We start from the raw sequence: 57,381 nt of genomic DNA, 5'->3' as shown, positions 1-57,381 counted from the left end.
AAGTACGGCATGGCCGTGACGGGGATCGGCGACCCGGACCGGCTGCTGCGGGGCGACGCCGCCGTGGCCGGTCTCCCGCTCACCCTCACCAAACCCCTGGGGCTGGGGGTCCTGAACAACCGGCACAAGGCCACCGGGGAGGTGTTCGCCGAGGCGGTCGACGTCATGACGACGCTGAACCGGGACGCCTCGGCCGCGGCGCTGGCCGCCGGGGCCCGCTGCGCCACGGACGTCACGGGGTTCGGGCTGCTCGGGCACCTGCACGAGGTCGCCCGCGCCAGCGGCGTCACCGCCGTCGTCGACGCCGCGGCCGTGCCCTACGTGGAGGGGGCGCGGCGGTCGCTGGCCGACGGGTTCGTCCCGGGCGGTTCGCGCCGCAACCTGGACTGGGTGCGCCCGTTCCTGGACGCCGGGTCGGCCGGCGAGGACGAGCTGGTCCTGCTGGCCGACGCGCAGACCTCCGGGGGGCTGCTGGTCGTCGGGGAGGTCCCCGGGTACCCGGTCGTCGGGGAGGTCGTGCCCGCCCGCGAGGGCGTCACCCTCGTCGTGCGCTGACGGCGGACCCGCGCGACGTCCGGGGACGGCCGCCGGTCGTGTTCACCGACTCCCCGGGCGCCGTTCACCGCGGCGCCCCCCGCGCACCGGCCGGGGACGATCGGATGCCGGGGTGCCCCTCGACCCCACCGCCCCCACCTCCCCCGCGGCGTCCTCGTTCTCGCGCCGGTCGCTGCTGGCCACCGGCCTGGCCGCCCCCGCCGTCGTGACCGCGTCCGCCGGCCCCGCGGCCGCCGCCGCACCGGCCGCGACCGCCGGCCGGCACCGTCCCGCCCGCTCCGGGGGCGTCGACCCCGACTCCCCCCGGTTCACCCTCGCCGTCCTGCCCGACACCCAGTACCTCTTCGACGGCGACAGCGCCGAACCGACCCCGGTGCGCGCCACCCTGCGCTGGCTGCGGGAGAACCGCACCGCGCAGAACATCGTGTTCCTCGCCCAGCTCGGTGACGTCACCGAGCACGGCAGCGACGACGAGGTGGCCCTGGCCGCGCGGGTCTGGGACGAGGAACTGCCGGTCGGTGGCCGCGAGGACCTGCCGTACTCCGTGCTGGCCGGCAACCACGACGTCTCCGGCGACGACCAGCGCGGACCCACGCCCTACCTCGAACGCTTCGGACCCGACCGGTTCCGCGCGATGCCCACCTTCGGCGGCGCCTCCCCCGACGGGTACCACACCTTCCACGTGTTCCGCGCCGGCGGGCGCGACTGGCTGCTGCTGGCCCTGGATTGGCGTGCCTCGGCCGCGGGCACCGCCTGGGCCGCGGGCGTGCTGGACGCGCACCCGACGCTGCCGGTGATCCTCACCACCCACGAGTTCGTCGCCGCCGACGAGGCGGGCGCCGCGTCCCTGTCGGAGTACGGGACCACGCTGTGGCAGGACCTCGTCCGCGGCCGCGACCAGGTCTTCCTCACCCTGAACGGGCACTTCTGGCCGGTGGGGCGCACCGTCCTGGTGAACGACGCCGGCCACGAGGTCCACGCGCACCTGACCAACTACCAGGACCAGTACTACGGCGGCGCGGGGACGGTCCGCCTCTACCGCTTCGACCTGGCCCGCGGTGTCGTCGACGTGGAGACGATCTCCCCGTGGCTGCTGTCCCTGCCCGAGGAGCAGCGGTCCCCGCTGCAGCAGCAGACCCTCGAGCGAACCACCGACCTCGACCGCTTCAGCTTCGGTCTCGTCCCCGCCGAGCGCTTCGCCGGTTTCGCCCCGCCCGCGTTGCCGCGGCCCCGGCCCGCCGAGGCCGTCGTCACCGCCGACACCGCCGCCTACTGGCGCTTCGACGAGATCGGCGGCGTCGAGGGGGCGGTCGTCGGGGCGGGGACCGTGGTGCGCGACCGGACCGGGAACGGCAACGACGTCACCGCCCGCCTCATCGGCGCCGCCGGCGCCGGGACCCTGACCTGGTCCGGCGACCACCACGACGGCGCTCCCGCGCACGCCAGCCTCCGCTTCGACGGGCACAAGGACCCCGACGGCGGGGCGGTCCTGGAGACCGGCCCGGACGCGCCGGTGAACTCCGAGCAGTTCCTCGACGGGTTCACCCTCGAGGTGTTCCTCAAGCTGCCCGACCCGTTCGTCGGCGACCACGCGTGGATGGGGGTGCTCAGCTGGGAGGGCAACAACGGCGACGCGGGCAAGACCAGCGGGTACACCACCGAGGAACCCAGCTGCAGCCTCAACGTCACCTCGGAGTGGTTCCTGCAGTTCGTGCTGTACCCCTCCGCCGACGACGTGAACCCGACGTCGTGGTCGCACGCGCTGACCCCGGGCCGCTGGACGCACGTGGCGGTCGTCAACGACGGCGAGCGCACCGTCGTGTTCGTCGACGGGTCGCGGATCGCCCGCAACCCCACCCAGCGGGCCCGGGGCATCGCCACGCTGGGCAAGCCGTTCGCGATCGGCGCGACCCAGTCCGACGAGCAGTTCGGGCAGGGGTTCTACGGGTGGATCGGCGACGTGCGGATCTCCTCGCGCGCCCTGGACGTCACCGACTTCCTCAGCGCCCCCGGGACCGGCCCCGGCCGTCCCTGAACGGTCCAGCCGTCCCCGGGGTACCCGGGTCACGGCTCGGGCCTGGCCGTCCCCGGGCCCGAGCCCGGGCCGCAGCTCCCGGCGGGCAGGATGGTCCCGTGCTCCTGCCCCCGGACCTGACCGTCGCCACCCTGCTGCTGCTGCTGCTCGCCGCCTTCGCCGCGGGCTGGGTCGACGCGGTCGTCGGCGGCGGGGGCCTCCTGCAACTGCCCGCCCTCCTCCTCGTGCCCGGCCTCAGCCCCGTCCAGGCCCTGGCCACGAACAAGCTGGGTTCCGTCTTCGGCACCACCACCAGCGCCCTCACGTACTACCGCCGCGCCCGCCCGGACCTGCGGACCGCCCTGCCCATGGCCGCCGTGGCCCTGGTGGGCAGCTTCGGCGGGGCGTCCCTGGCCGCGGCGCTGCCGGTCGCGGTGTTCAAACCGGTCATCGTCCTCGCCCTGGTCACCGTCGCGACGATCACCGTGCTCCGTCCCGCCCTGGGGTCCACCACCGCGCTGCGCTTCTCCGGGCACGCCCACTACCGCGCCGCGATCGCGGTGGGCCTGGCCATCGGCGTCTACGACGGGGTGCTGGGGCCGGGAACCGGCACGTTCCTGGTCATCGCGATGGTCAGCCTCCTGGGCTACGACTTCCTCCAGGCCAGCGCCAAGGCCAAGATCGTCAACTTCGCCACCAACCTCGGCGCCCTGCTGTTCTTCGCCCCCCACGGCGCGGTGGTGTGGGGGCTGGGGTTGCTCCTGGGGGTGGCGAACACCACCGGCAGCTACCTGGGGTCGCGGATGGCCATCTCCAGCGGCACCCGGTTCATCCGCACCGTCTTCCTCCTCGTCGTCACCGCGCTCGTCGTCAAGGTGGGGCACGACGTGTGGGTGGAGAACCTGCGCCCGCTGCTCGCCCGGGACGCCTGACGCGCACGGGGCCCGCTGCGCCCGGGCCGAGGACGTGACGGCGCGCACGACCGGGGAGGGCTCTCCACCGGACCGCTCACCGCCGCAGGGCGCTCACCGGAGCGGCGCGTTCGACCCGCTCGACGGAGCGGCTGCCGGCGGGTCACGTCGTCCCGGGGCGGACCGTCCGTGCGCTCGCGCCGGCAGGAGGCGGCTCCTCGCCGTGGTCGCCGCGAGGTGCCGGTGCCGCGGCCCGTCCGGAGTCCTCCGCCGTCGTCCGAACCTCCCGGCCCGCGAGGTCCTCGAGGGCACCGAGCGCGAGGGCCGACCACCGGTCGGCGCCCAGTCGTCCCGCCAGCTGCACGACGCGCTGGTAGTGCTCCGCGGCTCGCTCGGGGTGGCCCAGGAACGACGCCAGGGCCCCCAGGTACCAGTCGACGGGCCCGCAGGTGAGCAGGCCGCTGGCTCCGCCGGCCAGCTGCCCGCCGGCGGGCAGGAGGAGGTCGTGGAGCCGTCGCGCCGCCCGCCGGTCGCCGACGGCCACCGCGGTCGCGGCGTGCAGGCAGAGCCGCACCTCGAGCAGCAGGTCGCGGGGGGAGTCCGGCACGGCGCGGGCCGCCTCCAGCGCACCCGCCTCGTCCCCCGCGGCCAGGGCCAGCAGCGGCCGGACCCACGGCGCGTAGGGACCGAACCCGCCACCGGGGACGGGGGCGAGCGCCCGCGCGCTGCCGCTGGTGGAGATCTGCGAGCACAGCAGCGCCAGCGGCAGGATGCCGTCCTCCAGTCCCGTCATCCCGGTGCCGACGAGGCGTCCCGCGGCTCGCCGGTAGGCGCTCTCGGCGTCGGCACCGCTGCCGCGGACCGTCGATCGCAGAGCCGCGTACCAGGCGGTGAAGGCGCCGGGCACGGGCAGGTCGTGGCGCTCGGCGAGCGCGTCGACGGCCTGCGCGTGCGCGTCAGCGCCGGCGAGGTCACCCAGCGCGCAGCAGCCCTGCAGGGCGATGAGGTGGCCCAGCACCTCGAAGGTGGCGAGGTGGGGCTGACCGGCGCTCAGCTGCACCAGCTCCTCCCCGGTGGCGGCGCGCCGGGGGGCCAGGCCGGCGCGGGAGAAGGTCTGCAGGAACCGGGCGTTCAGGGCCAGGGCCAGCAGCAGCGGGTCCTGCAGCCGGCGGGCGATGCGCTCGGCCTCACGGGCCGCGTCCGCGCCCTGCGGGCCGTGGTCGGCGCGCCGCTCCACGGCGATGGTGATCAGCAGGCGGGCACGCACGGCCTGCTCCTCGTCGGGAACGGCAGCCAGTGCTCGCCGGGCGGCGGTCACCACGCGCGCGGACAGCTGCTCGTCGTCGTTGCTGGACCAGAGGGCCGGCACGTCGAAGGAGCCGAGCACGGTCGCGGTGAGCCGCGGGTCGCCGAGCGCTTCGGCGGCTCGCAGCGCCCGGGCGCGGTGGCTCCGGGCCTGCTGCAGCTGCCCGGTCACGGCGAGCGAGCGCACGAGACCCATCAGGGCTTCCAGCTGCTCACGGCTGACCTCGTCCGTGGCGTCCAGGGCTGCTCGCCACAGACGCGCCGCCTCGCGCGGGGCCGTGCGCTCCTCCGCGCGGGTCGCGGCGGCCCGGGTGAAGCGCCTCAGCTCCTCGACCGGTGCCCGGTCCCCGGCGCGCACCAGGTGCGAGGCGATCACCTCGACGTCGTCCGGGCGGGACGCGCGCAGCACCTGCGCGGCGGCGGCGTGCCACCGGGCACGCCGCACCTGGGGGGTGTCGCCGTAGACGGCCTCCCGGACGAGGTCGTGGGCGAAGCGCAGCCGGCCGCCCGGGCCCTCTTCGAGGAACCCGGCGCGCAGCGCGTCCTCGAGGGAGTCCAGGACGGCGTCCTCCTCACCGGTGAGGGCGGTCAGGAGCGCGACGTCGACGTCGGGTCCCAGGACGGCGGCGCGGCGCAGGTGCGTGCGGGTCGGGTCGCTCAGCAGGCTCAGCCGGTGGTGGATGACGTCGCGCACGCCGGTGGGTACGGCCTGGAACCCGGCTCCGCCGCCGTGGTCCCACAGCCGGCACAGCTCGCGCACGAAGAACGGGTTGCCGCCGCTGCGCGCCTGGAGTTCCCGCACCTGGGGTGCGGGCATCTCCCGGGACGTCAGGGAGCGCGCCAGCCGGGCGACGTCGTCGTCGGCCAGGCCGGCCAGGTACAGGCGGCTGGGTTCGGTCCGGGCGGCTCGGGCCAGCGCCTCGGCGAGTTGCGGGGAGACCTCGTCGGAGCGGTAGGCGCCCAGGAGCAGCACCGGGCCGAGGCCCGGTTCGGCAGCCAGAGCGGTCAGCGTGGCCAGGGTGCCGTCATCGGCCCGGTGCAGGTCGTCGAGCACGAGCAAGACGGGGCTCGCCGCGCTCCGGAGCCTCAGCTGCTCGCTCAGGGCCCGGGTGCGCTCGAAGACGGACGCGGGGCCCTCCCCCGGCGCCTCCCCGGCCCGCGTCGTGGTGGGCTGCAGCCCGTCGGGTCCCCGCTCGGGCACCCCCCGGTCGGGGTCGAGCTGGTGCCGGATCCGGGTCCAGGGCCAGGCGGCCGGTGCTCCCGGTACTCCCGGGTTGTCGCCCCAGGCGCTCAGCCAGCCCGCCGCCCGCAGGCGGCGGCCGAGTTCCGCGGCGAGGGTGCTCTTGCCGGCGCCGGCTGCCCCGGAGACCAGCACGAGGTGCGCTGCCCGCGACTGCGTCACCGCGTGGGCCGCCTGCTCCAGCCGACCCGTCTCCGCGACCCGGCCGACGAAGGGGCCACGGGCGGCCGCGTCGGGCGGCGGCTGCCCCTGGGAGGAGGGCGCCGGCTGCGCTCGGGACGGGCTGCGGGGTCGGGTGGCGGTGGGCGCGTCGAGGTGGGGCGCCTGCGCCAGGACGTCGGCGTGGAGCCGCCGGGTCAGCGGGCTCGGGTCCAGCCCGGCCTCGGTCCGCAGAGCGGCGCGGACCCGTCGCAGCTCGGCGAGCGCCTCCCCCTGCCGACCGGCGCGGTACAGCGCCAGCGCCAGCAGGCGCGCCCCCTCCTCGCGCAGCGGGAACGCCGCCACGTGGGCCTCCAGGTCGGCGACGACGGAGCTCGCCCCGGGCAGCGTCAACTGCACCTCGGCGCGGCGTTCCACCGCCAGCAGCCGCAGTTCCTCCAGGCGCGCGGCCTCCCCGCGGGCCCAGGCCGTGTCGGCGAACTCCGCGTGGGCCGGTCCGCGCCACAGGTCCAGGGCCTCCTGCAGCGACTGCAGGGCCTGCTCAGCGCCGTCGGGCGTGCCCTGCGCGAGCAGGCTGCCGGTCCGGGTGAGGACCGTCTCGAAGGTCCAGGCGTCCACGGCCCCGGGTTCGAGCCGCAGGGCGTACCCCGGTGGGGAGGTGACCAGCACGTGAGCGGGTGCCCGAGGGGGCCGGTCGGGTTCCAGGGCTCTGCGCAACGCCGCGACGAAGGTCTGCAGCGCACCGAGGGCGCCACCCGGTGGCCGCTCCCACAGGTCCTCGATCAACGTCTGCGCCGGCACCGTCCTGCCGCGGGCGATCAGCAGCCGCGCCAGGACCGCGCGGTGACGGGGCCCTCCCACGGTCACCGGCCGCGAAGCGCTCTCGACGACCAGGGGGCCGAGCACTCCGAAGGTCAGCATCGCGGGGTCGACGGTACCGCGACGGGTGCCGGTGCCCGGAACGCTGAGCGGAGCAGCGCACGGGCGCTGATCCGACGCTGCGTGGACGGTGATCGGGCGGCCGCACGCTGGGGGTGCCCGGTCAGCGGACGGCTGACCGGTGGCGATCCGTCGTGACGAGGGAGAAGGACATGACCACGAGCATCCCGGGGTTCACCCAGCAGCGCATCGCCGTCGCCGACGGCGTGGCGCTCAACGTCGCCGTCGGCGGCAGCGGTGCGCCCGTCGTCCTGCTGCACGGGTTCCCCCAGACCCACGCGATGTGGCGCCACGTGGCGGTCGACCTGGCCGCCGACCACACGGTCGTCTGCCCGGACCTGCGCGGGTACGGCGCCAGCGACAAACCCGCGGAGACCGGCACCAGCACGTACTCCAAGCGGACCATGGCCGCTGACGTCGTCGCCGCGGCGCGCGCGCTGGGGCACGAGCGCTTCGCGCTGGCCGGGCACGACCGCGGCGCGCTGGTGGCGGTGCGCGCCGGGCTGGACCACCCCGGGACGATCACCCACCTGGCCGCGCTGGACATCCTGCCCAACCCCGACACCTGGGAGGTCCTGCGGGGCACCACGGCCGCCGTCGCCTTCCACCTGTACCTGATGGCTCAGCCACCGGGTCTGCCCGAGGTGCTGATCGCGGCCTCGGCGGACGCCTTCTTCGGTCACTTCCTGGACGTGTGGACGCGGGACACCGGCGCCATCCCCGACGACGTCCGCGCCGGGTACCTGCAGGCGTGCCGGGAGGCGGTCCCCTCCATCGTCGCCGACTACCGCGCCTCGGCGGGGATCGACCTCGAGCACGACCTGGCCGACCGCCGGGCGGGCCGGCGGCTGGGCATGCCCGTCAGCGTCCTGCAGCAGCACTGGGGCCCCGAGCTCAGCGCCGACGCGGCCGGCAGGTGGCGGGCCTGGGCGCCGGACCTGCAGCACGCCACCGTGTCCTGCGGGCACTTCATGGCCGAGGAGTCCCCGGCCGAGGTGGTGAAGGCGCTGCGCGACCTGCTGGCGCGCTGAGGACGCAGCGCCCGGGGCGGGGCAACGGGTCCCCGGACGGTGTTGCCCGCGACTAGCAACGTAGTGCATAGTCGTGGGCATGTCCTTGGGTCACGTCCTGCTGGGGTTGCTCGTCCCGGGCGAACGGCACGGTTACGAACTCAAGCGGAACTACGACGCACGCTTCCCCGCCGCGCGTCCCCTGGCGAGCGCCCAGGTCTACTCGACCCTGGCCCGCCTGGCCCGCGACGGGTTCGTGGTGCAGCAGGAACCCGAACGCGTCGGCGGCCCGGACCGCACCGCCTACGCGTTGACCCCCTCCGGCCGCGAGGAACTGCACCGGTGGCTGGAGGAGGTCGAACCCCCCAGCCCCTTCGTCGCCAACCCGTTGGCCGTGAAGGTCACCGTGGCCGTCCTGATCGCCGGCGGGGACGCGGCGCGCGACTACCTGCACCGTCAGCGTCGCGCTCACCTGGAACGCATGCGCACCTACACCCGCCTCAAGACCGAACCGGGGGCAGCGCTCACCGAAGTGCTGGCCGCCGACTACGCCCTCGAACACCTCAACGCCGATCTGCACTGGATCGAGACCGCATCGGCCCGCGTGGCCGCCCTGACCGAGGAGATCACCTCGTGACACCCCAGATCACCGCCCGGGCGGTCGTGAAGTCCTACGGGAACTCACCCGCCCTGCGCGGGGTGGACTTCGCCGCCGAGCGAGGCGAGATCGTCGCCATCACCGGCCCCTCCGGGTCCGGGAAGTCCACCCTGCTGCACTGCCTGGCCGGCATCGTCCGGCCCGACGCCGGTTCGGTGCACTTCGACGGCGCACGGATCGACGACGCGTCCGAGGAGGAGCGCTCCCGGTTGCGGCGCAGCAGGTTCGGCGTCCTCTTCCAGTTCGGGCACCTGATCCCCGAACTGACCGCCGCCGAGAACGTGGCCATGCCCCTGCTGCTGGCGGGGGTTCGACGGCGCGAGGCGATCACCGCGGCGGGGAACTGGCTGGAGCGTTTCGACGTCGCGGACCTGTCCGCGGAACTGCCGACGCAGATGTCCGGGGGGCAGGCCCAGCGCGTCGCGGCGGCCCGGGCCCTGGTGACCGAACCGGACGTCCTCTTCGCCGACGAGCCCACCGGCGCCCTGGACACCCTCTCCGGCGAACACGTCATGACCCAGGTGCAGCGGGTGGCCCGCAGCTCGGCGACCACCGTGCTGCTGGTCACCCACGACGCGCGCATCGCCGCCTACGCCGACCGCGAGGTGGTCGTGCGCGACGGCGTGCTGGAGCCGCAGACCGACGACGCTCTCGGCGACCCGTTCCGCGCCGACGCCCGCGCGAACCGTCCCGCCGCGCTCCGGCCGGGCCTGCACGCCGCCGGCACGTCCGGGTCCACCCGGTTCCGGGGTCACGACGCCTCGCCCTCGACGCCGGGGAACCGACGGTGAGCACCACCGCCCGGGGTCCGGCCACCGAGGGTCGGCTGGACCGATCGCACCACCGCACCGGGAACGCCCCACGGGTGGACCACGGCCCGTCACCGGCGACCGTGCTGCGCACCGCCGCCGCGGGTGGCCGCGGGGACCGCACCCGCATCGCGCTGACCGCTGCGGGTGCCGCCGCGGCCACCGTGGCGTTGCTGGCGGCCGCCACGGTGGCCGCGACGGGCCCGACGACGGCCCCTACACCACGGCCGCGCTCAACGAGCCGGGCCTGCACGTCGGGGTGGTCGTCGCCCTGGTGCTGCTGTGCGTCCCCGTGCTCGTCTTCGCCGGGCAGTGCGCCCGCGTCGGCGCCCCCGCACGCGATCGCAGGCTGGCCGCCCTCCGCCTGCAGGGCGCCACTCCCCGCGACGTGGTGCGCTTCGCGGCGGCGGAGACCGGTGTGGCGGCCACGATCGGCACCGGCCTGGGCAGCGCGGCCTTCTTCGCGCTGCGGGAACTGCTGGACACCCCCGTGCAGGCCTCGTGGACGCTCGACCGGACCGTCCGGTACGACAACGGCGGGATCGGGGTGTTCACCGAGCAGTTCAGCGGACTGGCCCGCCGGCTGCCGACCGACGTCCTGCCCCCCTGGCCCGCCGTCGCCGCAGTCGTCGTCCTGGTCCCCGTGCTGGCGGCCGTCTTCACGGTGCTGAGCATGCGCCGGGTGGCCGTCACCCCCTTCGGGGTGGTGCGTCGCGAACAGCAGCGTCCCGTCCGCGTGCTGCCCGGGGTGCTGCTGGTGGTGGGGATCAGCGGGACCGCCGCGTTCAGCGCACTGCTGGACGCGGCGGGCCTCCAGGACCTCGCACCGACCGTCCGCGGGGTGCTGTTCACCGTCCTGCTGCTGGCCACCGCCGTCGGCCTGCTCCTGGGAACCGGCGCCGTCGCCGCCGCGATGGGCCGGGTGCTGGTCTCGCGCACACGTCGTCCCGCGCTCCTGCTGGCCGGACGCCGGCTCCTGGCCGCCCCCACCACCGCGGCCCGCACCCACGCCGCCCTGCTGATCGTCGTGCTGCTGGCCGCGCTCAACCAGGGAGTGCGGGCGAACCTGCTCGCCGCTCCGGACGCCGGCAGCTCCTACGCCCAGACGCTGGGCCTGGTGGACGCCGCCTTCGTCACGGCCACGGTCATCGCGGCAGCGGGACTGGTCGTCGGCGCGGTCGAGAGCGTCGTCAGCCGCCGCCGCGTCCTGGCGGGCATGAGCGCCACCGGGGTGCCGCGCGGAACCCTCGCAGCGGCCGTCCTCGTCGAGGCGGTGCTCCCCCTGGCGCCTCCCGTGGTCCTGGCCGCCCTGGCCGGCGTCCTGGGCGCGCGCGGCATCCTGGGCACGACCGCGCACACGGTCGTGCTGGATCCCGCCACCGGGACGGCGACGGTCCAGGCCCTGCAGGTGCCGGTGCCCTGGGACTCCCTCGGCGTCCTGGTGGGCGCGGCGCTGGGGACGTGCCTGCTGGCCACCCTGGTGGTGCTGCCGCTGCTGCACCGCAGCGTCCAGCCCGCTGAACTGCGGGCCGGCTGAACCCGGTCGCGCTGCGGCTGGCCGGCACACCGGACACCTCCTCACCGGGGGGGAGGAGGTTTCCGGTGTGCTCACCCGGCGTGCCGTTCAGAGCCGAACCGCGCGCCCGCACCGGCGCCACCGGAGTTCCCGTCCACCGGTCGGTGAACCGGGGAACGCGCCGGTGAGGGGAACACCCGTCGCCCCCCACCGCGAACACGTCGGTGAGCCGTTCTCCTCACGCCCCAGCACGTCTCGTCCCGGTCGTGACGCCCTGCCCCTGCGAGGGTGCCGGGCGAGCGCCGGGACGTCTGCGTTCCCTCGACATCCACTGCGGGTTGACGGCAACTAGCAACTCAGTGCATAGTGAGCGGGCGGCCGTCGCCCGCGCACCCCGCGGGGGCACCCCCTCGAACCGCAGGGGCGACCCGCGCGGCGAGACCCCGGACACCAGCCGGTGAGGGGTCGCGAACCGCCGCCAGGCCCGCACCCCCTCGCACTCCCCCGGACGCCCGCGCCTGCGAGCGCCCGGCGCCGGGGCGTCCCGTCCCCCCTCCACCCCGTCGCGCGGGTCCGGTCGTGTCGCCCGACACGCCCCGCCCGTGGCCGACCACCGTCCGCGCGCCAGCGCCCGCACCGAGGAGCAGCACGACGTGACCGCTGTCGTCCACGCCACCGGCGTGCAGAAGTCGTTCGGGAACCACCCCGCCCTGCGCGGTGTGGACCTCCTCGCCCGCCCGGGGGAGATCGTGGCCATCACCGGCCCGTCGGGATCGGGCAAGTCCACCCTGCTGCACTGCCTGGCCGGGATCGTCCGAGCCGACCGCGGTTCGATCACCGTCGCCGGCCACCAGCTCGACGCCATCGGCGAGGAGGAACGCAGCAAGCTGCGGCGCAACGAGATCGGCGTCCTCATGCAGTTCGGGCACCTGGTCGCGGAGCTGACCGCCCTGCAGAACGTCGCCCTGCCCCTGCTGCTGAGGGGTGAGAGCCGGGCGTCCGCCGCGCAGCGGGCCAGGACGTGGCTGGACCGGTTCGCCGTGGGCGACCTCGCCGACCGGCGGCCGACGCAGGTGTCGGGAGGTCAGGCCCAGCGGGTGGCCGCCGCCCGGGCCCTGGTCACCGAACCGGCGGTCCTGATGGCGGACGAGCCCACCGGGGCCCTCGACAGCCTGGCCGGCGAGGAGCTGATGGCGCAGGTGACGCTCGCCGCGCGCGCTCGGGGCACCACCGTCCTGCTGGTCACCCACGACGCCCGCGTGGCCGCCCACGCCGACCGGGAGGTCGTCGTCCGTGACGGCCTCGTCGTCGGCCCACCCCGCGCTCGAGGGGCGGGCGGGCCGAGCGTCACCGCCGAGGGTCCCGTCGCGCCCGGGAGCCCCGCGTGAGCCCCCGCCGCACCCGGGCCGCGACGCCCCGGCCGCCGCGAACCGACGCCGGGCTCTCCTGGAGGGGTGCGCTGCGGCTCGCGGGTGCCGGGGGCAGGGCCGACCGGGCCCGCACCGGGCTGACGGCCGCGGCCGCGGCCGCGGGAACCCTCGCCGTCCTGGCCGCGGCGACGGTGGTCGCGATCGACACCGGCGACGGGCCGTACACCAGCGAGTCCCTGAACGAGCCCGGTCTGCGCCAGGGGGTCGTCGCGACGTCGTTGTTCCTGTGCCTGCCCCTGCTCGTCTTCGCCGGGCAGTGCGCGCGCGTGGGCGCGGCCGCCCGTGACCGTCGGCTGGCGGCGCTGCGCATGACCGGCGCCACCCCGCGCGACGTGCGGCGCATCGCCGCGAGCGAGACCGCGGTGGCGGCCGCAGCCGGTGTCGCGCTGGCCTTCGCCGTCTTCGCCGCCGCGCGCGTCGTCCTCGACGAGACGGTCATCACCACGTACGCGCTGGAACGCCGGATCACCTACGACAACGGGTCCACCGGCTTCGTCACCGACACCTTCACCGGGCCCGCGCGACGGCTGCCGACCGACGTGTGGCCGAACTGGTGGGCGATCCCGATCGCGGTGCTCCTGGTACCGCTGTTCTCCGCGCTGCTCACCCTCCTGGCCCTGCGCCGGGTGTCCATCACCCCTTTCGGCGTCACGCGGCGCGAGCGGCCGCGCCCCTCGCGCAGGCTCCCCGTCGTGCTGTTCGCGGTCGGCCTCGGCGGAACGCTGCTGCTGACCACGGCCCTGGAACTGACCGGTGTGGACGTCCACGAGTCGGTGAGGGTCGCCCTGGCGATCGGGGCCCTGTTCATCGTGCTGCTCGTCCTCGTCCTCGCCGGGCTGCTCCTGGGCACGACCGCCCTCTCCGCCGCTCTGGGAGGCTGGCTGCTGCGTTCGGGCCGTCCCAGCCGGCTGCTCGCCGGCCGGCGGCTGCTGGCCGCCTCCGAGCACAGCAGCAGGGCCAACTCCGCACTGCTCGTCCTGGTGCTGATCGCCGCTTTCCTGCAGGGCGCGCGATCGCGGTACTCCGTCGACGGCGGCCCGGGCAGCAACATCAGCGCGAACACCCACGAGAGCATCCTCTCGCTGCTCACGCTCGCCGCGGGCGTGGGCGCAGCGGTCGCCGTCGCCGGTCTCCTGGTGGGGACGGTCGAGAACATCGTCTCGCGCCGGCAGGTCATCGCGGGGATGGGCGCGGTGGGTGTTCCGCTGCCGGTGGTGCGGCGAGCCGTGTTCCTCGAGAACGTGCTGCCGCTGGTGCCGACGATCCTCCTCGCCACGAGCGCGGGGATCCTCGCGGCCCGCGGGGTGATGACCACCCACGTCCGGCTGGCGAACTTCGACGCGGTGACGCAGACGGTGTCGAGCGTCACCGTGGTGCCCGTCCCCGTGCCGTGGCTCCCGCTCGCGCTGATCGCCCTGGGCGCCGTCGCCGCCGTGGCCGGGGCGACCGCGGCGTCCCTGCCGTTGCTCCGGGCCAGCGTGGACCCCGCGGAACTGCGCGCGGGATGACCGCTGCGCGACCCCACCACCCCGGGAGCCGCTCGCCGCGGTTCCCCCTCCCCTCCACCCCGGCCGCAGACCACCGCTACCGACACCTCAGGAGCACCCGTGCAGGAGATCCGCTCGATGAGCACCACCCTGGCCGCTGTGGCGACCGTCACCAGCCTCGTCCTGAGCGCACCGGCCCAGGCCGCCGCCCCGCGCGTCGGCGGGCAGATCGGCGCGCACCACGAGGCGCTGGGCGGGGCGGGCGGTCCCCTGGGTCAGCCGGTGACCGCCGAGACCAGGACGCCCGACCAGCGCGGGGCCCACGTCCACTTCCAGGGCGGTTCGATCTACTGGTCCGCGACCACCGGCGCGCACGAGGTGCACGGCGCGATCCGCGCCGCGTGGGCCTCCCACGGCTGGGAGGCGGGTGCGTTCGGGTTCCCCGTCAGCGACGAGTACGACATCCCCGGCGGGAGGCGCAGCGACTTCCAGGGCGGTTCGATGCAGTGGACCGCGCAGGGCGGTGTCACCGTGATCGGTGATTCGGCCGTCGCCGGGTGCCCGGCCCCGTTCAACGGCGCGACTCCCGAGCAGGCCGCCGGCTGCCTGGTCCGCGGCTGGGAGCAGCGCGACGAGGAGGTGATGGCTACCTACGCCGTCGACGCCGCGGCCGGGGAACTGCGGGCCACCCCGTACGCGCCGACGACGTTCGACGGCTGCTCGCGCCCGGTGGAGCCGACCGCGGCCACCAGCGCCGGGGTGGAGTGCGTCTTCCACGTCCCGGCCACCGCCGGTCCGGGCGTTCCGCACGGGGTGGACCTGCACCTGGGCATCGGCGTCCACGGCGGCTCCGCCGTCGTGGAGGACGTCGAGCTCATCGGCTGACCCGCAGCAGCGGACGTGCAGCAGCGCCGGCCGGCGAACGGGACGCCGACCAGGCGGCTCAGCGCCTGCAGGGCCCGGGGGGGGTTCTGACCGGTGCGGTGGAGGGGACCGCACCGGTCGGGCCCGGCCCTGGAACCTCGCCCCGGGACGCCGACGCGTGGACGCCCTCGACGCGGAGGCACGACCCGTCTGCCCGGGCACGCGGACGGGGTCCGTGCAGGACCCGCACCTCCTCCCACCCGTCCCACCCGAAACCTCCGGAGGAAACCTCGTGGAAACCCGTCTACCCGCCCTCCTGCGCGGGACACCTCGTCGCCCGCTGCACGACGGGGTCGTCCTCGTCACCGGCGCCGCGCGCGGCATCGGCCTGGCCACGGCCCGGGCCCTGCACGCACGGGGCGCCAGGCTGGCCCTGCTGGACTCCGACGGCGCCACCGTGCAGGCGCGCGCGGCCGAACTGGGGCCACGAGCCCTCGCCGTGGTCGCGGACGTCACCGAACGTTCGAGCGTGGACGCGGCGGTGGCTCACGTCGTGGCCGAGTTCGGGCGGATCGACGTCGTCTTCGCCAACGCGGGCATCGCGCCCCTCCCGGCGACGGTGCGGGCGATGGACGACTCCGTCTTCGACCGCGTCCTCGACGTCGACCTGCGCGGTGTGCACGTCACCGTGCAGGCCGCTCTGGAACACGTCATCGCCGTCCGCGGGCAGATCGTCATCAACTCGTCCACCTACGCCTTCGTCAACGGCGTGCTCGTCGCGCCGTACGCGGTGGCCAAGGCAGCGCTGGAGCAGTACGGGCGGGTGCTGCGGGTCGAACTGGCCCAGCACCGCGTCGACGTGAGCCTGGTCTACCTGGGTTTCGTCGAGACCGCCATGGAACGCGCCACGTTCGGCGATCCCGTCGCCCGGCGGCTGCTGGCCACGCACCCCTCCTGGGTCGCCCGCCGGCTGGACCCCGACACGGCGGGGACGGGCATCGCCGCGGGCATCGAGCGGCGAGCGCCGCGCATCGTCCTGCCGCGCACGTGGGTGGCCCTGGGTCCGGTGTTCCGCGTCCTGGGCCCGTTGATGGACCGCCGCGCCGTCCACGACGAGGCCACCCAGGCGGTGATGCGGGCGGCGGACGTCCCGGTGCGCGCGAGGGGGCACCTCGACCACGCGGCCGGCGACGGGCGCGCCCGCGGAGGGGGCGTCGCTGCCCGCCCAGGGGAGGGGACGTCCCCACCACCGGTGGAACCGTCGCGCAGCCGGTGAGGGGGCGCTGCCCCGCACGGGCGGGTGCCGGCTGGGCCGCGGGTCCGGCGCCCTCGTCGGCCGCGGCCGCAGCGGACCACTGCGCCACCTCGATACGGTCCGCGACCTCTGGCCACGGCCCGGCGGGAAGACCCGTGAGCGACACCGCCTCCCCCACGCCTCGGGGGAGGCGGCCTCGCCGGCGGGTGGTCCACGACGGGGGCGCGGGCCTGGGTACAGTCCCCGGCTGTGGATCTCGTGGCCGCGTGCCGGGCCCTGGTCGCCGTCAGCGCGCGGGGCAGTTTCACGCTGGGGGCAGCTGAGGCGGGTGTGCCCCAACCCGTGGCCAGCCGCCGCATCGCGGCCCTGGAGGACCTCCTCGGGGCGCGGCTGCTCGATCGGTCCACCCGGGCGGTGGTGCCCACGACGTTCGGGCGCGACGTCCTGCCCGGGGCGCGGCGCCTGGTCGAGGTCGCCGACGCCCTGCTGCGGCAGGCCGGCTCCGCGCGCACCCGCCCGCTGGGCCTGGCCCTGCCGCGGACGTGCGCGCAGGAAACGCTGGTGCGCCTGGTCGCCGAGGCCCGTGAGCTGGACCTGACGTTGCAGCTGCACCACCGGGAACCGGACGAGCGCGCGCAGCTGGTCCTGACCCGTGACGTGCGCGTCGCGGTCGTGGCGGTGCCGGCGGACGGGGCGACGTGGCGGGTTCCGCTGGGCGTGGCCTCCGGCGGACCCGCACCCTCCGACGTGCTGCACCTGGACACGTTGCGCGCGGGGCGCTGGGAGGAGGACGAGCCGGTGCGCAGGGTGTGGTTGCAGCCCGAGGACGACGTACCGCACGTGCGGGACCGCGTGATCGCCCTCGGCAACGCGGTGGGACTGCAACCGGCGCAGGTCGCCGTCGCGGACTCCGTGGTCACCGCTGCCGCGCAGGTGCTGACCTCCCGGGACCTCCTGCTGTGCTCGGCCCAGCAGGCTCGCGAACTGCACCTGCCCTGGGCTCGTCTGGGTGGCGGTGGTCTGCACCGGGGGTACCGGCTGAGCGGGGGCGACCACGAGGACGTCTCCCGCGTCGCGGCCCTGCTGGGCAGCGGCATCGCCGCGTGCCTGGGGGCGGTGGGAGGTGAGACCGCTGCGCCGCGGGCTGACCGCGCAGCGGGTTCGCGGGCCTCGGGAGCGGGGGCACCGCGCGCCAGCGGCTCACCCGCGACCGGGGACGGGGGAGGAGACCGGTGAGCAGCGCCGCGGTGCTCGACCGGGCCCGGCGGACCCTGGAGGAGGCGGGGCTGCGCGGCTCCTTCCTGGTGCGCGACCTGGACAGCGGCGAGGAGATCGGCCTGGAGCCGGACGCCGCCTTCCCGCTGGCCTCGCTGGTGAAGGTGCCGCTGGCCATCGCCACCCTGGAACGCGTCCACCGCGGTGAACTGCTCGCCTCGGCCGCGGTGCACGTAGAACCGGGCCGCATCACCACCCCCGGCCCCACCGGTACGAGCCGTTTCCGCCACCCGGCCTCCATCGCGATCGACGACCTGCTCTACCTCAGCGTCTCCCTCAGCGACAACAGCGCCGCCGACGCGCTGTTCACCCTGACCCCTCGGCCCGCCGTGCTTGCCGAGCTGGAACGCCTGGGTCTGCGCGGCCTGTCGGTGCGCCACCACCTGCGCGACCTCGCGGAGACCCCGGTGGAGTCCCTCGGTCCTGGGCAGGCGCACCTGGCGCACTCCCTGGCCATCGGAGCAGCCACCCCCGGTCACGGGCACGCCCTGCCCCACCTGGACGTCAGCCGCGCCAACGTGGGCACGGCACGCGCGGTGACCGAGGTGCTGCAGGAGTTGTGGCGGCCCCGCAGCGTCGACGTGCGGACCGGCGAGCGTCTGCGTGAACTGCTGGGCGCCAACGTCTTCCGGCAGCGCCTGGCCCCGGACTTCCACACCGACTCCTCGCGCTGGTCCTCCAAGACCGGCACCCTGCTGAACCTGCGTCACGAAGCCGGCGTCGTCGAGCACGCCGACGGGTCCACCTTCGCCGTCACCGCGCTGACCGAGTCCAGCGTCTCCGCCGCGGCCCAGCCGCGCGCCGAAGCCGCGATGGCCCACGTGGCGCGCACGCTGCGCGACCACCTGCGCAGGTGATCACCGCGGACCGGTGACTGCCCGGACGATGACGAAACGGCATGGAACTCGTCATCGCCGTCTTCGCCGGCATCGTGGGGGCGCAGCAGGCTGTCCCCGTGAAACGACTCCTGACCTGCGCCGCCTCGATCCTCCTCGCCGGCTGCGGCTCCGGCACCGCCGCGAGCGTCAGCTCCCCCGCCACCTCCCCCGCTCCCGCAGCCACCGCGGCTCCCGGACCCTCCGACGGGGACGCCCGAACCGCCGGCCTGCGGTTCGAGGAGCTGGAGCGGGAGTTCGACGCACGGCTGGGACTGTTCGCCGTCGACACCGGGTCGGGGAAGACCGTCACCCACCGCGCCGACGAGCGGTTCGGTTTCGCCTCCACCTACAAGGCGCTCGCCGCCGGCGCGCTGCTCGCCGAGACCACCGACGCCGAACTGGACGAGGTGGTGACCTGGACGGCCGGCGAGCTGGTCGCCCACTCCCCCGTCACCGAGCAGCACACCGGCTCCGGGCTGCCGCTGCGCGAGGTCGCCGGGGCCTCCGTCACCGTCAGCGACAACACCGCCGCCAACGTGGTGCTGGAACGCCTGGGAGGTCCCGCCGGGTTCGAGGCGGACCTGCGGGCTCTCGGTGACGGGACCACCGAGGTGCAGAACGTCGAACCGGAGGTCAACGACATCGCACCGGGTGACCCGGAGGACACCAGCACGCCGAGGGCCATGGCGACCTCGCTGCGGGCCTACGCCGTCGGTGACGCGCTGGAACCGGGCGACCGTGAGCAGTTCGTGCAGTGGCTGCGGGCCAACACCACCGGCGGCGAGCAGATCCGGGCCGGCGTCCCGCAGGGCTGGCAGGTGGGCGACAAGACCGGGCACGCGGGCGTGTACGGCAACCAGAACGACATCGGCGTCATCTGGCCCGGTGAGGGGCGCGCGCCCTGGGTCGTGGCCGTCCTGACCGACCGCGCCGACGTCGACGCGGAGTCGGACAACGCCCTGCTGGCGAGGGCGACCGAGGTCGTCGTGGCGGAACTGCGCTGACGGACCGCTGACGCGGTGCGGTGGGCTGCGCCGGCTCCTCCGGTCGGCGCAGCCCACCGCACGCGGCCGGTCACCGCGACCCCCCGGGGGCCGGCGCGCTCAGTCCGCGGGGCGGTCGCGCAGGTAGAGGAACCAGTAGGCGACGGCGACGAACAGCCCGCCGCCCACCGCGTTGCCCAGGAACGCGAACACCCAGTTGCCGACGATGTCGCCCCAGCCGATGCCCGGCACCCCGGCCCAGTGGGCGGCGGGCAGGAAGAACATGTTCGCCACGACGTGGTCGAAGCCGAGGGCGACGAAGGCGGTGATGGGGAAGAAGATGGCCAGGACCTTGCCGCCGACGTCCTCGGCGGCCAGCGCCATCCAGACCCCCAGGCACACCAGCCAGTTGCAGCCGACGGCCCGCAGGAAGATCGTCAGGTCGTCCTCGGTGACGGCCTTGGTGGTGGCGATCGACGCGAGCCGGGTGAACGACGCCGACCCCTCCGGCCCGATCACGCCGGTCTGGACGGCGAGGACGTAGGCCACGAACAGCGCCCCGAGCAGGTTCCCGACCAGGACGAACGCCCAGTTGCGCACCAGCAGCCCGAACCCCACCTCCCGGCTGAGCAGCGCGATCGGCACCAGCGCCATGTTGCCCGTCAGCAGTTCGGAGCCGGCGACGATGACCAGCACCAGGCCCATGCTGAACACGGCCCCGGTCAGCAGGGTCGTGACCCCGCCCCAGATCGCGGGGTCCAGGCCCGCGGTGACGTCGACGGCGAGCAGGCCGGCGAACGCGATGTAGGCGCCGGCGAGGAAACCGCCCACGAGCAGCTTCGGGACCGGCAGGTGCGCCTTCTTCGTGCCGCTGGCGACCGCCGCGACGGCGATCTGGTCGGGCGTCTTGTACGCCATGCGGGGCTCCTCGGTCCTCGGGGTCAGGAGGCGCGCTGGCGGGCCTCCCGCCGTTCCCGCTGGGGAACGACGACGTACTTGGGGTCCTTCGTCGAGGCGACACCCGCCTCGAACACGGCCATGCGGGTCAGGAAGGAACCGGCCAGCAGGCTCGCGCCCGCGACCGCGGACACGACCCGGGACCGGCGCCCGAGCACCGCGCCGACGGCGCCGGCGGCGGTGAGCGCGCGGGCGGCCTTGAGGAACGTCCCGGGCCGCCCGAGGTGGAACGGTTCGCTGACGAGCCCGTGCGCGGTCTCCATCCGGTGCGCGGCAGCCAGTTCCACCGTGGCACCGATGGCGGCCAGCCGCGAGGCGGGCCCGGTCTGCGCGGTCGGGGCCAGCAGCAGGGCCGCCCCGGACCCGGCGGCCAGGGCGCTGCCACCGAACACGAAGGGCAGTTCCCGGTACGGCTCGTGCCAGCTCGGCACGGCGGTGTCGGCGAACAGGACGGCGGTGTAGGTGGCCAGCAGCGGCCCGGTGAGCGCGGCACCCACCCCGGCCGCCGAACCGGCGGGCCGGGCCACCCGGCGCACCAGCCCCCACACGCCCCGCCGGGGCAGCAGCGCGCCCAGCTCGGCGACGGCCGCCACCCCCGACAGCGGCCCGAACACCGACAGGATGTACGTGCCGACCGACATGGGCGAGGTCACCTTCGCGACCCGCAGCATGTTGTAGAACCGCTCGGGCCGGCCGAGGTCGGCGATGAGGAAGTACGCGCTGGCCCCCACCGCGCCCAGCGACGTGACCCGCAGCGCCCGGCGCGCCCCGGCGTCCCCGCGCACGTCGGCGACCGCCGCGAGCATCGAGCACCCGGCGGCGAGGCCGCCGGCGAACAGGTAGTAAGCGATCTCGTGCGTCCAGACCGGGGGTTTGAGGACGGCCCGGCCGTAGTACGAGCGGAACTCCGCCTCGGGGACGACGGCGTTCACGTCGCCGCGGCGCTTCTTCCCGCCGCGCCCCCGCCGGCCCATCCCCGCGTCGAACATGCGGGCGGCCTGCCCGCCGATCGGGTCGGTGCCCGGGACGTGCTCGGACCCCGGCTGCCCGGGCTGGTGCGGGGTCTGCTGCGACGGTTTCGGCGTCATCGCTTGCCCACCGCGGCGGCCACCACGCCCAGGACCATGAACCCGGCGGCGGCGACCATGTGCTTGTACATCGAGGGCAGGTCCCGGGTCGTGACGACCGGGTCCGGCGGCAGGCCGTAGACCTCGGGCTCGTCGAGCAGCAGGAAGAACGCGCCGTCGCCGCCGACGCCGTCCTCGGGGTCCTCCCCGTACAGCCGGGCCTCGGTGACGCCCACGTCGTGCAGCTGCTGGCGGCGGCGCTCGGCCCGTTCGCGCAGCTCGTCGAGGTCGCCGAACTGGATGGACTCCGTCGGGCACGCCTTCGCGCACGCGGGGGTCTCGTCGTTGCCGAGCCGGTCGTAGCACAGCGTGCACTTCCAGGCCCGGCCGTCGCCCTCGCGCTTGTCGATGACCCCGTACGGGCAGGCCGAGACGCAGTAGCCGCAGCCGTTGCAGACGTCCTGCTGCACGACGACGGTGCCGAACTCGGTGCGGAACAGCGCGCCCGTGGGGCACACGTCGAGGCAGGCCGCGTGCGTGCAGTGCTTGCAGACGTTGGACATCATCAGCCAGCGGACGTCGGAGCGGCCGTCGCGGTCGGGCACCGGTGCGGGCGCCAGCATCCCGGGCATCCCGAGGAACTGGCCGCCGGCCCCCTCCGACGGCGCCGGGGCGCTCGCGGGGGCCGGGGCGCTGCCGCACCCGGAGCCGCACCCGCCCCCGGAGCGGTTCTCGTGCGCCCGCTCGGCCAGCGGGTGACCCCCGGCGACGCCGGTGCCCAGGCGCTCGGCCTCGGCGAAGGCGTCGAACCCGGCCGCCACGGCGTCCTGCTGCAGCTGCTCGGAGGAGGGTCCGGTCGCCGTGCCGGCGAACGGCGAGGTCTGGTTCCCGACGGGGCGGGACTGCTCGATGAACGCCACCGCCCGCCAGGAGTCCGCGCCGAGCCCACCGGTGTTGTCGTACGACATCCCCAGCAGGTCGATGCCGTCCTCGGGCACCGCGTTCCACTCCTTGCAGGCCACCTCGCAGGCCTTGCAGCCGATGCACACCGAGGTGTCGGTGAAGAACCCCTTGCGCGGGGGCGGGTCGGCGTACCCGGCGTCACGCGCGGGGTCGTCGAGGCGGCCGTACAGGCTGCTCGACAGGTCGTCCAGCGAGACCACTAGCGGTCCCCTCCCTCGTCCAGACCCTCTGCGGGGTGCGCGTCGAGCACCACCGGGTCGACACCGTTCTGCTGCGGGTCGCCCGGGCGGGACCGCGTGTCGTGGCGCACCCCGACGACCTTCTCGAGCAGGTCCGTGTCGTGCCCGGCACCCACTTCCGTCGCGCCGCCCTCGGCGAGGTCGGCCACCCCGCGCCCGCCGCGGGCGATGAGGTCGGCGGTGACGGCCACGGACCCCGAGGTCATCGTGACCCCGCCCCGGACCCGGTACTCGTCGATCAGCTCCAGCACCGCTCCCCCTCTCGGCCGTCGGCCCGGGAGCACGTCGCACGTCCCGGCCTTGAACTCCTGGATGTGCACGTTCGGGTCCAGCGTGAGGTGCATGAGGTCGTTCACGACGTCCCCCGTGGTCAGACCGCCCTGACCCCAGTGGTACGGCAGCCAGATCTGGTGGACCAGCTGGTCCTGGACCTTCAGCGGCGTGAGCCGGTCGGTCACCAGGACCCGCGCCTCCACCACGGCGCGCGCCGTCACGACGTGCGCCCAGCCCAGGTGCTCCAGCCCCCGCAGCCGCGCCAGTTCCGGGGAGACCTCCATGAACAGCGCGGGCTGCAGCTCGGCCAGGTACGGCAGGAAGCGGCTCATGCCGCCGGCCGTGTGGTGCTCGGTGAGCCGGGAGGTGAGCCACACGAACGGGAACACCTGGCTGCCCAGCTCCGGCGGCGAGGGGTGCACCTCGTTGAGGTGGTTGGTGTAAATCTCCCGCGCCGGGTTGGCCTGCTGGGTGTAGACCGCGTTGCGGAACGGCGACTCCGCCGGTTCGTAGTGCGCCGGCAGCGGCCCGTCGACGACGCCCTTGGGCGCGTACAGCCACCCCTTGCCGTCGCTCTGCATGATGAACGGGTCGTCCCCGGCGATGGCCTCCACCCCGGTGGCCCCCTCCGGAGGGCGGTACGACGGCGGTTTGGTGGCCTCGAAGTCGGCGGTGTCGTCCCCGACCCACCGCTGCGCGTCCTCGTCCCACCACACCAGCGCCTTGCGCTCGCTCCAGGGCTTCCCCTCGGGGTCGGCCGAGGCGCGGTTGTACAGCATGCGCCGGTTCATCGGCCACGCCCAGCCCCACTCGGGGGCGTGCAGGGACTGCTCGCGGCCGGGCTTGCGCCGCGCCGCCTGGTTGACGTCGTCGGCGTACACCCCGGAGTAGATCCAGCACCCGCTGGAGGTCGACCCGTCGGCCTTCAGCGCGGTGTAGCCCGGCAGCAGCCCGTCGGGGCCGTACCCGTTGATCTCCTTGAGCACGTCCTCGGAGCTGGGTTCCTGCTCCTCGCCGTGCACCGGGTAGTCCCAGGCCAGCTTGAGCAGCAGCTGGTCGCGGGGGTCGGTGGAGCCCGCGAGCTTCTCCCGCATCCGCCGGCCCAGGTGGTAGAAGAACCACAGCTCGCTGGTCGCGTCGCCCGGCGGGTTCACCGCCTTCTCCCGCCACTGCAGCAGCCGCTGGGTCTGGGTGAAGGTGCCCTCCTTCTCCACGTGGGAGGCGGCGGGCAGGAAGAACACCTCGGTGCGGCACTGCTCGGGGACGATCTCCCCGGTCTCGACCTCGGGCGCGTCCTTCCAGAACGTCGCGCTCTCGATCATGACGAGGTCGCGCACCACGAGCCAGTCGAGGTTCGCCATGCCCAGGCGCTGCGCGCGGCCGTTGGCCGACCCCACGGCGGGGTTCTGCCCCAGCAGGAAGTACCCGAAGATCTTCCCGCCCTCGATCATGTCCATGACCTGGCTGTAGGTGCCGTGGTCACCGCTGATCTTCGGCAGCTCGTCGAAGAGGTAGTCGTTCTCGGCCGTGGCCTCGTCGCCGAAGTAGGCCTTGAGCAGGCTGACGGTGTACGCGTCGGCGTTGGCCCAGAAACCCTTCTGGGCCGCACCCCGGATGGCGTCGATGTAGCCGGCGAGGTCCGGGTGCCGTTCGGCGTGCGGCATCTGCAGGTACCCCGGCAGCAGGTTGTACAGCGTCGGGATGTCGGTCGACCCCTGGATCGAGGCGTGCCCGCGCAGGGCCATGACCCCGCCGCCCGGGCGGCCCATGTTCCCCAGCAGCAGCTGCAGGATCGCGCCGGCGCGGATGTACTGCACCCCGGTGCCGCGCTGGGTCCAGCCCACGCTGTAGACCAGCGCGCCGGTCTTCTCCCGGCCCGAGTTCGAGATCCACGCCTCGGCCAGCTCGTCGAAGACGTCGACCGGGATCCCGCAGACGTCGGCGACCATCTCCGGGGTGTACCGGGCGAAGTGGCGCTTGAGGACCTGGTAGACGCACCGCGGGTCCTGCAGCGTCTCGTCGCGCTGGATGCGCTCGTGGTCGACGGCCGCGCCACCGGCGCCCAGGGAGTGCCCGGACTCGCTGTCGGTGGACTCGGCGGTCTCCTCCTCCTCGTCGCCCTGACCCTCGCTGCCGGCGTACTGCCAGGACGCGGTGTCGTAGGAGCGGGTCTCGTGGTCGAACCCGGAGAACAGGCCGTCGAGCTCCTCGGTGTCCTGGAAGTCCTCGCTGACCAGGTGCGAGGCGTTCGTGTACGCCACCACGTACTCGCGGAAGTCCCGCTCCTGGGTCAGGACGCGGTTGATGATCGCCCCGAGCAGGACGATGTCCGTCCCGGTGCGGATCGGGACGTAGGTGTCCGCGAGCGCGCTGGTGCGGGTGAAGCGGGGGTCGACGTGGAAGACCTTCGCGCCGCGCGCCTTGGCCTCCATCACCCACTGGAACCCGACCGGGTGGCACTCGGCCATGTTCGAGCCCTGGATGACGATGACGTCGGCGTTGCTCAGGTCCTGCAGGTCACCGGTGGCTCCACCGCGACCGAACGAGGCACCCAGACCGGGCACCGTGGCGGAGTGTCATATGCGGGCCTGGTTCTCGACCTGGATCGCGCCCATGGCCGTGAACAGCTTCTTGATGAGGTAGTTCTCCTCGTTGTCCAGCGTGGCGCCGCCGAGGCTGGCGATCCCCATCGTCCGGTTGAGGCGGCGGCCCTGCTCGTCGCGGTCCTGCCAGCCGCGGCGGCGGGCGTCGATCACCCGGTCGGTGATCATGTCCATCGCGGTGTCGAGGTCGAGGTCGGTCCACTCGGTCGTGTACGGGGCGCGGTAGCGGATCCTCGTGGCGCGCGAGTCGCCGTTGACGAGCTGCTCGCTGGCCGACCCCTTGGGGCACAGCCGGCCGCGGGAGTGCGGGGAATCGGGGTCGCCCTCGATCTGCACGACCTTCTCGTCCTTGACGTACACGCGCTGGCCGCAGCCGACGGCGCAGTACGGGCAGACGGACCTCGCCACGCGGTCGGCGGTGGCGGTCCGGGGCGTCAGCGACCTCGAGCGCGCGGACTGGGTCGCCGCGCCGCGACCCAGCGGGTCGTCGCCCGTCAGCTGCCGGTAGACCGGCCACCCCTCGAGGAACGTCTTCAGGCCCACGTCCCAGAACGTACTCCCGGAACTCCCCGCGTGCGCGCCCGACCCGCCCGTACCAGGATCGGCGTCGTGACCGTTCCCACCATCCTGCTCAACGACGGCCGTGAGATCCCCCAGCTCGGGTTCGGGGTCTTCCAGATCCCGCCGGAGGAGACGGCCGCCGCCGTCCGCACCGCGCTGGAGGTCGGCTACCGCCACCTCGACACCGCGCAGATGTACGGCAACGAGGCCGAGACGCTCCAGGGCGTCCTGGACTCCGGCGTACCGCGCGAGGACGTCTGGATCACCAGCAAGCTGAGCAACGCCGCCCACGAGCCCGACGCGGCGCGCGCCGCGATCGACTCCTCGGTCGACAAGCTCGGCGGGCCGATCGACCTGTACCTCATCCACTGGCCGCTGCCCACGCTGTACGGCGGCGACTTCGTCTCCACCTGGAAGGTGCTGGAGGAGGCGCGCGCCGACGGCCGGCTGCGGTCCATCGGCGTGTCGAACTTCCAGGTGCCGCACCTGCAGCGGCTGGCCCAGGAGACGACGGTCGTCCCGGTCGTCAACCAGATCGAGGTCCACCCGTACTTCGGCAACGAGGCGGTCCGCGCCTACTGCGGCGAGCACCAGATCGGGGTCGAGGCGTGGTCGCCGATCGCCCAGGGCAAGGTCCTGGACGACCCCACGATCACCGAGGTGGCGAACCGGCTCGGCAAGTCCCCCGCGCAGGTGGTGCTGCGCTGGCACGTCGAGCGCGGCGACATCGTGTTCCCGAAGTCGGTGACGCGCTCGCGCGTGGAGGAGAACTTCGACCTGTTCGACGTCGAGCTGTCCGAGGAGGACCTCGCGCTGATCTCCGCCCTGGACCAGGGCGAGGCCGGGCGCATCGGCGGCCACCCGGACACGCTGGACTTCGTGCCGAAGGGCTGACGGGGGGCCGCGCCCGGGTCCTGGCGCACCGGTGGTGGCCGGGGCCCGGGCGCGGGACGCCGGGCCGGCCGCCACGGGCCGGGCGGGGACCGCGCCGCCGGCTCGTGAGGCGGGGTCGCGACACCTGCTCACTGCGTGTGCGTGCACCATGACCATGTGCCACCGATCACCCCGCAGGACCTCACCCACCCCGTCCCCGGGCTGTCCCGGCGCGCCGCGACCAACGCCGTGGCCCTCGGCCTGGGCGTGGTCGCCGTCCTGTGCGTGGTGGACGTGGCCGGCGGTCTGGTCCTGGAGCAGCGCAGCGCGGCCAACATCTCCGGCACCTTCGCCCTCGCCCCGGCGCTGACCGCGCTGAGCCGCTCCTGGCGCCGCACCGCGCTCGTGGGGGTCGTCTCGGTCCTCGTCGCCGCCGCGCTCGTGGTCCTCGACGGGGTGCCCTGGGGCACCGGCGCCGTCCGCGCCCTCGTCGTCCTCGCCGGTGCCGTCCTGTCGTCGGTCGTGGCGCACGTGCAGCACCGGCAGTGGGCGCAGCTGCAGGACCGCCGCCAGGCCGCACGGACGCTGCAGGCGGCGATGCTGACCCGGCTGCCCCGCCCCGACCACCTGCAGCTGACCAGCCGCTACCTGCCGGCCAGCAGCGGCGACCAGGTGGGCGGTGACTGGTACGACGCCGTCGTCGACGCCGACGGCGCCACCGTCCTGATCATCGGCGACGTCGTGGGGCACGACATCCACGCCGCCGCGGCGATGGGGCAGCTGCGGGGCCTGCTGCGGGCCTACGCCGTCGAGGGCGGGCAGAGCCCGGCGCAGCTGCTGACCCGCACCGACGACGCCATCGCGCGCCTGGGCCTGGACGTGCTGGCCACCGCGGTGGTCGCGCGCGTCGAGCAGGACCGGGACCAGGCCGGCAGCGGCCGGCGGCGGTTGCGCTGGTCCAACGCCGGGCACCCGCCCCCGATGCTCCTGCTGCCCGCCGACCGCACGAGCGGGGGGCGGGTCGAGCGGCTGACCGGGGACGGGGACACGGAGGTCATGCTGGGCGTGGGCCTGCCCGGTGCCCGGCACGACCACGTCCTGGACCTGCCCGTGGACTCCACCCTCCTGCTCTACACCGACGGTCTCGTCGAGCGCCGCGACGAGGAGCTCGACGAGGGCCTGACCCGGCTCGCGCACGCCATGACCCGTGCCGACACCGCACCGCCGCCCGCGCGGACCCCGCTGGACGGGTGGCTGGACCGGGTGCTCACGACCTCGATGCGGGGCGGCAACCAGGACGACGTGGCGGTGCTGGCCGTGCGCGCGCACCGCGAGGACCGGCCCCGCCCCGCCGAGGCCGGTCCCCCGCTGCCCCAGCCGGGGGCGCCGCTGCTGCAGTAGACGGGGAGGGGCGGGACGGCGCCCGGGACCGCGGCGCTACCCCGTGACCGCCGGCCCCGGGACGGCGGTCACCACCCGCGCCGCGGCCAGCGTCCGGTCGCGGGCCAGCAGCACGGCGGCCAGCGCGGCCGCCCGCCCGGCGCGGGGGAAGCTGCCCCACCGGGAGGCGACCTGCCCGCGCTCGTCGAGCAGCTCCAGGTCGCAGTCCCGCCGATCGTCGGGGCCGGCGAGGTGGGCCCGGACGGCGGGCACCGCCCGCTCCGGCACGGGCAGCACCAGGACGAGCCCGGAACCGTCCCGCACGTACAGCCGCGGCTGCGCGGTGCCCGCCCCCCGCAGGTCCACCGTCAGCGGGCCCCGCCCGGTGCGCTGCCTGACCATCGCGTCCTCCTGGGGTCTGGTCGCCCGCGACGACGCGGGCGCGGGACCAGCCTGCGCGCCCGGGCTGGGGAACCCCTCCGGCCCGGCTGGGGATCGCCTGGATCGCCCAGGTCGCCCGGGTCAGCGCACCGGTGGCGTCCTCGGGCCGGGACGACGGCCCCCACGACGAGGGTGAGGACCGCCCTCAGTAGCTGAAGCGGTGGCACAGGGCGTCCCCGCCGGGGGACGCGATGCGCGGCAGCACCTGCGCGGCCTCGGCGAACGGGGTGACGCCGTCCAGCAGCGCGTCGAACGTCTCGTCGGCCAGCAGGTCCAGCGCCATCGCCAGCCGCCGCCGGGTCGTCCAGCGCGGCGCGCGGGCCGGGGGGACCCGGCCCACCTGGGAGGCGCGGATCGTGAGCCGGCGGGCGTGGAAGCCCTCCCCCAGGCCGACCTCCACGGTCCGGTCGCCGTACCAGCTGAGCTCGGTGAGCAGACCCTCGTGACCCAGCAGCTGCAACCCCGTCGTCAGGCCCGGGCCGGTGCCGCTGGTGTGCAGGACGACGTCGCGCTCGCGGCGGGCGTCGTCGGGGGCGACGAGCCGGAAACCGAGACGCTCGGCGGTCGCGGCGCGTTCGGTGCGCACGTCGACGGCCTCCACGTCGGTGCCCGGCACCCGCGCCGCCAGCGTCGCCACCAGCAGCCCCAGGACCCCGGCGCCGACGACGCTGACCCGGTCGCCGATCCCCAGGCCGGCGTCCCAGACGCCGTTGACGGCCGTCTCCAGCATCCCGGCCAGGACCGCGCGCCCGGCCGGGACGGCGGCGGGCACGGGCAGCACCGCCGAGGCCGGCACGACGTACCGGTCCTGGTGCGGGTGCAGGCAGAACACCCGGCGCCCCACCAGGTCCTGGACCCGCGGCCCGGCCTGCTCGACGACCCCGACGGACAGGTACCCGTACTTGACGGGGAACGGGAACTCCCCGGACTGGAACGGCGCGCGCATCGCGTCGTGCTGGCTGGGCGGGACGCCACCGGCCAGCACGAGCGCCTCGGTGCCGCGGCTGACGGCGGAGAACTCCGTGCGCACCTGCACGTCGGCGGTCCCGATGACGGGCAGGAACTCCTCGCGCAGTTCCGCCTGCCCCGGCCCGGTGGTCCACACAGCCCGCGCGACGCTCAACGACCGACCTCCAGCTTCGACCTCACGAACCCCTCGACCGCCGACTCCCAGCCCGCCGGGTCCACGTTCCACTCCTTGGTGTGCCGGGCGGTGCTGCTCGCGACGTAGGTCACCAGGTCGGGCCGGGCCCGCGCCAGCCGCTGCGACGGCCCCGACGGGACGTAGTCGTCGGCGTCGGAGTGCAGCAGCAGCACCGGCAGGGCGAGCTCGTCCGCGCGGCTCACCCAGTCCATCCTCCGCAGGTCCACCGGCCCGCGCAGCCCGACCAGGCGCCGGCCCACGGGGTGTCCCAGCAGCTGCAACCCGTAGCGCCCCAACCGGACCGGGACCCGGCGCTGGCGGGCCTGGTGGTCCAGGACGTCGTACCAGTCGACGACGGGGCCGTCCAGGACGAGGGCGGCGACGTGCTCGGCCAGCGGGGAGCGGGCCACGAGCTGCAGCACGATCGCCCCGCCCATCGACCAGCCGACGAGCAGCAGCCGGCGCGCGCCGCGCTCCAGGGCGTACCGGGCGACGGCCTCCACGTCGTGCCACTCGGTGTCCCCCAGGCCGTACAGCCCCGGTTCGACCTCGACGGCGTCGGCGTCGTTGCGGTAGCTGGGGACCAGGCACGGCAGGCCGAGCCCGTGCAGGACGGGCAGGGCGCGCAGCGCCTCCTCGCGGGTCGCGCCGCGGCCGTGGACCAGGACCGCCCAGGTGCCCGCGACGTCGGGCGCGCCGTCGGGGGCGGGCACGGACCAGCACGGCAGGTCCCCGACCTCGCTGGGCACCAGCACTTCCTCGTGCTGCAGGCCGAGGGCCGAGGTGGGGTCCCCGGCGTAGTAGTACTGGTTCCAGCGGCCCGCGCCGGGGGCGGGGACGCCGTGGTCGACGCCGAGCAGTTCGCGGGTGACGCGCTCACCGGTCCGCTCCAGGACCTCCCCGACGCGGAAGTGCCCCCGCCCGCCGTCGGTCCACACCCCGTACCGCCCGGGCACGACGGTGTCGGCGGTCACGGACAGCACGACGCGGCGCGCGCCGACCTGCAGGACCTCCAGGTCGTCCGGCCGGTGCCGGCGCGGGGTGACGACGGCCCGCGCGAAGGACACCGCGACGCCGGTCGCGGCGGCGGCGACCCCGGTGACGGTGGCGGCGGCGCTGACGGCGGCCGCGGTGCGGGCCCTCACCGGGCCGCGCGCAGGACGAAGCGGATGAGCGGCACCTGCAGCGGCAGCCGCGCGGTGGTGACCAGGCGGCGGCGGCCGGACCCACCGCGCCAGGCGTCCAGGGCCATCTGCGCGTTCGCCGGCCAGACCGCGACGAGGAAGGCGGCGGCCACCGGCCCGGCCCACCGGCGCGTGCGGGGCACCGCGAACCCGGCGGCCAGCGCCAGCTCGGCCACCCCCGACCACGTCGTCCACGCGCGGGCCGGGCCGGGCAGGGCGCGCGGCACGATCGCGTCGAACCCCTCCGGCCGCAGCAGGTGCGCCAGCCCGGCCGCGCCGAACAGCAGCACCGGGGCGACCCGGCGGGACGGTGCGGCGCTGATCACGGCCCGATCCTGCCCGACACCGTGCTGCCGGGCGCACGCGCCCCCGTTAGGGTCACCAGCGTGCCGACCGGAGAGACCCAGCCCTGGACCGTCGTCGTGCTGACCGAGGAGGCCTTCGGGGACGTCGACGCCCGCAACGTCGCGCAGCTGCACGCAGCCGAGCGCGCCGAGGGGCAGGACGTCCGGCACGTCGTGCTGGTGCCGGCCGACACGCACCGCAACCTGCTGGCGGACGTGCTGGACCGCCTGACCCTCGGTGAGCTGCGCGAGGCCGTGGAGGAGCTGCGCCAGCGCCGCCCGGACCCCGCCGAGGCCCGCGCGGACGCCGAGACGGCGCTGCGGGCCACCGTCGAGGCGCTGCGCGCGCAGGGGCTGCAGGTGACCGGCCGCACCACCGACGACGACCCGCTGCCCGCGGTGCGCGATGCCCTCGCCGCCGGGCCCGACGCCCGCGAGCTGGTCGTGGTGACCCGCCCGCACGCGGTGGAGGACACCTTCCACGCCGACTGGGCCTCCAAGGCGCGCGACGCGTTCGGGGTCCCGGTCCTGCACGTGTACGCGGGCACCACGCGGCTGGGCTGAGCGGCGGGCCGGGCGTCCGGGTCAGGAACACGCCCCGGGCCGGCGGGGTTGAGGAGGACATGACTGCGCACACCCCTCAGACCAGCGGCAAGACCTACACCGTGACCAAGACCGACGCGGAGTGGCGCGCGCAGCTGGCCCCGGCCGAGTACCACGTCCTGCGCCAGGCGGGGACCGAACGGCCCTTCACCGGTGAGTACGAGGACACCACGACCGAGGGCGTCTACGCCTGCCGGGCGTGCGGGGCCGAGCTGTTCACCAGCTCCGAGAAGTTCGCCTCGCACTGCGGGTGGCCGTCCTTCTTCGACCCGAAGGACTCCGACGCCGTCGAGCTGCTGGAGGACACCTCCCTGGGCATGCGCCGCGTCGAGGTCCGTTGCGCCACCTGCGGCTCGCACCTGGGTCACGTGTTCGAGGGCGAGGGCTACCCCACGCCGACGGACCAGCGGTACTGCATCAACTCGGTGTCGCTCAAACTGCACCCCGCAGATCGCGACTGACTCCCACGCTCAGTGGACTTGGAGCCCCTAGCCACATATCGGCTAGGGGCTCTTCGTCCGTGGAGACGTCGTCGGTCCAGGTCTCACGACTTCCGAAGCAGTGGTCGGCACACTTCTCCTGTGATGGTCACTGAGCCGTCGTCAGTAGCAGTTCCCCGTGCAGCAGCGGTTGCGTCGCCGCCGTGGTGGTCATCGAGTGCCTGTGAGCAGCTGTGCGCCGACCGGTTTCGTGGGGTACTGACGTAGCACCAAGGCGGTGGTGACGGGGCCGAAGCGGGCGATGGAGTCAACCACCTCCTCCAGTCGGTGGGCGTCGATGGCCGCGACGTGCAGCAAGAAGCAGTCCTCGCCGGTGAGGCGGTAGATGGCCAGGACGTCTGGCAGCTCGCCGAAGCGCTGCAGCGCTGCTTTGAGGTGGGCGTGGGTGGTGCGCAGACGGACAGTGGCACGGATGCCGATGCCCAGCGCTGAAGGATCGACCTCTGCTCGGTAGCCGCGGATGACGCCGGCCTCCTCGAGCTTGCGCACGCGCTGGGACACCGCCGGTTGTGACAGCGACAGCCGCCGCGCGAGGTCGCTGAAGGAGGTCCGGGCATCGACTTGCAGAGCTTCGAGGATGCCTACATCGAGATCGTCGAATGACCTGCCGGTTGCCAGGGTCTTGATCTTTGAAGTCATTCGTCTTCACCTTCCGGATGCGAGGTGAGCTGAGTCTGCGGCGATGATTCTGCACGATCACCCCACCGTGCGGACGCGTCAAGCCGCCACGGGGGAGCCCAAGGCCCGATCCGTCACCTGAGGAGACCAGGTGAAGATCTTGACCGTGCCAGGCATCGACGGCTCCGGACCGGGCCACTGGCAGAGCCTGTGGGAGCAGCAGGAGGGCTCTGACTGCACCCGCTTCTCCCCTTCGTCGTGGAGCCAGCCGCAGGCCGGGGACTGGCTGGAGGCGGTCGACCGGGCAGTGCAGCGACTGGGGTCCGATGTGTTGATCGTCGCGCACAGCCTCGGGTGCCTACCGGTGGCGCACCTGGCCGGGCAGGGGTTGACCTGCCGAGGCATCGTCTTGGTCGCACCCCCCGACGTCCACGGTCCGGCGTTTCCTCCGGTCGCCGCCGGTTTCGCCGATCTGGCCGCGGCGCCCTCCAAGGTGCCTGCTCTGGTGGTCTCCAGCAGCGACGATCCCTACTGCTCGCCGACTGTCGCTGCCCAGCTCGCACGTCGTTGGTCTGCGAAGCATGTCGACCTCGGGCCGTGCGGGCACCTCAACGAGTCGGCAGGCCTCGGGCAGTGGGACCTGGGCTGGAACTTGATCCAAGACTTCGCCGACAAGACCGCGGCGTGATGCTCCAGCGGAGATCGCCTACCGCAGTCACCTCGACGTCTCTCGCGACCTCGTCCAGGCCATCGCCCGCCTGCTGTCCGCCCATCGCGCCGGCATCGGCACCCGCCGAGGACGTCGATCGCTGAGCTGCACCGCCCCGGCGGTGTTGCTGCTGCGGTTCGTGCGCCAACGCGCCGCGGTCACCGACGTGGCCCGCGACAACACCGTCAGCCTCAAGACCGCCCATCGCTACCTGCACGGAGCATTCGTCCCCCACTGCGTGGGAGGTGCCCCCAGTGCCCGCCGCCCAAGCACCCGACCTCCCCGAGGTCATCACCGCGGCGGTGAGCAGAGGAACAGAGCACCTGCTGCTCGACGGAACCCTCGTCGAGACCGACCGGATCCACGACCGGACCGGTCCCGGAGATCGGTGGTGCTCCGGGAAGCACCGCCACCACGGCGGTCTCGTCCGGGTCGTCACCGACGCCGATGGGCGGCCGTGGGGGTACCTCCCGCGCGCAGCGTGGGGGCGGGGTTCCACCGGTTGAACCCGGCTGCACCCATGACCTGACCGCCGCTCGCCTGCACGCCCGGCCGGCGCTCTACCCCGCTGCCCGCGATGGCGTGCCCACCCTGGCCGACAAGGCTCACACCGGCGCGGGCGCCGGCGTCCGAGTGCCGGTCCGGCGCCCCAGGGGTGGGTAGATCCTCGACCAGAGCACACAGGGCTGGAACTCCTACGTGAACTGCACTCGCGCCTTTGCCGAACACGGCATCGGCCACCTCAAAACCCGCTGGGGGGCTTACGCCACATCAGCCTCTGTCCCTGACGCACTCCGCGATCGTTGCCACGGCCCTCGTCCTCAGCCGACGAGAAAACCGCTACTGACAAAGCCTCAGCGTGTCGTCGCAGGCATCACCGAACCGATCGAGGCCGCGAAACCCTCGATGAACAGGTGCTCGGTCGGGCCTCGAACTCTCGTACCGGACGAACGGGTGGATCCGTCCCGCGATCGTCGAGATCCTCGGTCAACTGCGACGAGGGCGGAGCTGCACCTCACATCCGCTCCCCCGCTTCCACGACTGTCGCTCAGCGCCCGTCGACAACAGCGCCGTCGCGAGTGCTGATGGTCCGGCTCTCGGCGTCCCCGACGTCAAGGACGATCTTCCCGCTCGCGCCGTCCGCCAGGAGGCGGTGGGCTTCTGCCGCCTGGGCCAGGGGCAGGCGTGCCGCGATGCGCGGCGAGATCGCTCGACGATTCAGCAGGGCTGCGAGCTCGGTGAGGTCTTCGCGGAAGCGATCCGGGTGCGCGGGCACGTAGGAGGCGGACATGTAGCCGTCGACGCCCAATCCCTTGCCGAACAGGCCGAGGGCCGACTGTCGCAACGTTCCCGCGGCGGTGCCGGCCAGAGCGAGCGGACTGCGGCGTCCGCGGCGCAGGCCGGCGGTGATCCCGTAGACGACGAGGTGACCACCCGCGCCCAGCAGGGTGAAGGAGCGGCGGCTGGTGGCTCCTCCCACTCCGTCGAAGACGGTGTCAACCCCATCGGGAGCAGCGGCGCGCACCGCGCGCACCCAGTCCCCGGCACGGTCCACCGCCCTCACTCCCCGCGCCGTCAGGGCCTCGAGTCGCGATGCGGAGGCGGTACCGATCACGGTCAGGCCGCGCAGCTGGGCCAGTTCCGCCAACGCTCCCCCGACACCGCCGGCGGCTCCGTGCACCAGCACGGTGCCGCCCGGCGCGGCCGGGGCGACGCGGGTGAGCATCTGCCAGGCGGAGACGTAGTTCAGCGGTAGCGCCACCAGGGCCGCGGCGTCCAGGTCCAGCGGCACGGCGACGGCGAAGTCCTGGGAAACCTCGACGTGGGTGGCGTACCCGCCGTGTCCGGCGGTGCGCACCACGACCCGCTGGCCAGGGACCAGCTCGGTGACGCCCTCCCCGACCGCCTCGATGATCCCCACGGCGTCGTACCCGGGCGTGACCGGGAACTCGGTCCGAGGTACCAGCCCCTCCCGCAGCAGGATGTCGCCGTAGGCCACTCCTGCCGCCTGAACGGCTACGCGAACACCACCCGGCGCCGGGTCGGCGAACTCACGATCGGCGAGGACGAGGCGTTCAGGCCCTCCACGTCGGCGGGCAACGACGGCACGACCGCTGGACGCGACCACGATCTCTCCTTACGCTTGAGTCCCTCAAGCATAAGCCAACTCTTGAGCAATTCAAGCAAAGGGAGATGTGTGACCGACCAGGATGGAGCTGCTGACCAGGACGAGGTGATGCGGTGCATCGAGGCCGTCCACCACCTCGCCGAGCTGCACCGGCGCGCGGCCACCGCCGCGCTGGACGACGTGGGAGTCAGCGAGAGCGCCGCAGGATTGCTACGGCTGCTGGGCGCCGTGGGGCCGGTGTCGATGAGCGTGGTGGCTCATCACCTGTCCTGCGACCCCTCGAACGTGACGCTGCTGGCCACCGACCTGGAAGGGCGGGGCCTGGCCCAGCGCGTCCAGGACCCCAGCGACCGACGCCGGCGCCTGCTGCAGCTGACCGAGCCCGGACGTCGGGCCCACGCCCGGATGGTCGACGCCGTGACAGCCGCCTCACCCCTGTCAGCCTTGTCGCCACCACAGCTGCAGGCCCTGACGGCCACCCTGCAGATCACCCAGCACGACTGAACCCCCGAACAGACCCGCACGGACGCGACAGAACCGTCGCGCCCATCGCCTCACCGTCGCGCTACCCACGGCGCCGTCGGGGAACCGATGGATCGGCACCGGCACTGCTCGTAGCAGATCACGCCTGGCCCGACGACCGGGCAGCTCGCCCGATGCGGGGCGAGTGAATGGAACTCCTGGGAAGAAACGACCAGGTATGCGCCGCCCAGGACCTCCTGCGGACCGCCTCGGTCGTTCAGGCTGGCCTCGACCACCTCAGGCTCGACATCGCCGAGCTCTTCGCGCCGCAGCTCGCGCGCGCCGCCCGACCAGCGGTGGGCCGCCGCCGCGGGGTCTGCGTTCTCCCGCGACCGGTGCACGGCCGTACCCAACTCGTGCTGCTCCACGGCGCAGGTGTGCCCCTCTCCCTCGCGCAAGCCAGGGCCATCGGCAGGATCCTCGACGGGGTCCATGACCCGGTGGTGCGGTCGCTGCCGCAGGTGCGGCAGGTGCCGGGCAGAGCTGCGCCGCGACTCCAGGTGATGCCTCGCCGGCCCGCTCGACCCGAGGCAGTCGGGTTGCGGTCGGCAAGGTGGGCCAATCCGGCCCAGGTTGAGCGCCGCGGAAGCTGCCACTGTCGTCGACGGCGCCGGAACCACGGTCACCCCCCGGGTCCGCGCCATCCCCGCTCACACCTCAACACCTCACGAAAGCAGGCTCAGCGATGAAGGCAGTGCGGTTCCACGAGGTCGGCGGTCCCGAGGTCCTGCGGTACGAGGACGTCGACGTGCCCACCCCCGGCGCCGGTCAGGTCCGGGTGCGGGTGGCCGCTTCGGCCTTCAACGCCGCGGACAACGGCATGCGCGCCGGTTTCCTGCCCATCCCGGTCGTCCTGCCGCACGTCCCCGGCTACGACGTCTCCGGCACGGTCGACGAGCTCGGCGACGGGGTCGACGGCCTGGCCGTCGGGGACGCCGTCATCGGCTTCCTGCCGATGGAACGCGACGGTGGCGCGGCGCAGTACGTGATCGCTCCCGCCGACGCGCTGGTCACGGCTCCCACCAGCATCCCGCTGCCGGACGCGGCGGCCCTGCCGTCGGTGGCCCTGACCGCCTGGCAGGCCCTCTTCGACGACGCCGAGCTCACCGCCGGGCAGCGGATCCTCATCAACGGCGCCGGGGGTGTGGTCGGCAAGTACGCCATCGCCCTGGCGAAGCGGGCCGGCGCGCACGTCGTGGCCACCGCCAGCCCCCGCAGCGCCGACGCCGTCCAAGCGGCCGGCGCCGACGAGGTCGTCGACCACACCACCACCGACGTGCTCAGCGCCGTGCAGGAGCAGGTGGACGTGCTGCTCAACCTCGCCCCCATCGACCCCGAGCAGTTCACCGCGCTGGTCGCGGCGGTCCGCGACGGCGGGAAGGTCGTGAGCACGACCGCGTTCATGGCCACCCCCGGCGACGAGACCCGCGGCGTCACCGCCACCACCGTCTTCGTCCTGCCCCACCGCGACCGCCTGGCCGAACTGGTCTCCCTCGTCGACTCCGGAGCCCTGTCGGTCGAGGTGACCCGCCGCATCGCGCTGGCCGACCTGCCCGCCCTGCACGCCGAAGCCGCCACCGGTCGCATCCCCGGCAAGGTCGTCGTCCTGCCCGAGTGAAACCCGCGGGAGTGGCACGGGCCCGGCGTGGAGCTTCGCGCCGGGCGCACCAGCAGCGGGACCCGTGCCTGCAGGAGCACTGACCGTCCTGTTCCGCGCCACCGGGAGGCGAAGTCGACGTGACCGGGCCTCGTCTGGTCCTCGTGCAGCTGCAGCGCAGGGAGGACACCGCCGCGCAGCTCCGACGAGGCGACCCGCGCTCGCGCCTGCGCCTGCGCCTGCGCCTACGCAGGTACAGCAGTAGGTGGAGTCCAGCGGAGCGTTCACCGCGAATTCCGTACCCGTCCACGACGAAACCCGGACCGGCAGAGTGCCGGCAGCGATGAGTGAGGAGACCACCATGAGTGATCCGAACGACGTCAACCAGCGGGTCTTGGCCGACTTCCGCGCGAACGGCGGCCGCGTGGGCGGGCCCTTCGCCGGCGCGCCGATGGTCCTGCTCCACCACGTCGGCCGCAAGAGCGGTGAGGAGTTCGTCACTCCGACGATGTACCTACCCGCGGAGGGCGCTGAGGGCACCGTCTACGTCTTCGCCTCCAACGGCGGCGCGCCGGCTGACCCGAACTGGTACCACAACCTCACCGCCGCAGGTACCGCCCGCCTGGAGCGGGGCACGGAGACCTTCCCGGTCTCCGTGCGGGAGCTGACCGGTGGTGAGCGGGATGCGGTGTACGCCGAGCAGGCCCGCCGCTTCCCCGGTTTCGCGGGGTACGAGGAGCAGACGCGTGGTGTCCGCACCATCCCGGTGCTGGAACTGACGCGCGCGACACCCTGAGGAAGAGGCGCCGCGGACGCCGCAGGGCTCAGCGGGTGGCGCGCTCGGCGATCTGGGCCCGCAGGCCGGCCACCACCGTCTCGAGGCCGAAGTCCCAGGACATCGAGGGGTCCTCGATGTCGCGCAAGGCGTGGAAGTGCGGGAAGTCCGTGGCCGGGAGCGCCTCGATGTCCGTCTCCGGTGACGGGCCCTGCGCTTCCAGGCTGCGCTCGAGCCCGGCGGTGAGCGCGGTGTGGACGGCGATCTTCACCGCACCGTAGGCGTCCTGCGGCTCCAAGCCCGCCTCGCGGAAGGCGGCCAGGGCGACCTCGAAGGACGCGGCGGCGCGCGGGCCCTGCACGGGCCGGCGCATCAGGACCGCGAAGGCACCGGGGTGTCGCAGGGCCAGCCCACTCATCGCGGTGTGGAAGCGGCGTACCCACGCCTCCCAGCCCAGCGGCTCCGAGGGCAGGTCCGCCTCGTCGAACAGGACCTCCACGATCCCGTCGCTCACCGCCTCGCGGGTGTCCACGTGGTTGTACAGCGAGGTCACGTGCACACCGAGGACGGCGGCGATCCGCCGCATGGTGACCGCCTCCAAGCCCTCGTGGTCGGCCATGGTCACGGCCGCCGCGAGGATCCGCCCTCGCGTCAGTGGTGCCACGGGGGCGAGCGTAGGGGCTCACTGCTCGTGCGGCAGTGCGGGCCCGTCCCACGGGAGAACCCGTGCGGGCCGGGCTCTGGCGTGAGGTCACGGTGACGCGCTCAGCGTCGCGCCCAACGTCGCAGTCGACGACGCAGGTCCCGGCGCGTTGAGCCTCGGCCGGACCGGCCCGTCCTTCAGCCGTCCTCCCGGCCCACCGGCCGGCTCCGCTCATGGCCCACGTCCACCACCGCCCGCCCCTCGCTCGCGTCGACCAGCTCCGCCAGCCGGGCCTCGTCGGCCGAGCCTGGCGCCGCCGTCAGCATCACGGCGGCCAGGTCGTCGCCGGGGATGGCGATGAGGTTGCCCACGAGCGTGAGCGAGTCCCCGTCGGACTGGGTGAAGCTCGCGCTGCTCTCGTAGGCCGCCACCGGCCGCGGTACGCGCCACAAGGCCTCGAAGCGGCGGCTGCGGGTACGCAGATCGTCGACCAGGGCGGCCAGCGAGGCGTCGGCGGGGTAGCGCAGCAGTGAACTCCTGAGCTGGGTCACCAAGACCGCCTCGTGCTCGTCCGCGTCGGCCGCGGACTGCTTGAAGGCCTCGAACGGGTCGCAGAACGAGCGCCAGGCGACGTTCCACTCCCAGCGCTCCCCCGTGGGGTTCCAGTGCTCCAGAGCCAGGAAGGCGCTGTTGGTCGCGACGACGTTCATCGCCGCGTCGGAGACGATCATCGGGGTGTCGGCGAAGCGCTCCAGCAGCCGCCGCGCGCCCGGGCCCAGGTCGGTGGGCACCTGCCCGTCGGCGGCGGCGTAGCCGGCCAGCGCGCACAGCCGCTCGTAGTCGGCCCGTCCCACCCGTAGCGCCCGGGCGATGGCGTTCACCACACCGGCCGAGGGGTGGCTGCGGCCCTGCTCCAGCCGGCGGACGTAGTCGGCGGACATCCCCGCCAGCTCACCGAGCTCCTCGCGCCGCAGCCCGCGCACGCGCCGCCCGCCCGGCGCCAGCCCGACCGCCTCGGGGGCGGTCGTCTCCCGCAGGTGGCGCACCGCGGCGCCGAACTCGAGGTGTTGCACGGCGCGAGTGTGGCAGAAAATTTACCGACAGTGTAGGTCTGGGCCCGGCCGACGGCGCAGGCGAGCGCCGTCGATCGCCGCGAGCGGCGCAGCGCGACCTTCCCCCAGCCGCTGGACCTGAGTGCTCCGCACTCGTGGAACCTGAAAAGTCCTCACCGGTAGAACCGAGCGGCCTCGAGGTGGGCCAACTCGAAGGTGGGCCAGCTCGGCCCAGGATGAGCGCGCCGAAGCCTGCCACCTTGAGTCACGTCCCCACGACGAGCACGACGAGCACACCCACGAGAGCAGGTCCGGTCATGAAGGCGGTGCGCTTCCACGACTTCGGTGGTCCCGAGGTCCTGCGCCACGAGGACGTCGAGCCGCCCGTCCCCGGCGTGGGACAGGTGCGGATCCGCGTCGCCGCCACGTCCTTCAACAACCTGGACGCCACCCTCCGGGCCGGCGACCTGCGCGACAGGTCACCGCTCCGGCTGCCGCACACCCCGGGTCTCGACGTCGCCGGTACCGTCGACGCCCTCGGTCCCGGCGTGGACGAGATCAGCATCGGCGAACGGGTGGTCGGTCTCCTGCCGATGACGGCGCCCGGGGCGGCGGCGCAGCACGTGCTCGCCCCGGCGCAGGTCCTGGCGGGGGTGCCCCGCCGGCTTCCGCTGACGGATCTGGCGGCTCTGCCGCTGGTGGGCCTGACCGCCTGGCAAGCCCTGTTCGACCACGGCGGCCTCGTGGCCGGGCAGCGAGTGCTGATCAACGGGCTCGGTGGAGCGGTCGGCGGGTACGTCGTGCAGTTGGCCGTGGAAGCCGGTGCACAGGTGCTCGTCACGGCCCGCCCCAGCAGCGCCGTCAGGGTCGAGGCCGCGGGCAGCGACGAGGGCACCGTCCACACGCTCGACCACACGCTCGTCGACGTCGGGCCGGCGGTGGTCGAACCCGTCGACCTCGTCCTGAACCTCGCACCGATCGGTGCGGAACAGCTGGCCGCGATGGTTCCGCTGATCCGCGACGGCGGCAGGCTCGTGAGCACCACCGCGTGGATGCCCACCCCCTGCGACGAGGAGCGGGGTGTGCAGGGCGTGAACCTGTCCGTACGCAGCGACGCCGACCAGCTCGCCGACCTGGTCGCCCGCGTGAGCACCGGCGAACTGCTCGTCAACGTCGCGGAGCGGGTGGCGCTGGCCGACCTGCCCGCCCTGCACGCCCGGGCCCACGCCGGAGAGCTGCCGCCGGGCAAGGTCGTCGTCCTCGTCCCCCCGGCCTGACACCCACCACTCCACCCACCCACCACCCCACTCAGGAGGAACCCGTGTCCAACCAGCAGCTCATCACCGTCATCGGCGCCACCGGGACCCAGGGCGGCGCGGTTGCGCGCGCCCTGCTGGCCGACGGCACCTTCGCCGTCCGCGCCGTCACCCGTGATGCCACCTCCACCCGAGCACAGGCCCTCACCGACCTCGGCGCCGAGGTGGTCGAGGCGGAGCTGACCGACGAGGACAGCCTGCGCAAGGCGTTCGACGGCGCGCACGGCGCGTTCCTCGTCACCCCGTTCTGGGAACACCGCTCCCCCGAACGGGAACTGACCGAGGTGCGCACCCTCATCGCCGCCGCCCGCGGCGCACAGCTGCAGCGCGTGGTGTGGTCCACCCTGGAGGACACCCGGCAGGCCATCGCCGCCGACGACCAGCGCATGCCCGTCATCCGCGACGGCCGCGGCGAGGAGTACCGGGTGCCGCACTTCGACGTCAAGGGCGGTGAGGCCGACGCACTCTTCGCCGCGTCAGGACTGCCGGTGACCTACCTGCTGATGTCCTTCTACTGGGACCAGCTGCTCGGCGACCTCGCGCCCCAGCGCGACGAGGACGGGACCCTCGCGCTGCACCTGCCCGTGGGGGGCGCCCCCGTGGCCGGCATCGCCTCCGACGACATCGGCCGCATCGTGCTGCGCGTGCTGCAGGACCCCTCCACCATCGGCGCCACCGTCCCCGCCGTCAGCGATGTCCTCACCGGCGAGCAGATGGCCGCGGCGTTCAGCTCGGTGCTCGGCGAACAGGTGGCCTACCGGCCGCTGACCCCGGCGCAGTTCCGCGCGTTCCCCGTCCCCGGCGCCGAGGAGCTGGGAAACATGTTCCAGTACTACGCCGACTTCCCCGAGTCCTACAACGGGCGCCGCGACCTGGCCGCCGCGCACGCGGTCAACCCCGGACACCTGGACCTGACCGGTTTCCTCACCACCCACCGGGCCCGACTCACCCGCTGACGCCCGCGCAGCGTGCGCCCGTACGCGCCCGTACGCGCCCGTACGCGGACGCGCCCCCACCCACGGGTAGCCGGCATCAGCGGACATCGACGCCACGCAGCAGCGCACAGGCGGTGCAGCTGCGTGCACCACAGTCCCACCTCGTGAACGCCGTCCCCCCTCCCCAGCCCGACTTCTCCGGAGCGGGGAACACCATGGTGATCACCGCCGACGACCGAACCGTTCCCGTGACCGTGCAGACCCGCACCACGCTCATCCCCGCGGACGCCTTCCGCATCATCGTCCCCATCGATTCGTCCCTGGTCTTCACAGGGTGGGGCCCCCTTCCCGGCATCAGCGGCGTGGCGAACCGGACGGCACCGTGGAGCGAAGTCGGCTCTTCCCGAAACCCCCGATTCACCGACGGTAGTACCGCCCGCAAGCAGCTGACCGAGCACGACGCACCCTCATCCCTCGCCTGCGAAGTCACCGGCTTCACCAACGTGCTGCGCCACCTCGTCCACCTCGTCCACCTCGTCCACGGCGTCCACGGCGTCCGCGGCGAGCGCACCTTCGCCCAGGACGGGCCCGGCACCCTCGTCCGCTGGACCTACGAGTTCGAGCCGCTGCCCGGCCGAACCCTCCTGGTACGTCGCGTGCCGGGACCGATGTGGCGGGACAAGCCCTACCAGTCGCTGCAGGCCTACCGCGACTCCAAGCTGGCCCAGGTGCTGTTCTCCCTCGAGCTGCAGCGCCGCCTCACCGCCTCCGGAAGCGCCGTTCGATCGGTGCTGGCGCACCCGGGCATCGCCCACACCGGCCTGGTCGACCACTCCTCGCAGAAGACGGTCCTGCGCGTGGGGGGTCGATTCCTCAACGACGCCGAGCACGGTGCGCTGCCGACGCTGTTCGCCGCGACCCAGGACGTGCCGGGCAACGCCTACGTCGGCCCCGACGGACTCGGCAGCGTCAAGGGCCACCCGCTGGTGCGTCGCCCCGCCCGCCGGGGGTTGGACGCCACCGAGGCGGCCGAGCTGTGGCGGACGACGGCCGCACTCACCGGCACCCGCTGAGGAGTTCCCCGCCACCGTCCACGCGCGCCTCCCGGTCACGCCAGCGGACCGACGGCTGACTGGGCGTCGCTGGTCCCTGCGATCGACGATCACGCTGGACCAGTGGGGCCGAAGCGAGGGCGGCGCCTCGATCGGCCCCGTCCACCGCAGTTCCAGCTGTGATCAGCCACGACGTCGGCGACACACGGCGTGCTGGTCGAACGAGGAAGGCCCTCGGTGTCCTGGTGGGAGTCTGATGCCGTCCATCGACTCGATCAGCCTCACCCTGCGCCCGACGCAGGCCTGAGGCAGGGTGGGCTGCATGAGCGAGCAGCCCTACGAACCCCGTGATCCCGACGTCGACCCGCTGGCGGACCCCGACCTCCAGCAGGTCGACTCGGACGCGTCCCCCTCGGGCGACGACCCCGAGGTCCTGACCACCGACACGCTCATGCGCGACGACCAGGACGACCAGGGCTGGGAGCCGGAGTACCAGCTCAGCAACTTCACCGCCGAGCTCATCACCGACGGCGACCGCGACTCCGAGACCCTCGACGAGCGGCTCGCGCAGGAGGAGCCGGACGTCGACGCCACCCGCGCGGGCGACGCCGACTCCGAGGCGGACTACCGCCAGGTGTGAGCGGCCTCAGGGCAGGGCGTTGACGAGCTCGGACAGCTCCACGCGCGGCCCGGTGAAGAACGGCACCTCCTCGCGGACGTGGCGGCGCGCCTCGGTGTTCCGCAGGTCGCGCATGAGGTCGACGATGCGGTGCAGCTCGTCGGCCTCGAACGCGAGGAGCCACTCGTAGTCGCCGAGCGCGAACGCGGACACGGTGTTGGCGCGCACGTCCTCGTAGGGGCGGGCCGCCAACCCGTGGTCGCGCAGCATCTTCCGGCGCTCGTCCTCGGGCAGCAGGTACCACTCGTAGGACCGCACGAACGGGTAGACGCACACGTAGTCGCGGGCGCGCTCACCGGACATGAACGCCGGGACGTGACCGCGGTTGAACTCCGCGGGTCGGTGCATCCCGACGACCGACCACACCGGCGCGAGGTGCCTGCCGAGGCGGGTCGTGCGCAACCGCCGGTAGGCCTCCTGGACGAGTTCGACCGTCGGGGCGTACCACCAGAACATCAGGTCGGCGTCGGCGCGCAGCCCTGCGACGTCGTACAGGCCGCGGACGACCAGCCCCTTGCCGGTGAGCTCGTCGAGCAGGTCCTGGACCTCGCGGGCGTGCGCGGCGCGGTCGCTCTCGCCCAGGGGCGTCTCGGACGCGAAGACCGACCACATCGTGTACGCGATGGTGTCGTTGATCTCGTCGGCGGTCGGGTTCTGGGGTGCGGACGTCTGGGCTTCGGGCATGCGCCGATTCTCCCTCAGGCCCCGCCGGCCCCCGCAGGGACCTCGGCCACCACCTCGCGCGCGGCCCGGCGGGCCGCGGCGACGCAGGCCGGCACGCCCACGCCGTCCAGCACGGACCCGCACACCGCCAGCCGCCCCGCGGCGGCGACCGCGGCCCGGAGGCGGGCGACGCGGTCGACGTGACCGACGGCGTACTGCGGCAGCCCGTCGACCCAGCGGGCGACGGCGTGGTCGACGGGGTGCAGGTCGCGGCCCAGCAGCGCGGACGCGTCGGCGGTGGCCCAGCGCAGCACGTCGGCGTCGTCGGCGCGCAGCGCCTCGTCCTCCCCCGCCCGGCCCAGCGAGACCCGCAGGACCGCGAGGTCGCGGCTCTGCGCGCCCACCCACCCCCACTTGTTGCCCGACAGCGTCAGCGCCTTGGCGCGCAGCCCCCGGGCCGCGGCCACGACGGGCGGCACGAGCACCCCGGAGCCGTCCAGCCCGGCCAGCTCCGCGGCCGGGACGGCGAGCGCCGCGATGACCATGCTCGCGGTCTCGACGGCCGCCAGCTCGGCCGCGGCGGCCGGGACGGGACCGGCCAGGAGCCGGGCGGCGACCGGGGCGGGGACGGCCAGGACGACGGCGTCGGCGGGGGCGCCGTCGACGCGCCAGCCGTCCGGGGTGCGCTCGAGGCGGCGGACGGCGGTGCCGGGGCGGACCGCGGCGCCGCGGGCGCGCAACCGGTCGGCCAGGACCTGCGGCAGGGTGGCCAGGCCGCCGTCGAGGCCGGCGAAGACGGGCCCGCCGGCCGCGGGCGCGGGCCCCAGCTGCTCCAGCAGGGACCCGCCGCGGCGGGCGTGCGCCCACAGGGCCGGGACGGTCGCCCGCAGGGACAGCGTCGCGGCGTGACCGGCGTACACCCCGCCGAGCAGCGGCTCGACGAGGCGGTCCACGACGGCGGGACCGACGCGGCCGGCGACGTACTCGGCCACGGCCACGTCGTGCTCGAGGGGGGCGGCGGGGCGGGTGGGCTCGTCGCGGACGCGGGCGACGTCGGCGGCGGCCAGCAGCCCCTCCACCGACCGCGCGTCGCGCGGGACGCCCATGACGGTCCCGGCGGGCAGCGGCCGCAGGCCGTCCTCGGTGGCGAGCCGGGCGCTGGTGGTGGCGGGGTGGACGAGGTCCAGGCCGAGGTCGGTGGCCAGGTCGACGCCCTCGGGGCGGCGGGCGAGCATCGACTCGGCGCCGAGGTCGACGGTGAGGCCGCCGACGTCGGCGCGCTGCAGCACGCCCCCGACGGCGGGGGCGGCCTCGAGGACCTCGACGTCGTGGTCGCCGGACAGCTCCCAGGCGGCGGCCAGACCGGAGATCCCGCCGCCGACGACGATCACCCGCGCCACGCGTGCACCTCGTCCACGACCCTCTTCAGCACGTCGGGGTCGGCGCTCGGGGGGACGCCGTGGCCGAGGTTGACGACGTGCCCGCCGCCGGCGCGCTCGCCCTCGCGCAGGATCCGGTGCAGGTCGGCGCGCAGGACGTCCCAGGGGGCGAACAGCAGCGCCGGGTCGAGGTTGCCCTGGACGGCGACGGGGCGGCCGGCCCCGGCGCGGCCGCGGGCGGCGCCGACGTCCAGGGGGACGCGGAAGTCGACGCCGAGGACGTCGACGCCGCCGTCGACCGCGGCCATCGCGCCGAGCAGCTCACCGGTGCCGGTGCCGAAGTGGGTGCGCGGCACGCCCAGGTCGCGGACGTGGGCGAGCGCGGCGGCCGAGTGCGGGGCGACGAGGCGCTCGTAGGTGGCCAGCGACAGGGAGCCGACCCAGGAGTCGAACAGCTGCACGGCGCTCGCGCCGGCGAGGACCTGGGCGCGCAGGAACGTCCCGGTGATCTGGGCCAGGCGGGCCGCGAGGTCGTTCCACAGGCCGGGGTCGGCGTGCATGAGCGCCTTGGTGTGCAGCAGGTCCCGGGAGGGCCCGCCCTCGACGAGGTAGCTGGCCAGGGTGAAGGGGGCCCCGGCGAACCCGATGAGGGGCACGTCGCCGAGCTGGGCGGTGGTGAGCCGCACGGCGTCGGTGACGTGCTGCAGGGCGTCGAGGGTCAGCTCGGGCAGGCGGTCGAGGTCGGCGCGGGTGCGGACGGGCTCGGCGATGACCGGCCCGGTGCCCGCGACGATCTCCACGCCGACGCCGGCGGCCTCGAGGGGGACGACGATGTCGGAGTAGAAGACGGCGGCGTCGACGTCGTAGCGGCGCACGGGCTGCAGGGTGATCTCGGCGACCAGCTCGGGGCGGCGGCAGGACTCCAGCATCGTCGTCCCGGCGCGGACCTCGCGGTACTCCGGCAGGGAGCGGCCGGCCTGGCGCATGAACCAGACCGGGGTGCGGGACGGGGTGGTGCCGCCGCGGGCGACGTGCAGGTAGGGCGAGGTCTGGTCGGGCACGGGGGCGATCGTCCCACGGCGTGGCAGCACCCCCGCGGGGGCGGTGGGTGCCTACGCTCCGTGGCGTGAGCGCGCAGCGAGGACCTCTCGCCTTCGAGGCCGCGGTGTCGTCCGTGCGCGGGGTGCGGCTGCGCTCGGAGCTGGTGCTGACGGAGGTGCCCGCGCCGGCGCGGATCGCACCGCACGCGTGGGCGGTCGCCGGGGACGTCGTGGTCGACGGCGAGGAGCTGGCGACGGGCCGGTTCATCCTGCTGCACGACCCGTCCAGCCCGCAGGAGTGGGGCGGGCCGTTCCGGGTGGTGACGTACGTGCGGGCCGACCTGGAGGCCGAGCTGGGCGCCGACCCGATGCTGGGGGCGGTCGGCTGGTCGTGGCTGGAGGACGGCCTGGCCGGGGCCGGGGCGCTGGCCGGGGAGGTCGGCGGGACGGTGACACGGGTGCTGTCGGAGGGCTACGGGGCGCTGGCGGGGCGGCCGGCGTCGGTGGACGTGGAGGTGCGGGCGTCGTGGACGCCGCAGGACCCGGACGCGCTGCCGGCCCACCTGGAGGCGTGGGGCGTGCTGGTGTGCACGGTGGCGGGGCTGCCGCCGCTGCCCGAGGGCGTGGTGTCCCTGGGCCGGCGCGGTCGCTGAACGGGTCCTTCTCCGTCCAAACGTTCAAGGCGGCCCCCGCGCGGGCCGATCACCTCCTCAGCAATCAGAGGCGCACCCGCCAGGGGTGCGCCGTTCGCCTGCAGGAGGACGACGGTGACTGCGCTCGTCGAACGCCCCGGGATGGCCGTTCCTTCCCGTCTCGGCCGCTTCGCGGCCCTGGTCGCCGTCGCGGACCCCGCGGTGCGCGAATCGGTGACCCGCACGCTGCGCCTGCTCGGCGCGGTGAACGTCGAGCACGCCACGAGCGTGGCCCAGGCCCGCGCGATGGCGCGGACCGGCCCGCGGGCGCTGTTCATCGCCGACGCCGGCCTGCCGGACGGCTCCGGCGCCCAGCTCGTCTCCGAGCTGCGCGCGGCCGGCTGGAACCGGTGCGTGGTGCTGTCCTCGAACGCCGACCCGTTCGCCGTGCGCGGCGCGGTCGCGGCCGGGGTGCGCTGCTACCTGGTGACCACGCGCCCGGAGGGCGTGGGCCTGGAGGGCCGCGGCGGGGAGTCCGGCGTGGACTCGCTGTCCGAGCGCGAGGTCGAGGTGCTCCAGCACGTCGCCGACGGCCGGTCCAACAAGGACACCGGCGCCCTGCTGGGCCTGTCGGCGCTGACGGTCAAGAGCCACCTGGCCCGCATCGCGCGCAAGCTCGGCACGGGCGACCGCGCCGAGATGGTCGCGATCACCCTCCGGGCCGGTGTGATCCAGTGATCGGACCGCACCACCGGTCACGTACGGTGGTGCGGTGACTTCCACGCCGACCGAGCCGGACCAGGTCCCCGGACCTGAGCTCCCGCTGTTGTCGGCCCCCGCCGACGGCCTGCCGCCCGTCGTGGCCGACGAGGCCGCGCTGGCGCAGGTCGTCGCCGCGTTCGCGGCCGGGACCGGGCCGGTGGCCGTCGACGCCGAACGGGCCTCGGGGTACCGGTACGGGCAGCGCGCCTTCCTCGTGCAGCTGCGCCGCGCCGGCGCCGGGACCGCCCTGATCGACCCGGCCGCGCTGCCGGACCTGTCCGCGCTCGGGGAAGCCCTCGACGGCGTGGAGTGGGTGCTGCACGCGGCGAACCAGGACCTGCCGTGCCTGGCCGACCTGGGCATGCGCCCGACGGCGCTGTTCGACACCGAGCTCGGCTCGCGCCTGGCCGGGCTGCCGCGGGTGGGCCTGGGCGCGGTCGTGGAGGAGCTGCTCGGGCTGCGCCTGGCCAAGGAGCACTCGGCGGTGGACTGGTCCACGCGCCCGCTGCCCGAACCGTGGCTGACCTACGCCGCCCTCGACGTCGAGGTACTCGTCCCGCTGCGCGACGCCCTCGCCGCGCGCCTGGAGGAGCAGGGCAAGCTGGAGTGGGCGCGGCAGGAGTTCGCCGCCGTCGCGAGCGCTCCCCCGCCGGCGCCGCCGGCCGAGCCGTGGCGCCGGACGTCGGGCCTGCACGCGGTGCGCTCGCGCCGCCAGCTGGCCGTGGTGCGGGAGCTGTGGCTGGCGCGCGACGCCGAGGCGCGGCGCAAGGACACCTCCCCGGGCCGGCTGCTGCCGGACTCGGCCGTCGTGGCCGCCGCCCGGGCGATGCCGCGCACCCCGCAGGCGCTCGCGGCGACGCCGGGCTTCACCGGCCGCGCGTCCCGGTCGCGGCTGTCGCTGTGGGCCGAGGCCGTCGCCGCCGGGCTGGCGGTGCCCGAGGCCGACCTGCCCGCGCACCAGCCCCGCGGGGACGGCCCGCCGCCACCGCGGGCGTGGGCGGCGAAGGACCCCGAGGCCGCGGCCCGGCTGAGCGCGGCCCGCGCGGTCGTCACGGAGCTGGCCGAGGAGCGGGGCCTGCCGGTGGAGAACCTGCTGCAGCCGGACGCGCTGCGCCGCCTGGCGTGGGCGCCGCCGGAGCCGCTGGAGCCCGACGCGGTCCGCGCGGCCCTGGCCGCGCGGGGGGCCCGGCCGTGGCAGCTGGACGTGGTCACCGGGCCGGTGACCCAGGCGATGGCCGGGGCCGAGGTCGGCCAGGACGCCCCCGCGCCGGGCTGACCGACGCTCCCGCCTTGCCGGGTCCGCCCGAGTGGGGGATGGTCGACGGGTCACGACGAGGTGACGGTGGTCGACGGTGACGGAGGTGGACGTGGAACGCGTCACCCTGGACGAGCAGTTGTCGAGCGCGGCCATGGCCCGGCACTGGGTCTGCGACCACTGCCCCGACGAGCACCTGCCGACGGCCCGCCGCTGGATCGCCGAGCTCCTGACCAGCGAGCTCGTGCAGAACGCCCTGGACCACGGCCGCGGACCGGTGGTGCTGACGCTAACCCACGACGAGGAGGGCATCCTCGTGGGGATCACCGACGCCGAGGGCCGGGTGCCGACGCTGCGCCACCAAAGCCCGCAGGCCACCGCCGGGCGCGGCATCGCGCTGGTGGACGCGCTGGCGACGGCGTGGGGCGTCTACCGCAGCGACGAGGGCGGGCCGGACGACGCGGCGGGTGGCGGTGAGGGCTGGCCGCAGCCGCGCGAGGACGGGTCGAGCGCCAAGACGGTGTGGTTCCACCTCGCGACACGCTGACCCGTCCGGGGGAAGGTCACCGGGCGCCGGCGGCCGCGTCGCCTACGGTCGGCGATGTGCACCCCGATCAGTCGCCCCCCGTCCGGGCCCTGCTGCGACGCTGCGTGCTCGCCACGAGCGTCGTGGACGACCTGGACGTGGACCTCGACGACGACGGCGTGCGCCTGCCCGGGTGCGCCGAGCTGCAGTGGGCGGACCTGGCGCGCGCCGCCGGTGACGTGGGCGCCGACGTCGGGGAGGACGTGGCCCGGTTGCGGGTCGCCGACGTCCTGCACGCGCACCTGGCCCTGCACGGCGGCAGCGCGCGCGTGGTGCCGCTGGCGGTCCCGCGGCACGCCGACCGGCACCCGGCGTTCGGCTGGGCGCACCAGCGGTTCCTGGGCGGGGCGATGGACCTGGGCCTGGGCGTCGTGGTCCCCCGCGGCCGCTCCGAGCGGGTCCTGCCGCTGCCCGTCGCCTCCGCGCGCGCCACGGGCCGCCCCGGCGCGGTGAGCGCGGAGGACCTCGACCGCCTCGAACGGCTCGGCGACCTCGTCGTCCAGCGGCTGCTGCGCGACGCCGGGACCGACACCGCCGGGGTGCTGCGCCCGGTGGGCGGGTGCGACGTCCCGACGCTGCTGGCCTCGCGCCGGCTGCGCGAGCACCTCGTCGCCGGCCCCGACCGCTCCCCCGGGAACGTGCTGCGCGCGGTGGCCGTCCCCGACCGCACCCGCGGCTGGTTCGACCTGGCCCGCGTCGACCCCGCCTACGTGGGGGCCGCCTGGGTGGCGAGCGACCCCGCCGACCGCGGGTTCCGGCGGCCGGTGCTGGTGACGCGCGAGGAGGTCGCCCTCGTCCCGACGAGCCCGTCGCTGGTGCAGGGCGTGCTGGCGGAGCGGCAGTGACCCGTCACGGCGGGGGTCGAATCCGGTAACGAATGTGACACGGAGGCGGTCGTCGGCTGAAATGGGTGCGTGCAGCTCGGAGCCACAGCGGCTGAATCCGTGTCCATCGTCGGCAGCGACGTCCACCTGCGCGCCGAAGGGCGCACCGAGGTCTACGACCTGAAGTACGCGCAGATGCTGATCCCGTACCTGCGCGGCGAGCGGGACGTCCCGCCGATGCGGATGGCCCACTTCCGTCCCGGCATCAAGCCGTGGATCTGCCTGAGCGTGATCGACGACGACGGCCACGAGCCGAACCTGTCGGGGATCGCGATCTACTCCGGGCTGGGCACGCACCGGGAGATGGGCTTCCACCTGACCCGCGCCGAGGCGTGGCGGCTGGCCGAGATGCTCGAGCACGCCACGAGCGAGCGCGAAGCGGCCTGACCGGTCCCCCTGTGGGCGTCCCCGGGGTCGCCGGGCACCTCGCGCGGGTGCGGCGCGGGCTGGCGCGGGTGTCCCCGGCGCAGCTGCTCGCCGAGCGGGCGGCCGGGGCCCTGGTGGTCGACACCCGGACGCCGGCGCACCGCGCGGCGCAGGGCGAGTTCCCCGGGGCGCTGGTCATCGACCGGACGGTGCTGGAGTGGCGGCTGGACCCGACCTGCCCGTACCGGATCCCGGAGGCGACGGGCTGGGACCTGCGCGTGGTGGTGGTGTGCCGGCACGGGTACAGCTCCTCGCTGGCGGCGGCCTCGCTGCAGGCGGTCGGGTTGTCCCGGGCCACCGACCTCGAGGGCGGGGTCGAGCGCTGGCTGGCGGAGGGGTTCGCCGTGCACCGGGGCCCGGTGGACCTGCGGGAGTGACGCGGAGACCCCCCGCACCGACCGTAGAGTCACCCGATGCACACCAAGCGTCACCTGTCTGTGGTCGTCGGGCTCGCCGCCGCCCTGCTGCTCACCCCCGCGCACGCGCAGGCCGTCAGCACGCCGTTCGTCTACTCCGGGACGGTCCGCGCCGACGGCGCCGACCGCTACGCGACCGCGGCGCTGGTCTCCCGGGGGTCGTTCGCCCCCTCCCCCTCCTCGACGGTCTTCCTCACCAGCGGCGAGTCCTTCGCCGACGCCCTCGCCGCCGGGCCCGCCGCCGCCCACCTCGACGGCCCGCTGCTGCTGACCGCCGCCACCGGCCTGCCGGAAGCCACCCGCGCCGAGCTCGCCCGCCTGTCCCCCGCGTCCGTCCACGTGGTCGGCGGCCGCGACCGGGTCCCCGAGGCCGTCGTGGACGCCGTGGAGGCCCTGCTGCCGTCGGCCACCGTCGACCGCACCGCCGGCGCCGACCGGTACGCCACGGCCGTCGCCGTCGCGCAGCGGTTCTTCCCCGCCCAGCAGGTCTCGTTCGTCCTGGCCCGCGGGGACGCCTTCCCCGACGCGGTCACCGGCGCGGCGCTCGCCGGGTGGCGCGGCGAACCGCTGCTGCTGACGGCACCGGACCGGCTACCCGAGCCGGTCACCGGCTGGCTCAGCGCGACCGAGCGGGACCGCGCCACCGTCGTCGGCGGCGCGGCGTCGGTCTCGGAGGCCGTCGCGGCCCGCCTCGACCTGTTCCTCACCGACCCGGCCGCGGTGACGCGCCTGTCCGGCCCGGACCGCTACGCCACCTCGGCGGCCGTCGCGCGGGCGGCCCACCCGCAGGCCCGGGTCGTGGTCGTGGCCACGGGCCGCACCTTCCCCGACGCCCTCGCGGCCGTCCCCGCCGCGGCCGTCAACGGGGCCCCGCTGCTGCTGACCCCCGGGGACTGCACCCCGGCGGCCACCGCCGCCTACCTGGAGGGGAACTCCTCCGTGCGGGGCACGCTCGTCGTCGGCGACGAGTCCGCGGTCTCCGACGGCTCCACGACCCGGACCTGCTGAGCGACGGCCTCGACGAGGGCGCGGGCGACGTCCTGCGGGGCCAGGCCCACCGCGTCGAGGAGCGCGTCGCGGTCACCGACGTCGAGGAACTCCTGCGGCAGGGCGAAGACGTGCACGGGCGTGGCGGCACCGCGCCCGCGCAGGCCCGCCGCCAGCGCCCAGCCCACGCCCCCGACCTCGCAGCCGTCCTCCAGCACCGCCACGTGCCGGTGCCGCTGGGCCAGGTCCACCAGCACCTCGTCGACCGGCACGACCCAGCGCGGGTCCACGACCGTGACCCCGACCCCGTGCGCGCGCAGCCGGTCGGCCACCTCCAGCGCCCGGGGCACCAGCGCCCCCACCGCGACCAGCAGGACGTCGTCGCCGGTGGCCCACCGCTCACCGGCCAGGACGTCGGCCTGCCCGGCACGGGCGATCGCCGGCAGGTGCGCGGGAACCTTGCCCTTGCCGTACCGCACGACCGTGGGGGCGTCGTCGACGTCGACGGCCTCGCGCAGCTCCTCGCGCAGGGTCTGCGCGTCGCGGGGGGCGGCCATCCGCAGCCCCGGCACCAGCCGGCACATCGCGATGTCCCACATCCCGTGGTGGCTGGGCCCGTCCGGTCCGGTCACCCCGGCCCGGTCCAGGACGAACGTCACCCCGGCGCGGTGCAGCGCCACGTCCAGCAGCAGCTGGTCGAAGGCGCGGTTGAGGAAGGTGGCGTAGACGGCCACGACCGGGTGCAGCCCCCCGGCGGCCATCCCGGCCGCGGAGGTGACGGCGTGCTGCTCGGCGATGCCCACGTCGAAGACGCGGTCGGGGTGGGCCCGGGCGAACCCCTCCAGCCCCACGGGGATGCGCATGGCCGCGGTGATGCCCACGACGTCGCGGCGGGTGGCGGCGATGTCGACGACCTCGTCGGCGAACACGCTCGTCCACGACCGGCCCGAGCTGGCCTGCGCCTCCCCGGTCTCGGGGTCGATGACCCCGACGGCGTGGAAGTGGTCGGCGTCGTCGGCCAGCGCCGGCTGGTACCCGCGGCCCTTCTGGGTGATGACGTGCACGATGACCGGGCCGCCGAAGGACCGGGCCCGGCGCAGCGCGTGCTCGACGGCCTCGGTGTCGTGCCCGTCGACGGGCCCGACGTACTTCAGGCCCAGGTCCTCGAACAGCCCCTGCGGGGCGACGATGTCCTTCAGGCCCTTCTTGACGCCGTGCAGCGTCTCGTAGGCCAGCCGGCCCGGGGTGCCGCCGCGCTTGAGCGACTGCTTGCCCCAGTCCATGAGCCGCTCGTACTCGCGGGTCGTGCGCAGCGTCGCCAGGTGCGAGGCCATCCCGCCGATCGTCGGGGCGTAGGACCGCTCGTTGTCGTTGACGACGACGATCACCGGGCGGTCGGCCGCGGCGATGTTGTTCAGCGCCTCCCAGGCCATCCCGCCGGTCAGCGCGCCGTCGCCGATGACGGCCACGACCCGCCGGTCGGTCTCCCCGCGCAGCTCGAACGCCTTGGCCAGCCCGTCGGCCCACGACAGCGAGGTGGAGGCGTGGGAGTTCTCCACCACGTCGTGCTCGCTCTCGGCCCGCGAGGGGTACCCGGCCAGCCCGCCGGCCTCGCGCAACCGGCTGAAGTCCTGCCGGCCGGTCAGCAGCTTGTGCACGTAGCTCTGGTGACCGGTGTCGAAGACCAGCCGGTCGCGCGGGGAGTCGAACACCCGGTGAAGGCCGATGGTCAGCTCCACGACGCCGAGGTTGGGACCCAGGTGCCCGCCGGTCCGGCTGACGGCGGCGACGAGGAAGTCGCGCACCTCACCGGCCAGCTCCGGCAGCTGCTCCGGGGCCAGGGCCTTGAGGTCCTGCGGCCCCTGGATGGTCTCGAGCAGCCCCATGCGGGGTGGCCTCCTGTGTCGCGGCGGTCGGGCGGACTGACTCGGGCGAGTGTAGGAGCCCGCACGGACGCGGACGTCGCGAACCCGCCCGGCCGGGCCAACGTTCACGACCGGCTCACAGCCGCGGCACGAACCTCCTGCCGCGCAGCGCCTGGTCGAGCAGGCCCACGGCCCGCGCCACCCGCCGCAGCCGCAGGTCCTCCCGCTCCAGGACGTCGAAGACCTGCGGGGCCACCTCCGGGGGCAGCTGCTGGGACAGGTCGCGGCGCGCGGTGCCGGTGGCCCGCCGCACGGCTTCGCGCTGCGCCTCGACGTGGTGCCCGACGAGCCAGGCCAGCAGCACCGGGTGATGCCGCACCGGGGCGTAGGAGCGGTACTCCGGTGGGGCCTGGTCCAGCAGCCACGCCACCGCCTCCGCGCGCCAGTCCTCGACGTCCTGGGCGTCGGGCGGGGGTACCTCGCGGGGCCAGCCCGGCGGGCCGGGACGACTCGTCTCGAACACGTGTTCGATCGTAGCGCGTGGTGGTGGGTCGAACTCCTGTGATGTATCAGGACACCGGTGACAGTTCTGCATCAGGACATCGGTGACACTCGATGTGTCAGGACATCGGTGACAGTCGTAGAGCGGAGTCGCCGTCGCTCGCCCGTCGTGACAGCGCGCACCGCGGGATGACCGTGACGTTGCCGAGTGCCTGTCGTCCTGTTCAGGGGGCGAGGGTCGCGGTCACGATGACTTCCCCAGAGCGCTGGATCCCAGGAGGAGGGGCGGTCATGGAGTTGGTGGCCTGTTGGGGGTAGCGGGTCCAGGTGATGTCGCGGGTCCACGTGTACGTCCCGGCCTCAGCGGCGGTGACGTCGACCCACCACCCGTCGAAGCCGGGCTCTTGGTCGCCGCCGAGGTCCTTGGCGCACCAGCTGGTGCGCTCGACGAGACGCAGAGCGCCCTCGCCGCTTTCTGAGGTGATGCGGTCCCCGGTGCAGGAGGTGCGGGGCAGCGTCGCGCTGATGGGGGTACCGGGCGGCTGATCGGGCTGAGTCAGCACGAGGTGGAGCATCGTGTAGCCGGCGCAGCGCCACACCCGTGGCGCGGTGGGGTCGTCTCCGGAGTGGTACGGGTAGGGCACCGAGGCGATGGCTTGGACCGTGGGCACCGCCTCCGGTGAGGCGGTGCTGTCCGGGGTGAGGGTGGCGCTGACCTGCCAGGAGGCCCAGGACACCGGAGTGGTGGCGGTCTGGCTGTCGCAGGTGGCTGGCGAGGTCGTGGGGGTGGGCGCGTCGCTGCATCCGCTGGGCGTCAGCAGCAGTGCCAGTACCGCCAGCAGCGGTGGCGTGACGTCGTGCGCCCGTCTCATGTGCGGTGTGACGTGACGTCTGCATGCGCCGTTCCCAGTCCTCCTCGACCAGTGGGCCAAGTGGTGCACGGCCGCTCGATGGTCACTCGCAATTCGACACGACCGCGACGTCACCGGCAGCTCAGGACCGCGCACAACGCGCCATGACCGTGACGTCGCCATCTCGCGACCGACTTGTGCGGTTGACTCGTAGCCGCAGCGCACGACGGGGAGCGGAGGCGGTCGTGTTCGACGTGGAAGTGGTGCGTCAGCGGGTCGAGGCGATGCTCGAAAGCGCCCACGAGCCGAGGGTCAAGGTCTTGGGGACGCGCTACGCGCGGTTGCTTGATGGCGCGGTCGTCGTGGACGTCGTCTTCCACGACGGTGATGACGACGTGCACCTAGTGCGGATGGACCTCACGGCCTTCGTCGAGGGCGCAGGCGGGGTCGACGACGCTGAGGTGTTGGCGAGTGAGGTGGTCAGTCGCGTCGTCAACGTTGGGTCCAACGTCAGCGTGGGGCAGCGCAGGAGCACGCTGCACTACTGGCAGGGGGCCTAGGTGTACTGAGCACGGACGTTGGTGACACGCCGAGGACCGTCAGGTCCGTGACGTGAGGAAGACCTCCGAGTGAGGTGTGGAGCTGTCGAGGAACCGCACCACCACTCGGAGGTCTTCGTGCCCCACCG

Annotated in this window: 54 protein-coding genes and 2 pseudogenes (1 of these 56 only partly in view); 36 read left to right on the top strand and 20 right to left on the bottom strand. The window is 74.6% G+C overall.

Going from position 1 to position 57,381, the window contains the following annotated elements:
* The 3 genes from selD to ACRYM6_RS14375 form a co-directional block, all read left to right on the top strand.
* Positions 1–555, top strand: the 3' portion of a protein-coding gene (gene selD, locus ACRYM6_RS14385) for a selenide, water dikinase SelD (protein WP_432543569.1). Its footprint begins 450 nt before the window's first position; the window shows 555 of its 1,005 coding nt (coding positions 451–1,005); the start codon falls outside the window, past its left edge; its stop codon occupies positions 553–555.
* A gap of 112 nt (positions 556–667) precedes the next feature.
* The gene (locus ACRYM6_RS14380) at positions 668–2,590 is read left to right on the top strand and encodes a LamG-like jellyroll fold domain-containing protein (RefSeq protein ID WP_432543568.1); all 1,923 of its coding nucleotides are present in this window, start codon (positions 668–670) and stop codon (positions 2,588–2,590) included.
* Between the two features lie 98 nt (positions 2,591–2,688).
* Positions 2,689–3,501 carry a sulfite exporter TauE/SafE family protein gene (locus ACRYM6_RS14375; protein ID WP_432543567.1) on the top strand — a complete coding sequence of 271 codons (813 nt, stop codon included), beginning with the start codon at positions 2,689–2,691 and terminating at the stop codon, positions 3,499–3,501.
* Between the two features lie 142 nt (positions 3,502–3,643).
* On the opposite strand, the gene ACRYM6_RS14370 is transcribed toward ACRYM6_RS14375, so the two are convergent.
* Positions 3,644–7,105: a BTAD domain-containing putative transcriptional regulator gene (locus ACRYM6_RS14370; protein ID WP_432543566.1), complete on the bottom strand. Its 3,462-nt coding sequence runs from the start codon at positions 7,103–7,105 to the stop codon at positions 3,644–3,646.
* Between the two features lie 170 nt (positions 7,106–7,275).
* On the opposite strand from ACRYM6_RS14370, the gene ACRYM6_RS14365 reads away from it, so the two are divergent.
* From ACRYM6_RS14365 to bla, 11 genes and pseudogenes are all read left to right on the top strand, one after another.
* Positions 7,276–8,154 carry an alpha/beta fold hydrolase gene (locus ACRYM6_RS14365; RefSeq protein WP_432543565.1) on the top strand — a complete coding sequence of 293 codons (879 nt, stop codon included), beginning with the start codon at positions 7,276–7,278 and terminating at the stop codon, positions 8,152–8,154.
* Between the two features lie 79 nt (positions 8,155–8,233).
* Complete coding sequence (locus tag ACRYM6_RS14360; protein WP_432543564.1) at positions 8,234–8,770, top strand: PadR family transcriptional regulator; 537 nt, start codon at positions 8,234–8,236, stop codon at positions 8,768–8,770.
* Positions 8,767–9,423 (top strand): annotated as a pseudogene (locus ACRYM6_RS14355) (ABC transporter ATP-binding protein); the annotation flags it as partial. The gene ACRYM6_RS14360 and the pseudogene ACRYM6_RS14355, both read left to right, overlap by 4 nt.
* Positions 9,424–9,859: 436 nt before the next feature.
* Positions 9,860–11,137 (top strand): FtsX-like permease family protein, encoded by a 1,278-nt coding sequence (locus ACRYM6_RS14350; RefSeq protein WP_432543563.1) that lies wholly within the window; start codon positions 9,860–9,862, stop codon positions 11,135–11,137.
* 632 nt (positions 11,138–11,769) lie between these two features.
* Positions 11,770–12,504, top strand: coding sequence for an ABC transporter ATP-binding protein (locus ACRYM6_RS14345; RefSeq protein WP_432543588.1), 735 nt, complete (start codon positions 11,770–11,772; stop codon positions 12,502–12,504).
* Positions 12,501–14,054: an FtsX-like permease family protein gene (locus ACRYM6_RS14340; protein ID WP_432543562.1), complete on the top strand. Its 1,554-nt coding sequence runs from the start codon at positions 12,501–12,503 to the stop codon at positions 14,052–14,054. The genes ACRYM6_RS14345 and ACRYM6_RS14340 overlap by 4 nt, the downstream gene beginning before the upstream one ends.
* Positions 14,055–14,153: 99 nt before the next feature.
* Positions 14,154–14,918: an LGFP repeat-containing protein gene (locus tag ACRYM6_RS14335; protein ID WP_432543561.1), complete on the top strand. Its 765-nt coding sequence runs from the start codon at positions 14,154–14,156 to the stop codon at positions 14,916–14,918.
* A 271-nt stretch (positions 14,919–15,189) separates the two neighbouring features.
* Positions 15,190–16,173 (top strand): SDR family NAD(P)-dependent oxidoreductase, encoded by a 984-nt coding sequence (locus ACRYM6_RS14330; protein WP_432543560.1) that lies wholly within the window; start codon positions 15,190–15,192, stop codon positions 16,171–16,173.
* Between the two features lie 228 nt (positions 16,174–16,401).
* Complete coding sequence (locus tag ACRYM6_RS14325) at positions 16,402–17,388, top strand: LysR family transcriptional regulator (protein WP_432543559.1); 987 nt, start codon at positions 16,402–16,404, stop codon at positions 17,386–17,388.
* A complete protein-coding gene (locus tag ACRYM6_RS14320) occupies positions 17,385–18,284 on the top strand; it encodes a serine hydrolase (RefSeq protein WP_432543558.1) in 900 nt (299 codons plus the stop codon). Before ACRYM6_RS14325 ends, ACRYM6_RS14320 begins: the two co-directional genes overlap by 4 nt.
* 41 nt (positions 18,285–18,325) lie before the next feature.
* The gene (gene bla, locus ACRYM6_RS14315) at positions 18,326–19,309 is read left to right on the top strand and encodes a class A beta-lactamase (RefSeq protein ID WP_432543557.1); all 984 of its coding nucleotides are present in this window, start codon (positions 18,326–18,328) and stop codon (positions 19,307–19,309) included.
* A 99-nt stretch (positions 19,310–19,408) separates the two neighbouring features.
* Here the strand turns inward: bla and ACRYM6_RS14310 are convergent, their stop codons facing one another.
* The 4 genes and pseudogenes from ACRYM6_RS14310 to fdh form a co-directional block, all read right to left on the bottom strand.
* Positions 19,409–20,206 (bottom strand): formate/nitrite transporter family protein, encoded by a 798-nt coding sequence (locus ACRYM6_RS14310; protein WP_432543556.1) that lies wholly within the window; start codon positions 20,204–20,206, stop codon positions 19,409–19,411.
* A gap of 23 nt (positions 20,207–20,229) precedes the next feature.
* Positions 20,230–21,333: an NrfD/PsrC family molybdoenzyme membrane anchor subunit gene (nrfD, locus tag ACRYM6_RS14305; protein ID WP_432543555.1), complete on the bottom strand. Its 1,104-nt coding sequence runs from the start codon at positions 21,331–21,333 to the stop codon at positions 20,230–20,232.
* A complete protein-coding gene (locus ACRYM6_RS14300; protein WP_432543554.1) occupies positions 21,330–22,475 on the bottom strand; it encodes a 4Fe-4S dicluster domain-containing protein in 1,146 nt (381 codons plus the stop codon). The genes nrfD and ACRYM6_RS14300 overlap by 4 nt, the downstream gene beginning before the upstream one ends.
* A gap of 218 nt (positions 22,476–22,693) precedes the next feature.
* Positions 22,694–25,933: pseudogene (gene fdh / locus ACRYM6_RS14295) on the bottom strand (formate dehydrogenase); the annotation flags it as partial.
* Between the two features lie 66 nt (positions 25,934–25,999).
* On the opposite strand from fdh, the gene ACRYM6_RS14290 reads away from it, so the two are divergent.
* Together ACRYM6_RS14290 and ACRYM6_RS14285 are read left to right on the top strand one after the other, a co-directional pair.
* The gene (locus tag ACRYM6_RS14290; RefSeq protein WP_432543553.1) at positions 26,000–26,845 is read left to right on the top strand and encodes an aldo/keto reductase; all 846 of its coding nucleotides are present in this window, start codon (positions 26,000–26,002) and stop codon (positions 26,843–26,845) included.
* 156 nt (positions 26,846–27,001) lie between these two features.
* On the top strand, positions 27,002–28,225 hold the full coding sequence (locus tag ACRYM6_RS14285) for a PP2C family protein-serine/threonine phosphatase (RefSeq protein ID WP_432543552.1): 1,224 nt from the start codon (positions 27,002–27,004) through the stop codon (positions 28,223–28,225).
* Between the two features lie 36 nt (positions 28,226–28,261).
* Here the strand turns inward: ACRYM6_RS14285 and ACRYM6_RS14280 are convergent, their stop codons facing one another.
* The 4 genes from ACRYM6_RS14280 to ACRYM6_RS14265 form a co-directional block, all read right to left on the bottom strand.
* On the bottom strand, positions 28,262–28,606 hold the full coding sequence (locus ACRYM6_RS14280) for a hypothetical protein (protein ID WP_432543551.1): 345 nt from the start codon (positions 28,604–28,606) through the stop codon (positions 28,262–28,264).
* A gap of 184 nt (positions 28,607–28,790) precedes the next feature.
* A complete protein-coding gene (locus tag ACRYM6_RS14275; protein WP_432543550.1) occupies positions 28,791–29,768 on the bottom strand; it encodes a zinc-dependent alcohol dehydrogenase in 978 nt (325 codons plus the stop codon).
* Complete coding sequence (locus ACRYM6_RS14270; protein ID WP_432543549.1) at positions 29,765–30,934, bottom strand: alpha/beta hydrolase family protein; 1,170 nt, start codon at positions 30,932–30,934, stop codon at positions 29,765–29,767. The genes ACRYM6_RS14275 and ACRYM6_RS14270 overlap by 4 nt, the downstream gene beginning before the upstream one ends.
* Complete coding sequence (locus ACRYM6_RS14265) at positions 30,931–31,299, bottom strand: DoxX family protein (RefSeq protein WP_432543548.1); 369 nt, start codon at positions 31,297–31,299, stop codon at positions 30,931–30,933. The genes ACRYM6_RS14270 and ACRYM6_RS14265 overlap by 4 nt, the downstream gene beginning before the upstream one ends.
* Before the next feature lie 60 nt (positions 31,300–31,359).
* Here ACRYM6_RS14265 and ACRYM6_RS14260 point away from each other — a divergent pair, with 60 nt between their 5' ends.
* Positions 31,360–31,881: a hypothetical protein gene (locus ACRYM6_RS14260; RefSeq protein WP_432543547.1), complete on the top strand. Its 522-nt coding sequence runs from the start codon at positions 31,360–31,362 to the stop codon at positions 31,879–31,881.
* A 59-nt stretch (positions 31,882–31,940) separates the two neighbouring features.
* On the top strand, positions 31,941–32,381 hold the full coding sequence (gene msrB, locus ACRYM6_RS14255; protein ID WP_432543546.1) for a peptide-methionine (R)-S-oxide reductase MsrB: 441 nt from the start codon (positions 31,941–31,943) through the stop codon (positions 32,379–32,381).
* 189 nt (positions 32,382–32,570) lie between these two features.
* Here the strand turns inward: msrB and ACRYM6_RS14250 are convergent, their stop codons facing one another.
* Positions 32,571–33,059 carry an Lrp/AsnC family transcriptional regulator gene (locus ACRYM6_RS14250; protein WP_432543545.1) on the bottom strand — a complete coding sequence of 163 codons (489 nt, stop codon included), beginning with the start codon at positions 33,057–33,059 and terminating at the stop codon, positions 32,571–32,573.
* Positions 33,060–33,189: 130 nt separating this feature from the next.
* Here ACRYM6_RS14250 and ACRYM6_RS14245 point away from each other — a divergent pair, with 130 nt between their 5' ends.
* Positions 33,190–33,726 (top strand): RBBP9/YdeN family alpha/beta hydrolase, encoded by a 537-nt coding sequence (locus ACRYM6_RS14245; RefSeq protein ID WP_432543544.1) that lies wholly within the window; start codon positions 33,190–33,192, stop codon positions 33,724–33,726.
* A 1,069-nt stretch (positions 33,727–34,795) separates the two neighbouring features.
* Here ACRYM6_RS14245 and ACRYM6_RS14240 read toward each other — a convergent pair.
* Positions 34,796–35,875 (bottom strand): zinc-binding dehydrogenase, encoded by a 1,080-nt coding sequence (locus tag ACRYM6_RS14240; RefSeq protein WP_432543543.1) that lies wholly within the window; start codon positions 35,873–35,875, stop codon positions 34,796–34,798.
* Positions 35,876–35,983: 108 nt separating this feature from the next.
* Here ACRYM6_RS14240 and ACRYM6_RS14235 point away from each other — a divergent pair, with 108 nt between their 5' ends.
* Entirely contained in the window at positions 35,984–36,379 is a 396-nt protein-coding gene (locus ACRYM6_RS14235) for a MarR family winged helix-turn-helix transcriptional regulator (protein WP_432543542.1), read from the top strand.
* A gap of 50 nt (positions 36,380–36,429) precedes the next feature.
* On the opposite strand, the gene ACRYM6_RS14230 is transcribed toward ACRYM6_RS14235, so the two are convergent.
* Complete coding sequence (locus ACRYM6_RS14230; protein ID WP_432543541.1) at positions 36,430–36,831, bottom strand: hypothetical protein; 402 nt, start codon at positions 36,829–36,831, stop codon at positions 36,430–36,432.
* Between the two features lie 251 nt (positions 36,832–37,082).
* Between ACRYM6_RS14230 and ACRYM6_RS14225 the strand changes: the two genes are divergently transcribed.
* Together ACRYM6_RS14225 and ACRYM6_RS14220 are read left to right on the top strand one after the other, a co-directional pair.
* Complete coding sequence (locus ACRYM6_RS14225) at positions 37,083–38,015, top strand: NADP-dependent oxidoreductase (RefSeq protein WP_432543540.1); 933 nt, start codon at positions 37,083–37,085, stop codon at positions 38,013–38,015.
* Between the two features lie 340 nt (positions 38,016–38,355).
* Complete coding sequence (locus ACRYM6_RS14220; RefSeq protein WP_432543539.1) at positions 38,356–38,790, top strand: nitroreductase family deazaflavin-dependent oxidoreductase; 435 nt, start codon at positions 38,356–38,358, stop codon at positions 38,788–38,790.
* A gap of 28 nt (positions 38,791–38,818) precedes the next feature.
* Here ACRYM6_RS14220 and ACRYM6_RS14215 read toward each other — a convergent pair whose 3' ends face one another.
* Positions 38,819–39,433 carry a TetR/AcrR family transcriptional regulator gene (locus tag ACRYM6_RS14215; protein WP_432543538.1) on the bottom strand — a complete coding sequence of 205 codons (615 nt, stop codon included), beginning with the start codon at positions 39,431–39,433 and terminating at the stop codon, positions 38,819–38,821.
* Between the two features lie 176 nt (positions 39,434–39,609).
* Complete coding sequence (locus tag ACRYM6_RS14210; RefSeq protein ID WP_432543537.1) at positions 39,610–40,485, bottom strand: MmyB family transcriptional regulator; 876 nt, start codon at positions 40,483–40,485, stop codon at positions 39,610–39,612.
* Between the two features lie 296 nt (positions 40,486–40,781).
* Here ACRYM6_RS14210 and ACRYM6_RS14205 point away from each other — a divergent pair, with 296 nt between their 5' ends.
* The 4 genes from ACRYM6_RS14205 to ACRYM6_RS14190 all read left to right on the top strand — a co-directional run bounded on the left by ACRYM6_RS14205 (position 40,782) and on the right by ACRYM6_RS14190 (position 44,407).
* Complete coding sequence (locus tag ACRYM6_RS14205; RefSeq protein WP_432543536.1) at positions 40,782–41,741, top strand: NADP-dependent oxidoreductase; 960 nt, start codon at positions 40,782–40,784, stop codon at positions 41,739–41,741.
* Positions 41,742–41,785: 44 nt separating this feature from the next.
* A complete protein-coding gene (locus ACRYM6_RS14200) occupies positions 41,786–42,736 on the top strand; it encodes an NmrA/HSCARG family protein (RefSeq protein WP_432543535.1) in 951 nt (316 codons plus the stop codon).
* 482 nt (positions 42,737–43,218) lie between these two features.
* Entirely contained in the window at positions 43,219–43,788 is a 570-nt protein-coding gene (locus tag ACRYM6_RS14195; protein ID WP_432543534.1) for an SDR family NAD(P)-dependent oxidoreductase, read from the top strand.
* A gap of 301 nt (positions 43,789–44,089) precedes the next feature.
* Positions 44,090–44,407, top strand: a complete 318-nt coding sequence (locus tag ACRYM6_RS14190) for a hypothetical protein (RefSeq protein WP_432543533.1) — start codon at positions 44,090–44,092, stop codon at positions 44,405–44,407.
* Between the two features lie 6 nt (positions 44,408–44,413).
* Here ACRYM6_RS14190 and hemQ read toward each other — a convergent pair whose 3' ends face one another.
* The 3 genes from hemQ to hemE are packed head-to-tail and all read right to left on the bottom strand — an operon-like array spanning position 44,414 to position 47,474.
* Positions 44,414–45,130 (bottom strand): hydrogen peroxide-dependent heme synthase, encoded by a 717-nt coding sequence (hemQ, locus tag ACRYM6_RS14185; RefSeq protein ID WP_432543532.1) that lies wholly within the window; start codon positions 45,128–45,130, stop codon positions 44,414–44,416.
* A 14-nt stretch (positions 45,131–45,144) separates the two neighbouring features.
* Positions 45,145–46,509, bottom strand: coding sequence for a protoporphyrinogen oxidase (gene hemG / locus ACRYM6_RS14180; RefSeq protein WP_432543531.1), 1,365 nt, complete (start codon positions 46,507–46,509; stop codon positions 45,145–45,147).
* Complete coding sequence (gene hemE, locus ACRYM6_RS14175) at positions 46,497–47,474, bottom strand: uroporphyrinogen decarboxylase (RefSeq protein WP_432543587.1); 978 nt, start codon at positions 47,472–47,474, stop codon at positions 46,497–46,499. The genes hemG and hemE overlap by 13 nt, the downstream gene beginning before the upstream one ends.
* A gap of 140 nt (positions 47,475–47,614) precedes the next feature.
* On the opposite strand from hemE, the gene ACRYM6_RS14170 reads away from it, so the two are divergent.
* The 8 genes from ACRYM6_RS14170 (at position 47,615) to ACRYM6_RS14135 (ending at position 53,497) form a co-directional block, all read left to right on the top strand.
* The gene (locus tag ACRYM6_RS14170; RefSeq protein WP_432543530.1) at positions 47,615–48,181 is read left to right on the top strand and encodes a DUF3000 domain-containing protein; all 567 of its coding nucleotides are present in this window, start codon (positions 47,615–47,617) and stop codon (positions 48,179–48,181) included.
* A gap of 114 nt (positions 48,182–48,295) precedes the next feature.
* Positions 48,296–48,898 carry a response regulator transcription factor gene (locus tag ACRYM6_RS14165; protein ID WP_432543529.1) on the top strand — a complete coding sequence of 201 codons (603 nt, stop codon included), beginning with the start codon at positions 48,296–48,298 and terminating at the stop codon, positions 48,896–48,898.
* A 34-nt stretch (positions 48,899–48,932) separates the two neighbouring features.
* Entirely contained in the window at positions 48,933–50,198 is a 1,266-nt protein-coding gene (locus tag ACRYM6_RS14160) for an HRDC domain-containing protein (protein ID WP_432543528.1), read from the top strand.
* Between the two features lie 91 nt (positions 50,199–50,289).
* Positions 50,290–50,724, top strand: coding sequence for an ATP-binding protein (locus ACRYM6_RS14155; RefSeq protein WP_432543527.1), 435 nt, complete (start codon positions 50,290–50,292; stop codon positions 50,722–50,724).
* A gap of 56 nt (positions 50,725–50,780) precedes the next feature.
* Positions 50,781–51,608 (top strand): hypothetical protein, encoded by an 828-nt coding sequence (locus ACRYM6_RS14150; protein ID WP_432543526.1) that lies wholly within the window; start codon positions 50,781–50,783, stop codon positions 51,606–51,608.
* Positions 51,609–51,707: 99 nt separating this feature from the next.
* Positions 51,708–52,034: a hypothetical protein gene (locus ACRYM6_RS14145; RefSeq protein WP_432514887.1), complete on the top strand. Its 327-nt coding sequence runs from the start codon at positions 51,708–51,710 to the stop codon at positions 52,032–52,034.
* Positions 52,035–52,045: 11 nt separating this feature from the next.
* Positions 52,046–52,450, top strand: a complete 405-nt coding sequence (locus ACRYM6_RS14140; protein WP_432543525.1) for a rhodanese-like domain-containing protein — start codon at positions 52,046–52,048, stop codon at positions 52,448–52,450.
* Positions 52,451–52,486: 36 nt separating this feature from the next.
* Complete coding sequence (locus ACRYM6_RS14135; RefSeq protein WP_432543524.1) at positions 52,487–53,497, top strand: cell wall-binding repeat-containing protein; 1,011 nt, start codon at positions 52,487–52,489, stop codon at positions 53,495–53,497.
* Here ACRYM6_RS14135 and dxs read toward each other — a convergent pair.
* From dxs to ACRYM6_RS14120, 3 genes are all read right to left on the bottom strand, one after another.
* On the bottom strand, positions 53,407–55,362 hold the full coding sequence (gene dxs / locus ACRYM6_RS14130; protein ID WP_432543523.1) for a 1-deoxy-D-xylulose-5-phosphate synthase: 1,956 nt from the start codon (positions 55,360–55,362) through the stop codon (positions 53,407–53,409). The genes ACRYM6_RS14135 and dxs overlap by 91 nt on opposite strands.
* A 115-nt stretch (positions 55,363–55,477) precedes the next feature.
* A complete protein-coding gene (locus ACRYM6_RS14125; protein WP_432543522.1) occupies positions 55,478–55,864 on the bottom strand; it encodes a hypothetical protein in 387 nt (128 codons plus the stop codon).
* 202 nt (positions 55,865–56,066) lie between these two features.
* Complete coding sequence (locus tag ACRYM6_RS14120; protein WP_432543521.1) at positions 56,067–56,405, bottom strand: hypothetical protein; 339 nt, start codon at positions 56,403–56,405, stop codon at positions 56,067–56,069.
* Between the two features lie 100 nt (positions 56,406–56,505).
* On the opposite strand from ACRYM6_RS14120, the gene ACRYM6_RS14115 reads away from it, so the two are divergent.
* Together ACRYM6_RS14115 and ACRYM6_RS14110 are read left to right on the top strand one after the other, a co-directional pair.
* Positions 56,506–56,730, top strand: coding sequence for a hypothetical protein (locus ACRYM6_RS14115; protein ID WP_432543520.1), 225 nt, complete (start codon positions 56,506–56,508; stop codon positions 56,728–56,730).
* Positions 56,731–56,938: 208 nt separating this feature from the next.
* On the top strand, positions 56,939–57,253 hold the full coding sequence (locus ACRYM6_RS14110; RefSeq protein WP_432543519.1) for a hypothetical protein: 315 nt from the start codon (positions 56,939–56,941) through the stop codon (positions 57,251–57,253).
* Positions 57,254–57,381 lie beyond the last annotated feature (128 nt).

Source organism: Kineococcus rugosus, assembly GCF_050871975.1.
Classification (GTDB): domain Bacteria; phylum Actinomycetota; class Actinomycetes; order Actinomycetales; family Kineococcaceae; genus Kineococcus.
The sequence above is the reverse complement of the archived record's forward strand: the minus strand, read 5'-3'. Positions and strand labels throughout refer to the sequence as shown.

Bases quoted from the DNA above. Each gene is read 5' to 3' on its own strand.
- ACRYM6_RS14370 (WP_432543566.1), bottom strand. From the start codon at position 7,105: ATGCTGACCTTCGGAGTGCTCGGCCCCCTGGTCGTCGAGAGCGCTTCG.
- ACRYM6_RS14365 (WP_432543565.1), top strand. From the start codon at position 7,276: ATGACCACGAGCATCCCGGGGTTCACCCAGCAGCGCATCGCCGTCGCC.
- ACRYM6_RS14360 (WP_432543564.1), top strand. From the start codon at position 8,234: ATGTCCTTGGGTCACGTCCTGCTGGGGTTGCTCGTCCCGGGCGAACGG.
- bla (WP_432543557.1), top strand. From the start codon at position 18,326: ATGGAACTCGTCATCGCCGTCTTCGCCGGCATCGTGGGGGCGCAGCAG.
- ACRYM6_RS14310 (WP_432543556.1), bottom strand. From the start codon at position 20,206: ATGGCGTACAAGACGCCCGACCAGATCGCCGTCGCGGCGGTCGCCAGC.
- nrfD (WP_432543555.1), bottom strand. From the start codon at position 21,333: ATGACGCCGAAACCGTCGCAGCAGACCCCGCACCAGCCCGGGCAGCCG.
- ACRYM6_RS14280 (WP_432543551.1), bottom strand. From the start codon at position 28,606: ATGGTCAGGCAGCGCACCGGGCGGGGCCCGCTGACGGTGGACCTGCGG.
- msrB (WP_432543546.1), top strand. From the start codon at position 31,941: ATGACTGCGCACACCCCTCAGACCAGCGGCAAGACCTACACCGTGACC.
- ACRYM6_RS14250 (WP_432543545.1), bottom strand. From the start codon at position 33,059: ATGACTTCAAAGATCAAGACCCTGGCAACCGGCAGGTCATTCGACGAT.
- ACRYM6_RS14235 (WP_432543542.1), top strand. From the start codon at position 35,984: ATGCGGTGCATCGAGGCCGTCCACCACCTCGCCGAGCTGCACCGGCGC.
- ACRYM6_RS14230 (WP_432543541.1), bottom strand. From the start codon at position 36,831: ATGGACCCCGTCGAGGATCCTGCCGATGGCCCTGGCTTGCGCGAGGGA.
- ACRYM6_RS14225 (WP_432543540.1), top strand. From the start codon at position 37,083: ATGAAGGCAGTGCGGTTCCACGAGGTCGGCGGTCCCGAGGTCCTGCGG.
- ACRYM6_RS14220 (WP_432543539.1), top strand. From the start codon at position 38,356: ATGAGTGATCCGAACGACGTCAACCAGCGGGTCTTGGCCGACTTCCGC.
- ACRYM6_RS14205 (WP_432543536.1), top strand. From the start codon at position 40,782: ATGAAGGCGGTGCGCTTCCACGACTTCGGTGGTCCCGAGGTCCTGCGC.
- ACRYM6_RS14190 (WP_432543533.1), top strand. From the start codon at position 44,090: ATGAGCGAGCAGCCCTACGAACCCCGTGATCCCGACGTCGACCCGCTG.
- hemQ (WP_432543532.1), bottom strand. From the start codon at position 45,130: ATGCCCGAAGCCCAGACGTCCGCACCCCAGAACCCGACCGCCGACGAG.
- hemE (WP_432543587.1), bottom strand. From the start codon at position 47,474: ATGCGCCAGGCCGGCCGCTCCCTGCCGGAGTACCGCGAGGTCCGCGCC.
- ACRYM6_RS14135 (WP_432543524.1), top strand. From the start codon at position 52,487: ATGCACACCAAGCGTCACCTGTCTGTGGTCGTCGGGCTCGCCGCCGCC.
- dxs (WP_432543523.1), bottom strand. From the start codon at position 55,362: ATGGGGCTGCTCGAGACCATCCAGGGGCCGCAGGACCTCAAGGCCCTG.